The 55415-nt window shown below is 70.3% G+C and carries 54 protein-coding genes, 1 other RNA gene and 2 pseudogenes (1 of these 57 running past the window's edge); 27 read left to right on the plus strand and 30 right to left on the minus strand.

Annotated elements, in window-relative coordinates; all coding sequences use genetic code 11:
* The 8 genes and pseudogenes from ACYVK3_RS00070 to ACYVK3_RS00105 form a co-directional block, all read right to left on the minus strand.
* The coding region (locus ACYVK3_RS00070; RefSeq protein WP_460495197.1) for a superoxide dismutase at positions 1 to 608 on the minus strand (608 nt) is incomplete at its 3' end.
* A gap of 145 nt (positions 609 to 753) precedes the next feature.
* Entirely contained in the window at positions 754 to 915 is a 162-nt protein-coding gene (locus tag ACYVK3_RS00075) for a hypothetical protein (RefSeq protein WP_460495198.1), read from the minus strand.
* A gap of 171 nt (positions 916 to 1086) precedes the next feature.
* A pseudogene (locus ACYVK3_RS00080) lies at positions 1087 to 1302 on the minus strand (class I SAM-dependent methyltransferase); the annotation flags it as partial.
* A gap of 64 nt (positions 1303 to 1366) precedes the next feature.
* Positions 1367 to 2623: an MFS transporter gene (locus ACYVK3_RS00085; protein WP_460495199.1), complete on the minus strand. Its 1257-nt coding sequence runs from the start codon at positions 2621 to 2623 to the stop codon at positions 1367 to 1369.
* A complete protein-coding gene (locus ACYVK3_RS00090; protein WP_460495200.1) occupies positions 2620 to 3624 on the minus strand; it encodes a TroA family protein in 1005 nt (334 codons plus the stop codon). The genes ACYVK3_RS00085 and ACYVK3_RS00090 overlap by 4 nt, the downstream gene beginning before the upstream one ends.
* On the minus strand, positions 3621 to 4412 hold the full coding sequence (locus tag ACYVK3_RS00095) for an ABC transporter ATP-binding protein (RefSeq protein ID WP_460495201.1): 792 nt from the start codon (positions 4410 to 4412) through the stop codon (positions 3621 to 3623). The genes ACYVK3_RS00090 and ACYVK3_RS00095 overlap by 4 nt, the downstream gene beginning before the upstream one ends.
* Positions 4409 to 5479, minus strand: coding sequence for a FecCD family ABC transporter permease (locus ACYVK3_RS00100; protein ID WP_460495202.1), 1071 nt, complete (start codon positions 5477 to 5479; stop codon positions 4409 to 4411). The genes ACYVK3_RS00095 and ACYVK3_RS00100 overlap by 4 nt, the downstream gene beginning before the upstream one ends.
* Before the next feature lie 259 nt (positions 5480 to 5738).
* On the minus strand, positions 5739 to 6326 hold the full coding sequence (locus ACYVK3_RS00105; RefSeq protein WP_460495203.1) for a TetR/AcrR family transcriptional regulator: 588 nt from the start codon (positions 6324 to 6326) through the stop codon (positions 5739 to 5741).
* Between the two features lie 91 nt (positions 6327 to 6417).
* Between ACYVK3_RS00105 and ACYVK3_RS00110 the strand changes: the two genes are divergently transcribed.
* The gene (locus ACYVK3_RS00110) at positions 6418 to 7350 is read left to right on the plus strand and encodes a DrrA family ABC transporter ATP-binding protein (protein ID WP_460495204.1); all 933 of its coding nucleotides are present in this window, start codon (positions 6418 to 6420) and stop codon (positions 7348 to 7350) included.
* A gap of 11 nt (positions 7351 to 7361) precedes the next feature.
* A complete protein-coding gene (locus ACYVK3_RS00115) occupies positions 7362 to 8183 on the plus strand; it encodes an ABC transporter permease (RefSeq protein ID WP_460495205.1) in 822 nt (273 codons plus the stop codon).
* Between the two features lie 12 nt (positions 8184 to 8195).
* Here the strand turns inward: ACYVK3_RS00115 and ACYVK3_RS00120 are convergent, their stop codons facing one another.
* Positions 8196 to 11234, minus strand: a complete 3039-nt coding sequence (locus ACYVK3_RS00120; protein WP_460495206.1) for an alpha-mannosidase — start codon at positions 11232 to 11234, stop codon at positions 8196 to 8198.
* A 303-nt stretch (positions 11235 to 11537) separates the two neighbouring features.
* Between ACYVK3_RS00120 and ACYVK3_RS00125 the strand changes: the two genes are divergently transcribed.
* From ACYVK3_RS00125 to ACYVK3_RS00155, 7 genes are all read left to right on the plus strand, one after another.
* Positions 11538 to 12389: a metalloregulator ArsR/SmtB family transcription factor gene (locus ACYVK3_RS00125; RefSeq protein WP_460495207.1), complete on the plus strand. Its 852-nt coding sequence runs from the start codon at positions 11538 to 11540 to the stop codon at positions 12387 to 12389.
* Positions 12386 to 12985 carry a dihydrofolate reductase family protein gene (locus ACYVK3_RS00130; RefSeq protein ID WP_460495208.1) on the plus strand — a complete coding sequence of 200 codons (600 nt, stop codon included), beginning with the start codon at positions 12386 to 12388 and terminating at the stop codon, positions 12983 to 12985. The genes ACYVK3_RS00125 and ACYVK3_RS00130 overlap by 4 nt, the downstream gene beginning before the upstream one ends.
* Positions 12986 to 13339: 354 nt before the next feature.
* A complete protein-coding gene (locus ACYVK3_RS00135) occupies positions 13340 to 14107 on the plus strand; it encodes a helix-turn-helix transcriptional regulator (protein WP_460495209.1) in 768 nt (255 codons plus the stop codon).
* A 48-nt stretch (positions 14108 to 14155) separates the two neighbouring features.
* Positions 14156 to 14566 (plus strand): VOC family protein, encoded by a 411-nt coding sequence (locus ACYVK3_RS00140; protein ID WP_460495210.1) that lies wholly within the window; start codon positions 14156 to 14158, stop codon positions 14564 to 14566.
* Positions 14567 to 14687: 121 nt separating this feature from the next.
* Positions 14688 to 15860: a pyridoxal phosphate-dependent aminotransferase gene (locus ACYVK3_RS00145; protein WP_460495211.1), complete on the plus strand. Its 1173-nt coding sequence runs from the start codon at positions 14688 to 14690 to the stop codon at positions 15858 to 15860.
* A gap of 139 nt (positions 15861 to 15999) precedes the next feature.
* The gene (locus ACYVK3_RS00150; RefSeq protein ID WP_460495212.1) at positions 16000 to 17412 is read left to right on the plus strand and encodes a helix-turn-helix domain-containing protein; all 1413 of its coding nucleotides are present in this window, start codon (positions 16000 to 16002) and stop codon (positions 17410 to 17412) included.
* Positions 17413 to 17547: 135 nt separating this feature from the next.
* On the plus strand, positions 17548 to 18000 hold the full coding sequence (locus ACYVK3_RS00155) for an NUDIX hydrolase (protein ID WP_460495213.1): 453 nt from the start codon (positions 17548 to 17550) through the stop codon (positions 17998 to 18000).
* A 7-nt stretch (positions 18001 to 18007) separates the two neighbouring features.
* Here ACYVK3_RS00155 and ACYVK3_RS00160 read toward each other — a convergent pair whose 3' ends face one another.
* Complete coding sequence (locus ACYVK3_RS00160; protein ID WP_460495214.1) at positions 18008 to 18913, minus strand: LysR family transcriptional regulator; 906 nt, start codon at positions 18911 to 18913, stop codon at positions 18008 to 18010.
* A 71-nt stretch (positions 18914 to 18984) separates the two neighbouring features.
* Here ACYVK3_RS00160 and ACYVK3_RS00165 point away from each other — a divergent pair, with 71 nt between their 5' ends.
* Entirely contained in the window at positions 18985 to 19188 is a 204-nt protein-coding gene (locus ACYVK3_RS00165) for a hypothetical protein (protein WP_460495215.1), read from the plus strand.
* A gap of 22 nt (positions 19189 to 19210) precedes the next feature.
* Here the strand turns inward: ACYVK3_RS00165 and ACYVK3_RS00170 are convergent, their stop codons facing one another.
* Positions 19211 to 19948 carry an SDR family NAD(P)-dependent oxidoreductase gene (locus tag ACYVK3_RS00170; RefSeq protein WP_460495216.1) on the minus strand — a complete coding sequence of 246 codons (738 nt, stop codon included), beginning with the start codon at positions 19946 to 19948 and terminating at the stop codon, positions 19211 to 19213.
* A gap of 243 nt (positions 19949 to 20191) precedes the next feature.
* Between ACYVK3_RS00170 and ACYVK3_RS00175 the strand changes: the two genes are divergently transcribed.
* Entirely contained in the window at positions 20192 to 20530 is a 339-nt protein-coding gene (locus tag ACYVK3_RS00175) for a peptidase inhibitor family I36 protein (RefSeq protein WP_460495217.1), read from the plus strand.
* 65 nt (positions 20531 to 20595) lie between these two features.
* On the opposite strand, the gene ACYVK3_RS00180 is transcribed toward ACYVK3_RS00175, so the two are convergent.
* Entirely contained in the window at positions 20596 to 21156 is a 561-nt protein-coding gene (locus tag ACYVK3_RS00180; protein WP_460495218.1) for a putative glycolipid-binding domain-containing protein, read from the minus strand.
* Positions 21157 to 21207: 51 nt separating this feature from the next.
* Here ACYVK3_RS00180 and ACYVK3_RS00185 point away from each other — a divergent pair, with 51 nt between their 5' ends.
* Positions 21208 to 21726: a CGNR zinc finger domain-containing protein gene (locus ACYVK3_RS00185; RefSeq protein WP_460495219.1), complete on the plus strand. Its 519-nt coding sequence runs from the start codon at positions 21208 to 21210 to the stop codon at positions 21724 to 21726.
* Between the two features lie 61 nt (positions 21727 to 21787).
* On the opposite strand, the gene ACYVK3_RS00190 is transcribed toward ACYVK3_RS00185, so the two are convergent.
* Entirely contained in the window at positions 21788 to 22351 is a 564-nt protein-coding gene (locus ACYVK3_RS00190) for a dihydrofolate reductase family protein (RefSeq protein WP_460495220.1), read from the minus strand.
* A 136-nt stretch (positions 22352 to 22487) separates the two neighbouring features.
* On the opposite strand from ACYVK3_RS00190, the gene ACYVK3_RS00195 reads away from it, so the two are divergent.
* The 3 genes from ACYVK3_RS00195 to ACYVK3_RS00205 all read left to right on the plus strand — a co-directional run bounded on the left by ACYVK3_RS00195 (position 22488) and on the right by ACYVK3_RS00205 (position 27716).
* Positions 22488 to 23720 (plus strand): metal-dependent hydrolase family protein, encoded by a 1233-nt coding sequence (locus tag ACYVK3_RS00195; RefSeq protein WP_460495221.1) that lies wholly within the window; start codon positions 22488 to 22490, stop codon positions 23718 to 23720.
* 82 nt (positions 23721 to 23802) lie between these two features.
* The gene (locus ACYVK3_RS00200) at positions 23803 to 24225 is read left to right on the plus strand and encodes a PRC-barrel domain-containing protein (protein WP_460495222.1); all 423 of its coding nucleotides are present in this window, start codon (positions 23803 to 23805) and stop codon (positions 24223 to 24225) included.
* 215 nt (positions 24226 to 24440) lie between these two features.
* Positions 24441 to 27716 (plus strand): hypothetical protein, encoded by a 3276-nt coding sequence (locus ACYVK3_RS00205; RefSeq protein WP_460495223.1) that lies wholly within the window; start codon positions 24441 to 24443, stop codon positions 27714 to 27716.
* A 56-nt stretch (positions 27717 to 27772) separates the two neighbouring features.
* Here the strand turns inward: ACYVK3_RS00205 and ACYVK3_RS00210 are convergent, their stop codons facing one another.
* The 4 genes from ACYVK3_RS00210 to ACYVK3_RS00225 form a co-directional block, all read right to left on the minus strand.
* Positions 27773 to 29230, minus strand: coding sequence for a glycosyl hydrolase family 18 protein (locus ACYVK3_RS00210; RefSeq protein WP_460495224.1), 1458 nt, complete (start codon positions 29228 to 29230; stop codon positions 27773 to 27775).
* A gap of 350 nt (positions 29231 to 29580) precedes the next feature.
* Positions 29581 to 32181 (minus strand): bifunctional [glutamine synthetase] adenylyltransferase/[glutamine synthetase]-adenylyl-L-tyrosine phosphorylase, encoded by a 2601-nt coding sequence (locus tag ACYVK3_RS00215; protein WP_460495225.1) that lies wholly within the window; start codon positions 32179 to 32181, stop codon positions 29581 to 29583.
* A complete protein-coding gene (locus ACYVK3_RS00220; RefSeq protein ID WP_460495226.1) occupies positions 32174 to 32857 on the minus strand; it encodes a type 1 glutamine amidotransferase in 684 nt (227 codons plus the stop codon). The genes ACYVK3_RS00215 and ACYVK3_RS00220 overlap by 8 nt, the downstream gene beginning before the upstream one ends.
* A gap of 17 nt (positions 32858 to 32874) precedes the next feature.
* Positions 32875 to 34215 (minus strand): glutamine synthetase family protein, encoded by a 1341-nt coding sequence (locus ACYVK3_RS00225; RefSeq protein ID WP_460495227.1) that lies wholly within the window; start codon positions 34213 to 34215, stop codon positions 32875 to 32877.
* A 108-nt stretch (positions 34216 to 34323) separates the two neighbouring features.
* On the opposite strand from ACYVK3_RS00225, the gene ACYVK3_RS00230 reads away from it, so the two are divergent.
* Complete coding sequence (locus tag ACYVK3_RS00230; protein ID WP_460495228.1) at positions 34324 to 35028, plus strand: MOSC domain-containing protein; 705 nt, start codon at positions 34324 to 34326, stop codon at positions 35026 to 35028.
* Positions 35029 to 35134: 106 nt separating this feature from the next.
* Here ACYVK3_RS00230 and ACYVK3_RS00235 read toward each other — a convergent pair whose 3' ends face one another.
* From ACYVK3_RS00235 to ACYVK3_RS00250, 4 genes are all read right to left on the minus strand, one after another.
* Positions 35135 to 35824: an HAD family hydrolase gene (locus ACYVK3_RS00235; protein WP_460495229.1), complete on the minus strand. Its 690-nt coding sequence runs from the start codon at positions 35822 to 35824 to the stop codon at positions 35135 to 35137.
* A gap of 61 nt (positions 35825 to 35885) precedes the next feature.
* Positions 35886 to 36737, minus strand: a complete 852-nt coding sequence (panB, locus tag ACYVK3_RS00240) for a 3-methyl-2-oxobutanoate hydroxymethyltransferase (RefSeq protein ID WP_460495588.1) — start codon at positions 36735 to 36737, stop codon at positions 35886 to 35888.
* Positions 36738 to 36881: 144 nt separating this feature from the next.
* On the minus strand, positions 36882 to 38663 hold the full coding sequence (locus tag ACYVK3_RS00245; protein WP_460495230.1) for an NAD(+) synthetase: 1782 nt from the start codon (positions 38661 to 38663) through the stop codon (positions 36882 to 36884).
* 32 nt (positions 38664 to 38695) lie between these two features.
* The gene (locus tag ACYVK3_RS00250; protein WP_460495231.1) at positions 38696 to 39448 is read right to left on the minus strand and encodes a sulfite exporter TauE/SafE family protein; all 753 of its coding nucleotides are present in this window, start codon (positions 39446 to 39448) and stop codon (positions 38696 to 38698) included.
* 31 nt (positions 39449 to 39479) lie between these two features.
* On the opposite strand from ACYVK3_RS00250, the gene rnpB reads away from it, so the two are divergent.
* The 3 genes and pseudogenes from rnpB to ACYVK3_RS00265 all read left to right on the plus strand — a co-directional run.
* Positions 39480 to 39863, plus strand: an RNA gene (rnpB, locus tag ACYVK3_RS00255) — RNase P RNA component class A.
* Positions 39864 to 40090: 227 nt separating this feature from the next.
* Positions 40091 to 40384, plus strand: coding sequence for a putative quinol monooxygenase (locus tag ACYVK3_RS00260; protein ID WP_460495232.1), 294 nt, complete (start codon positions 40091 to 40093; stop codon positions 40382 to 40384).
* Positions 40353 to 40529, plus strand: a pseudogene (locus ACYVK3_RS00265) (ABC transporter substrate-binding protein); the annotation flags it as partial. The gene ACYVK3_RS00260 and the pseudogene ACYVK3_RS00265, both read left to right, overlap by 32 nt.
* 32 nt (positions 40530 to 40561) lie before the next feature.
* On the opposite strand, the gene ACYVK3_RS00270 reads toward ACYVK3_RS00265, so the two are convergent.
* Positions 40562 to 40729: a hypothetical protein gene (locus tag ACYVK3_RS00270; RefSeq protein WP_460495609.1), complete on the minus strand. Its 168-nt coding sequence runs from the start codon at positions 40727 to 40729 to the stop codon at positions 40562 to 40564.
* A 116-nt stretch (positions 40730 to 40845) separates the two neighbouring features.
* Here ACYVK3_RS00270 and ACYVK3_RS00275 point away from each other — a divergent pair, with 116 nt between their 5' ends.
* A complete protein-coding gene (locus ACYVK3_RS00275) occupies positions 40846 to 41361 on the plus strand; it encodes an NUDIX hydrolase (RefSeq protein ID WP_460495233.1) in 516 nt (171 codons plus the stop codon).
* Positions 41362 to 41406: 45 nt separating this feature from the next.
* On the opposite strand, the gene ACYVK3_RS00280 is transcribed toward ACYVK3_RS00275, so the two are convergent.
* A complete protein-coding gene (locus ACYVK3_RS00280) occupies positions 41407 to 41853 on the minus strand; it encodes a cytochrome c oxidase subunit 4 (RefSeq protein ID WP_460495234.1) in 447 nt (148 codons plus the stop codon).
* A gap of 12 nt (positions 41854 to 41865) precedes the next feature.
* On the minus strand, positions 41866 to 42804 hold the full coding sequence (ctaC, locus tag ACYVK3_RS00285) for an aa3-type cytochrome oxidase subunit II (RefSeq protein WP_460495235.1): 939 nt from the start codon (positions 42802 to 42804) through the stop codon (positions 41866 to 41868).
* Positions 42805 to 42954: 150 nt separating this feature from the next.
* Between ctaC and ACYVK3_RS00290 the strand changes: the two genes are divergently transcribed.
* Positions 42955 to 44073 (plus strand): cysteine desulfurase family protein, encoded by a 1119-nt coding sequence (locus ACYVK3_RS00290; protein ID WP_460495236.1) that lies wholly within the window; start codon positions 42955 to 42957, stop codon positions 44071 to 44073.
* Between the two features lie 16 nt (positions 44074 to 44089).
* Here the strand turns inward: ACYVK3_RS00290 and ACYVK3_RS00295 are convergent, their stop codons facing one another.
* The 4 genes from ACYVK3_RS00295 to ACYVK3_RS00310 all read right to left on the minus strand — a co-directional run bounded on the left by ACYVK3_RS00295 (position 44090) and on the right by ACYVK3_RS00310 (position 47187).
* Positions 44090 to 44818 carry a WXG100 family type VII secretion target gene (locus tag ACYVK3_RS00295; RefSeq protein WP_460495237.1) on the minus strand — a complete coding sequence of 243 codons (729 nt, stop codon included), beginning with the start codon at positions 44816 to 44818 and terminating at the stop codon, positions 44090 to 44092.
* A gap of 11 nt (positions 44819 to 44829) precedes the next feature.
* Positions 44830 to 45141, minus strand: a complete 312-nt coding sequence (locus tag ACYVK3_RS00300) for a hypothetical protein (RefSeq protein WP_460495238.1) — start codon at positions 45139 to 45141, stop codon at positions 44830 to 44832.
* The gene (locus ACYVK3_RS00305; protein ID WP_460495239.1) at positions 45138 to 46142 is read right to left on the minus strand and encodes a hypothetical protein; all 1005 of its coding nucleotides are present in this window, start codon (positions 46140 to 46142) and stop codon (positions 45138 to 45140) included. Before ACYVK3_RS00305 ends, ACYVK3_RS00300 begins: the two co-directional genes overlap by 4 nt.
* 172 nt (positions 46143 to 46314) lie before the next feature.
* Complete coding sequence (locus ACYVK3_RS00310; RefSeq protein WP_460495240.1) at positions 46315 to 47187, minus strand: helix-turn-helix transcriptional regulator; 873 nt, start codon at positions 47185 to 47187, stop codon at positions 46315 to 46317.
* Between the two features lie 128 nt (positions 47188 to 47315).
* Between ACYVK3_RS00310 and ACYVK3_RS00315 the strand changes: the two genes are divergently transcribed.
* From ACYVK3_RS00315 to ACYVK3_RS00335, 5 genes are all read left to right on the plus strand, one after another.
* Positions 47316 to 48218: an MBL fold metallo-hydrolase gene (locus ACYVK3_RS00315; protein ID WP_460495241.1), complete on the plus strand. Its 903-nt coding sequence runs from the start codon at positions 47316 to 47318 to the stop codon at positions 48216 to 48218.
* A 20-nt stretch (positions 48219 to 48238) separates the two neighbouring features.
* Positions 48239 to 49660, plus strand: a complete 1422-nt coding sequence (locus ACYVK3_RS00320; protein ID WP_460495242.1) for a carboxylesterase/lipase family protein — start codon at positions 48239 to 48241, stop codon at positions 49658 to 49660.
* Between the two features lie 351 nt (positions 49661 to 50011).
* Complete coding sequence (locus ACYVK3_RS00325; RefSeq protein ID WP_460495243.1) at positions 50012 to 52141, plus strand: HNH endonuclease; 2130 nt, start codon at positions 50012 to 50014, stop codon at positions 52139 to 52141.
* Complete coding sequence (locus ACYVK3_RS00330; RefSeq protein WP_460495244.1) at positions 52093 to 52632, plus strand: MarR family winged helix-turn-helix transcriptional regulator; 540 nt, start codon at positions 52093 to 52095, stop codon at positions 52630 to 52632. The genes ACYVK3_RS00325 and ACYVK3_RS00330 overlap by 49 nt, the downstream gene beginning before the upstream one ends.
* A 150-nt stretch (positions 52633 to 52782) precedes the next feature.
* Complete coding sequence (locus ACYVK3_RS00335) at positions 52783 to 53334, plus strand: hemerythrin domain-containing protein (RefSeq protein ID WP_460495245.1); 552 nt, start codon at positions 52783 to 52785, stop codon at positions 53332 to 53334.
* 252 nt (positions 53335 to 53586) lie between these two features.
* Here ACYVK3_RS00335 and ACYVK3_RS00340 read toward each other — a convergent pair whose 3' ends face one another.
* Both ACYVK3_RS00340 and ACYVK3_RS00345 read right to left on the minus strand, forming a co-directional pair.
* On the minus strand, positions 53587 to 54135 hold the full coding sequence (locus ACYVK3_RS00340) for a DinB family protein (protein WP_460495246.1): 549 nt from the start codon (positions 54133 to 54135) through the stop codon (positions 53587 to 53589).
* Positions 54136 to 54373: 238 nt separating this feature from the next.
* A complete protein-coding gene (locus tag ACYVK3_RS00345) occupies positions 54374 to 54664 on the minus strand; it encodes a hypothetical protein (protein ID WP_460495247.1) in 291 nt (96 codons plus the stop codon).
* A 367-nt stretch (positions 54665 to 55031) separates the two neighbouring features.
* Between ACYVK3_RS00345 and ACYVK3_RS00350 the strand changes: the two genes are divergently transcribed.
* Positions 55032 to 55415, plus strand: the 5' portion of a protein-coding gene (locus ACYVK3_RS00350; RefSeq protein ID WP_460495248.1) for a Scr1 family TA system antitoxin-like transcriptional regulator. 432 nt of this gene lie beyond the right edge of the window; only the first 384 of its 816 coding nucleotides appear in the window; its start codon is at positions 55032 to 55034; its stop codon lies off the right edge, out of view.

Genomic DNA, 55415 nt, shown 5'->3' on the forward strand with positions numbered 1-55415 from the left:
CCTACGGCTCCGGCCCGCGCGGACGCATAACGCGCCGCGACGTCTTCCCAGTTGACGACGTCCCACATCGCCTTGACGAAGTCGGGACGAACGTTCTTGTACTGGAGGTAGTACGCGTGCTCCCAGGCGTCGAACGCGAGCAGCGGCACCGAGCCCTGTGCCACATTGCCGTGGTGGTCGTAGACCTGTTCGACGATCAGGCGCCGTGAGGCCGGCTCCCACGAAAGCACGCCCCACCCCGAGCCCTGAACGAGCGTGGTCGCGGCCGAGAGCTGGCCGTGGAAGGCCTCGAACGAGCCGAAGTGCTCGGTGAGTGCGTCGGCGAGCTCGCCTTCGGGCCGGCCGCCGCCGTCGGGACTCATGTTCTGCCAGTAGAGCGAGTGCAGAACGTGGCCGGAGACGTTGAACGCCAAGGTCTTCTCCAGGCCCACGATCTGGGCGAAGTCGCCTTGCTCCCGCGCCTCGGCAATGCGCTCGGTGGTGTCGTTGGCCCCCTTGACGTATGCCGCGTGGTGCTTGTCGTGGTGGAGTTCGAGGATGTGGCCGTTGATGTGGGGTTCGAGCGCGCCGTAGTCGTAGGGCAGGTCCGGCAGCGTGTAGAGGCTCATCGGCTGGTGGTCTCCTTCGAACATCGGCGGGTGTTATCGCCACTATCTCACAATTGCAACTTCATTGCAATAAGGCGCACGAGTAGGCCGCCGAGCTGCGAACCGATGATGCAGGCGACGGGGTCGTCCGCCCCCGCCGGCGGGTTCAGGCCTTGCATACGACCGTCTCCAGGTACTCGACCGGGAGCGGGAAACCGGCGGCGTCGTTGCGGCCGTGGCCGGCCAGGAGATCGCGCAGATCCGACTCGAGCTCCGGCCAGCGGCCGGTCGGCTCAACGGCCGCGCGGATCGAGATCCAAGCGTCCATCCCCGAGAATGTCGAAACGCTCTTCGGGGGCTTCCGGTCTCGCTCGCTTCGAGGGCGGGACCAGCGTTCGACCGGCGAGCCCCCGGCTCCGTTCAGCAGCTAGGCACCCGCCAGCGGCCCCATCGCACCGAACGCCGAATCCGGCGTCCAGTCAAGGACCGCGATCCGTCCTCACTGGCGGCATACGCGGACGAGTTCGGCGGCCATCGCTTCGGGCTCGGGGGCGAACATGCAGCCGAATGCCGAGGCGACCAGATCGAACGCTTCGCTCGGTGCCGGGATCGCGGTCATGTCGGCCTCGATCCAGTGGACCTGCACCCCTGCGGCATCGGCACGGGCCTCGGCCAGGCCGAGCGGCGCCGGGGCGGCGTGGAGGGCGGTCGCCCGTGCTCCGGCCTCGCGTCGGCGAGCCGTGCGGCCATCTCGGCGCTCTCCATCATGGTCGTCGCGGTCAGCCGCTGCCTGCCGCTGACGGCTCTTCGAGCCTGTCGAGGCTCCGCACCGGCGATGCGAGCAGCAGTCCGAGGCCGACCGCGACGGGGACCGTCAGCAGAGCGTAGGCATCGCCCGCCCCGAACCGGTCGGCGAACAAGCCGCCCGCCAGCGCGCCGAGCGGCGCTCCGCCCCAGGCGATCATGCGGCCGGTCGTGTTCACCCGCCCCTGCAGTTCATCATCGGTGAGCAGCTGGCGGACCGTGATGCCGTTGACGACGGCGGTCGTATGCCCGAAGTCCCACGCGATCCAGCACAGCACGGCCAGCGCCAGGCTGGTCCACTCTCGAGCGAGACCGCCGAGACCCGCCAGTGCGGCGATCATGAGCCCTGCGAGCAGGTAGGCCGCGATCGAGGCGCGGCCATGCCCGAGTCTCGCGGTGACCTTCGGCAGCAGCACCGATCCGAGCAGTGATCCGAAAGCGGTGGCGCTGTAGAGCAGTCCGAGACGCCAGCCGTCGATGCCGAGCGCCTGGTCGGCGTGCACCACGATGAGCCCGAGCGCGCCGCCGCCGGCGAAGGCGATGCCGAAGCCGCCGAACGTCAGGGCGCGGATGCGCCGCTCGCGCCATATGAAGTGCAGTCCTTCGGCGATGTCGGCGCGGACCGTCGCCGAACGGACGGCCGTCCGCGGGGGTATCCGAAGCCGCCGCAGCAGCATCGCCGAGACGGTGAAGGTGAGGGCGTTGCATCCGATCACGACTTCGGGGCTCGTCGCGGCGGCGAGGGCGGCCGCGGCCGACGGAGCCGCGATCCCGACGACGGTGGAGGTGGAGAAGATCAGCGAGTTCGCTTGGGGAAGGTTCGCTTTGCCGACGATCTGGGGCAGCGATCCGAAAGCGGCGGCGTCGAACCAGACGAAGGCCGTGCCCGCGGCGGCCACGACCGCGAGCACGTGGAGTATCGAGGTGCTGCCGAGCAGGGCCACCGCCGGGACGGTCGCGAGCAGGCACGCCGCGGCGGCGTCGGCGCCGACCATGAGTCTGCGGCGGTCGAGTCGGTCGGCGTGGGCGCCGGCGAGGAGACCGAAGAGCAGGTAGGGCGCGAGGGAGAGGCCGGATGCGGCGGCGGTCGCGGTGGCCGAGCCGGTCTCGCTCCACACCAGCATCGGCACGGCCACCCCGGAGGCGGCCGTGCCGGTGAGGCTGGTCATGCGGGCGGCGTACCAGCGCCTGAATCCCGGCTCGGCCAGCATCTTGCGAGGACGCTCGCTCACGCGTCGAACGCCTCGGGGTAGAGGCCTTGGGCGATGGTGTGCACGGCGTCGATATTGCCGAGCGAACCGGGGTAGGTGTCCGAGGCGGAGATGACGATGAGCCGGTCGTTCGCGACCGCGGAGAGCTGCGGGAGCGTGCGCTCGAGGTAGTCGCGGGTGGCCTGTTCGTGCTCGGGGCTGCTGACGGCGAAGACCAGGGCGTCGGGGTCGGCCTCGGCGAGCGCCTCGGGGTTGATCTGGGCGGCGAAGAAGGAGGCGAACTCGGGGTCGTCGGGTCCGAAGACGTTGTCGCCGCCGGCGCGGGCGATGATGTCGTATTCGATGCCGGCGCCGATGGCGGTGAGGCTGTCGCCTTCGATGTAGATCTGGGCGACCGTGGGCGCATCGAGGCCGTCGATGCGGGCGTGCACGTCGTCCAGTCGGGCCTGTGCCTCGGAGGCGAGGGCGTCGGCGGTGTCCTCGACGTCGAAGACCGTCCCGAGATTGTCCAGGTCGGTGAACAGGTCGTCGACGGTGCCGGTCATGCGCCGGTCGGGGCAGCCGCCGGTGGCCGTGTAGGCGGCGGCCCCGGCGTCGGCGAGTTGTTCGCGGCTGGCGAAGCCCTGTTCGGCGGTGAACTCGTAGTCCGTCGGGGCGTACACGAAGTCGGGCTCGGCGTCGAGCAGCGCTTCCCGTGAGGGCGGGGTGTCTTCGCTGAGGACGGGAACATCGGCGGCTTCGGCGGCGATGTCCTCGCTGAGCGGTGCGGTGGCGGTCTGCGCCTGGCCGACCAGGCGGTCGGTGAGGCCGAGCCGGATGAGGAGCTCGGTCTGGGTGGGGCTGAGGCCGACGATGGCCTGGGGCGGGGCGTCGACGGTGATCTCGGTGCCGCAGTTGGTGATGGTGACCTCGTCCGCGGCGGCGGCTGCTGTGTCCGTGTCGTCGTCGGTGACGCCGCCGCCGCAGGCGGTCAGCGCGAGCACGGCGCCGAGGGCGGCGAGGCGCCGCGATGGAGCGTTCATGTCGTGGGTGTCCTTTCGGGTGTTTCGAGTGGGCTGAAGGCGAAGTGGGGTCGTCCGGTCGCGGGGTGGGTGAGGCGGCTGGCCCGCACCGCGAAGACCTCGGCGATGAGGTCGGCGGTGAGGATCTCGGCCGCCTCGCCGCAGGCGGTCAAGCGGCCGTCGCGCAGGACCGCGACGCGGTCGCAGTACTCGACGGCGAGGTTGAGGTCGTGCAGTGCGGCCACGGTGGTGAGGCCGAGCTCGGCGACGATCTGCATGAGTTCGAGCTGGAAGGTGACGTCGAGGTGGTTGGTGGGCTCGTCGAGGATCAGCACGGGGCAGTCCTGGGCGATGGCGCGGGCGAGGAGGACGCGCTGCTTCTCGCCGCCGGACAGGGCCGCGAAGGGCCGGCCGGCGAGAGCTGCCGCTCCGACGCGCGTGAGCGCGTGTTCCGCGGATTCGAGGTCGGCGGGGCTGTCGGCGCCGAAGCCGCGCTGGTGGGGTACGCGGCCGAGCATGACGACTTCGAAGGCGGTCAGTTCGTGCTCGGCGCCGCTCTCTTGGGCGACGACGGCGATGCGGCGCGCGGCTTCGCGCGGGCCGAGTCGCCACAGTTCTTCGCCGCCGATTCGGATCGTGCCTTCGTCGGGCCGGTGGACGCGGTAGAGCCCGCGGAGCAGTGTCGACTTGCCCGATCCGTTCGGACCCACGAGCGCCAATCGGGTTCCTTCGGGGACTTCGATGGTGACGTCGTTGACGATGCGGCGCCCGGCCAGGTCGATCGAGAGGTGGTCGATGTCGAGGTTCACCGGTTCACCCCCGCGTGGGCGGCACGGCCGCGGCGCATGAGCCACAGGAAGAACGGGGCGCCGACGGCGGCGGTGACGATGCCGATGGGAACCTCCGTGGGTGAGGCGACGGTGCGGGCGGTGAGGTCGGCGGCCATGAGGAAGACGGCCCCGCCGAGTACGGCCACCGGCAGCAGGCGGCGGTGGTCGGCGCCGACGGCGATGCGGCTGATGTGCGGGATGACGAGGCCGACGAAGCCGATGCCGCCGCTGACGGCGACGATCGACCCGGTCAGCAGCGCCGCGGCGATGAGCAGTCGGCTTCGGAAGCGGTCGACGTGGACGCCGAGAGCGGTGGCGGTCTCGTCGCCGACTTGGAGGGCGTTGAGGGCTCGGCTGCGCGTCATCGCGTAGACGAACACGGCCGCCAGCGCGGCGGCGGGGACGGCGAGCTGCTGCCAGGTGGCGGCCGCGACGCTGCCGAGCAGGAAGAACAGGATGCTGAAGACGTTCTGCGCCTCGGTGGTGATGGTGAGGTAGCTGGTGACGGCGCTCAGGAGCGATCCGAGGGCGACGCCGGCGAGGATGAGGCGGGTGGGGGCGAGCACGCCGCTTTGGCGGGCGAGGAGGTAGACGGCGACGGCGGCGGTGAGGGCGCCGAGGAATGCCGCGCCGCTGAGGGTGAGTCCGGCGGCGGCGCCGATGCCGAGGGTGATGACGCTCACCGCGCCGAGGCCGGCGCCGGCCGAGACGCCGAGGAGGTAGGGCTCGGCTAGCGGGTTGCGGACGATGGCCTGCATGAGGGCCCCGGTCAGCGCGAGGCCGGCGCCGGCGATACCGGCCAGGATGGTGCGCGGCAGGCGGAACTGCCACACGGCCTGGTCTTGGAGCGGCGTGAGGCTGCCGTCGCTCATCCACGGCATGCCGGGCAGGAGGTGCCCGGTGATGAGCTTGACCGAGTCGCCGAATGTGACGTCGACGGTGCCGGTGGCGCCTGAGACGGCCACGACGCCGAGGGCGGCGGTGGCGAGGGCGCCGGCCGCGACGGGGAGCGTGCGGCCGGCGGTCTGAGTCCGGGTAGGGGGCATGCGTCGAGATTATCGATAATGAAAACGAGTCTCATTCTTGACTATTCGAGAAGAGTGCTGAGCCACAGGCGAAGGAAGCGGGCATCCTCCAGCTCGGACGCTGGCATGCTGATCGCTCGCAAGACGCCGCTCCCGATCATCGGCGCGGGACCGGGCTCACTCGAATGCGGCGCTGTCCCCGGCGACGCCGCGTCTGGTCACCGTGAGCGACCGTCAGGGCGGCGCCGACGTGCCCGCCGAGGCGGCCGTGGCGCGCCGATCAGCGCTGGGCGCGGGCGGCGTCGATGACGCCGCCGATGGCGTGCCTGATGCGATCGCCCACGAGCTCCGGGTCGGGCCGTCCGGCGTCGAGCCAGGCCATGACCGCCCCGATCGCGGTCGTCGCGCTCAACTGCGCCGCCCACTTCGCCCACGCGGGATCAGTGACCATCTCGGACAGGTACCGGTAGGCCACATCGGTCATGTCGGTGCGGAATCGCCGCATCTCCTCGGCGAACTCAGGTTCGCGCATGGCGTGGTCGAACAGCAGCCGGAATCCGTCCGGGTCCTTGGACGCGGCGCTGACGAGGCCGTCGACGGCCTCCTCGGTGTAGCGGCCGTGGCCGGTCTCGGCGTCGAGGCGGTCGCGTACGCGGTCGAGCACCTGGCGGTACAGCTGAGCCTTGGACTCGAAGTGGCGGTAGAGGATGGCGCGGCTGATCCCGGCGGCCGCGGCGACGTCGTCGAGGCTGGTCGCGGCGTAACCAGTGCGCGAGAACGCGCTGATGGCCGCGTCCAAGATCTGCTCGCGCCGCTCGGCGCGCTTGAGCCGCCTGACCGGTAGTGCGGCCTCGGGTTCGAATGTCATCGCGCCTCCGTTCCTCGCGAGCCCGAGTCTAATACTCCCGTATGTATACTCTGAGATGTACTCAAGGATGTTCATATGGGGAGACACCGCCATGACGCTCATCGTCGAGGTCAATGACCTGCGCAAACGATTCGGTTCCGAGGTGACCGCACTCGATGGCGTCGACCTCGAGATCCCGAAGGGCGGCGTGTTCGCACTGCTCGGGCCGAACGGCGCGGGTAAGACCACCCTCATCCGCGTCCTCGCCACCCTGCTGCGGCCGGACTCGGGTACCGCCCGCGTCGCCGGGATCGACGTCGCCGCCGACCCCGGCGCCGTCCGGGCCGCGATCGGCCTGGCCGGGCAGTACGCCGCCGTCGACGACTACCTCACCGGCCGCGAGAACCTCGAGATGGTCGGGCGCCTCTACGGCCTGCCCTCTCGCGAGGCCAAGCGGCGCAGCCGCGAAATCCTCGACCTGTTCGGCCTCGCCGAGGCCGCGGGCCGCTACGCCAAGACGTATTCGGGCGGCATGCGGCGGCGCCTCGACCTGGCCGCCTCCCTGGTCGGCCGCCCGGCGCTGCTCATCCTCGACGAGCCCACCACCGGGGTCGACCCGGGCAACCGCCGGGAACTGTGGGACCTGGTCGGCCGTCTCGTCGCCGACGGCACCAGCGTCCTGCTCACCACCCAGTACCTCGAAGAGGCCGACCGGCTCGCCGACCGCATTGCCGTCATCGACCACGGTCGCGTCATCTCCGAGGGCACCGGCGACGAACTCAAGCACCGCATCGGCGGCACCGTCCTCGCGATCGAGATCGCCGAAGCCGACCGCGACAGCGCCGCCGATGTCCTCAGCACCGCCACAGTAGACGGAGAGGGGCTGTTCGTACCGGCTCCACGCGGCTACGCCGACCTGCGAGCCGCGCTCGACGCGCTCGACGCCAACGACATCCGGCCCACCGGCGTCGCCCTGCGCAAGCCCACCCTCGACGACGTCTTCCTCGAACTCACTCACCACCGCCCAGCCGCGACCGATCGCTGAAGGAGCCGACCATGACCGCCTCCGCCGCCACCGGCTCGCCCACCGGACGACTGCTCACCGACACCGCCGTCATCACCCGGCGAAACCTCCGCCGCACCATCAGAACCCCAGGAGTGCTGCCCCTCTCGGCGGTCATGCCGGTGATATTCATCCTCATGTTCACCTACGTCTTCGGGGGCGCCGTCAGCGCGACGCTGCCGCCCGGCGCCGAGGACGCCTACGTCAACTGGCTCATCCCCGGGCTCATCGCCCAGTTCGCGCTGTTCTCCGGCGCGAACACCGCCGCCGGCATGGCCGAGGATCTCCAGCGAGGCGCCGTCGACCGATTCCGCTCGCTCCCCATGGCGCGCCTCGCCGTCCCCGCCGGGCGCACCATCGCCGATCTCGCTCGGGCACTGCTCACGGTACTGGTCATGCTCGGCGTCGGAGCCGTCATCGGCTTCCGCTGGCAGAGCGACCTCCTCAGCGTCTTGGCCGCCGTCGCAGTCGCGCTGGTCTTCTCGTTCGGCGTCGCGTGGATGATGGTGACCGTCGGGCTGCTCATCCGCTCCGCCGAGGCCGTCCAGGCCGCCGTCTACCTGCTCGTCTTTCCGCTCGGCTTCACCAGCGCCGTGTTCGTCCCGGTCGGGACCATGCCCGGCTGGCTCCAAGCCTTCGCCGCGCACCAGCCGGTCACCGTCGTCGCCAATGCCATGCGCGGCCTCATGCTCGGCCCCGACGCCATCCCGGCCGGCCATACCGTCGTCGGTGACGTCCTTTGGACCCTGGGCTGGTCACTGGCACTGGTTTTGCTGTTCGCCCCGCTCGCCGCCCACGCCTACAACAGGGCCTGATCGAGGCGGACTTCAGCCGATTCCGGTTGCCTCCTCCGCGAATCGCAGGGTCACGAGCTGGAACGGCCGCAGCGCGAGCGCCACCGTCTCGGCATCGCCCGATCGCACGGCGGCGGGTTCGACGGCGCGTTCGAGCAGATCCGTCTCGACCACGCCGCTCACTCGGAAGCCCGTGCGCAGCACGGCCTGCGTTCGCCTCCCGTACGCCTCGTAGAGTCGCACGACGACATCGCCGGAGCCGTCGTCGGCGAGCTTGACCGTCTCCACGACCACGGCCGGGTTCTCGACGCTCACGAGCGGTTCGACCGGGCCCGCGTAGGTGCTCCGCAGCGGCAGGTTGAGCCGGTAGCCGGCACGCACGGCCTCGGCGATCCCGCCCGGGACGAGCGAGGTGCGGAAGACATGGGCTCCCTGGTCGGCGGTCGGGTCCGGGAACAGCGGCGATTTGAGGAGCGTCTGGCGCACGACCGAGAAGGTGCCGCCGCCGCGTCGCGGATGTCGCGTGATGTCGTGGCCGTACGTCGCGTCGTTCGCCACGCCCAGACCCCAACCGGCCTCGTCGACGTGCACCCAGCGGTGCGCGCATGTCTCGAAGCGCGCCTCGTCCCAGCTGGTGTTGGTGTGCGTGGGGCGCTCGATGTGCCCGAACTGGATCTCCGATCGCGCCGAAGCGGTGTGCACGTCGACCGGGAACGCGAGCTTGAGCATCTGCTGCTGCTCGTGCCAGTCGACGGCGGTCTCGATGCCGACCGCGCGGCGCCCGGCCTCGACGGTGAAGGTCTGCTCGACGGTCGAGCGGCCGAAGGCGCGCACCGTGCGCACGACCGCGCGCTCAACGGCGTCTTCGATCACCTCGACCTCGTCGGCGGTGGCGAGATCCCGCTGGGAACGCCGGTATTCGATGTCGACGTCCCAGGCATCGTAGCGCCGCGGGGTGTCGTTGAACAGCTGGAGCAGGCCGCCGCGCTCTCCTGGAGGGACGGTCTCGCGCCCGGTCGCCCGGTCGACCAGTGAGGTGATGAGACCGTCGCCGTCGAGCACCAGAACGATCGCGTCGCTGCGCACGGTGATCGTTCCCTCGGACCGCTCGACGTCGACCGAGCCGGAGACCCGGCGGGGCGCCACCGAGAACGCGGGCACCCCGTCGAGCTCGTAGGGACCGGAGTTCACGAAGCGCTCCCCGGACACGTCCCCCGAGGGCTCGCCGAGGGCGGCCACAGCGTCGGCTATGACCGACTCGAGCTCGGCCTCGATCCGGCGGTACTCCGCCTCGGCCTGGTCGTAGACCCAGCCGATCGACGAGCCGGGCAGGATGTCGTGGAACTGGTTGAGCAGCACCGAGCGCCAGACGCGGCGCAGCAGGCGGGCGGGGTAGGTGGCGCCGGTGCGGACGGTCGCGGTGGCCGCCCACAGCTCGGCCTCGTGGAGTAGCGCCTCGCTGCGCCGGTTGGCGCGCTTGGTACGGGCCTGGGAGGCGTAGGTGCCGCGGTGGTTCTCGAGGTAGAGCTCGCCGTGCCATACCGGTCGCGGCTCGTGCTCGGCGACCGCCGCCTCGAAGAAGTCGATCGGTTTCGCGAGCCGCACCGCCGGCGACCCTTCGAGGTCCGCGGCGCGGCGGGCGGCGGCCATCATCTCGCGGGTGGGCCCGCCACCGCCGTCGCCGAAACCGAAGGGCGCCAGGGACGTGTTGGCCCTGCCCTTGTCCGCGAAATTGCGCTCGGTGTGCGCCAGCTCGGCGGGCGACAGCGTCGAGTTGTAGGTGTCGACCGGCGGGAAGTGCGCGAAGATCCGCGTGCCGTCGATGCCCTCCCAGTCGAAGGTGTGGTGCGGGAACCGGTTGACCTCGTTCCACGAGAGCTTCTGCGTCATGAAGTAGTCCGCTCCGGCCGCCCGCGCGATCTGAGGGAGGGCGGCCGTGTACCCGAAGGAGTCGGGAAGCCACACCTCAGCGGTGTCGACGCCGAACTCCTCCAGGAAGAAGCGCTTGCCCTCGACGAACTGGCGCGCCATCGCTTCGGCACCGGGCATGTTCGTGTCCGACTCGACCCACATTCCCCCGACGGGGACGAAGCGGCCCTCGGCCACGCGGGCTCGGATGCGTTCGAACAGTTGAGGGTAGTGCTCCTTGATCCACGCGAACTGCTGTGCCGAGGAGCACGCGAAGACCAGGTCGGGGTCGGCGTCCATGAGGTCGAGCACGTTGGAGAACGTGCGCGCGCACTTGCGCACCGTCTCGCGGACCGGCCACAGCCATGCGGAGTCGATGTGCGCGTGGCCCACGGCGTACACGCGGTGGGCGCTGCGGGAGGCCGGCGCGGCCAGGGCCTCGCGCAGTGCGGCCCTGCCGGCTTCGGCGGTGGCGTGCACATCGCGGGGGTCGACGGCGTCCACCATCGCGTCCAAGGCGGTGAACAGCTCGGCGCGGCGGGGAGAAGCGTCGGGCAGCTCGAGTGCCAGCCCGTGGACGGCGGCGACGTCCTGGATCAGTTCCCACACCGGCACGTCGCGGTGGACGACCGCGACGTGCCGGAGCCGGTAGATCGGGTCCTCGGGCGCCGTCTCGAGACGGCCCATGGGTGTCGGCGCGAACCTGTTGCCCTCGTCGACGTTGGGATTCGCGGCGGCCTCGACGTAGAGCTCGAAGGACTCGCCCGGTGCCAGGCCGAGGCGAACGTAGTCGTTCTTCGGCTCGATCGCTTTGAGCGTGCGCCCAGTGCCGTCGAAGACCAGGGCCTCCACCTGGAAGCCCGCGGCGTCCCCGATGAACCCCGGGTCGACGACGAGTTCGATGTCGGCGGGATCGGCCACCCACTCGGCCGGCACGGTCCCGGTCAGGCGGAACCAGACGGTGCCCCACGGCCGCCCCCACGCGTGGCCGGGCTCCACCGGCGCGAAGGACTGGGCGGCGGCCTCGGCGAACGGCACCGGTTCTCCGGGAGCCGTCCAGGCTTCGAGCCGGACCGGAGCACTCGCCCGCACTTGCGCGGGTTCGAGCCGCTCCCGGAGGAAGCGATCGATGCGGAGCCGGACGGCGCGGTGGTGCTGGTGCAATGGAACTCCTGGTGAGCGTCGGCTCTGATCAGTCGAAGTGCCGGAAGCGGTTCCGGCTCACCTTGTCTGCCTCGCGTTCCACGGTATCGAACGACCCTTCCGACGCCTCCCCGCACCAGGGCGCCCGGGGCAGTTCACGAGGGGCGTTGGATCCGCGTTCCGCGGCGACGATCGACCGCGCGTGCCGAAGTCGTCCTGAGTGTCAGACGGTGGTGATGCCAGCGCCGAGGCGCGTACGCCGGTTTACAGATCCCCCACATATATTCCTTGACAAGAATATTCGTTCCATGGAATACTTCTTGCATGGAAGATCTCCTCGCGGCGCTGGCCGACCCGGTCCGCTGGCGGCTGGTGAACCTGTTGGCCGAGCGGCCCCGCCCAGTGGGCGTCCTCGCCCAGCTCGCCGACGCACGCCAGCCGCAAACGACCAAGCACCTGCAGCACCTCGAACGCGTCGGCCTCGCCGCCTCCCAGCGCACCGGCCAGCGCCGCATCTACGCGCTCCGGCCCGCGGCCCTGCGGGATCTGGCGGCGGCGCTGAGCCGACTCGCCGACGCCGCCGACCTCGTCGGCGGCCCGCACTCGACGTTCGACCGCTACGGCCTGTCTCTTGAGGCCGAGCGGCTCGCCGCGGAGGAGCCGGGTTGGGCCGACGGCCGCTCGTTCCGATTCCTCCGGTCGCTCAAGGGCGGGCCCGAACTGGTCTGGCGCTACCTGACCGAGCCCCGGCTCCTCGCCCGATGGTGGACGCCCGACGACCTCCGCGTCTCCCAGCTCGTCTTCGAGGCGCGACCGGGCGCTCGGATCGTCCAGGAGTACCGCGATGCCGAGGACGCCGAGGAGTCCGACGTGGTCGCCGGGCGCGCCGAGGGCGTCGTCGACGAGGCGCGAGCCGGTGAGCGCCTGGCCTATCGGCTCTCACCGCTGCTCCCCGACGGCGCCGTCGCCTTCACCGCTCATGTCGGCTACGACCTCCGGTCCACCGGCAGCGGCACGGATCTCGACGTCCATTACCGCATCACCGACAGCACGGTCGACTCGGCGGACTTCATCGCGGGGATCGAGATCGGCTTCGGCCAGACGCTCGACAAGCTCGCCGCGGCCATCGCCGGGGAAGCGCACGAGCCCACTACCGACACAAGGAGCAAGAAATGAACGACTCGACCGGCCGCAGCGTGGCCGCGAACCTGAACCTCAGCCTCGACGGACGCTACAACGGTCCCGGAGGTCCCGGCGACCTCAGCGCGATCATCCCGTATGCGACCGGTGAGGTCGCACGAGACCACATGGAGCGCATGTGCGAAGGCGCGACGACGGCACTGCTCGGGCGCTTGAACGCCGAGGGCTTCATGGGCTACTGGCCGCCCGTCGCCGACGACGAGAACGCCGATCCGCGCGATCGCGGATACGCGAAATGGCTGGTAGAGACGGAGAAGGTGGTCCTTACGAGCACGCTGACCGAGGCGCCCTGGGAACGCACCCGCGTCGTGAACGCCCCCACCGCGGAGGTCGTGACCGAGCTCAAGGCCTCCGGTGAGGGCGACATCCTCGTCAACTGCAGCGCGAGCGTCATCAAGGACCTGCTCTCGGCGGACCTGCTCGACCGGCTGTATCTCATGATGGTCCCCGAGATCGCCGGAGGCGGTCGGCGACTGTTCGAGGACGGCCTGCCGGCCACGAAGTGGACGCTGGCACATCACGCGGCCGGCGACCTGGGCGAGATCGCCCTGGTCTACGACCGGGTGCGCTGAACCGGCCGAGCCGCACACGCCGCGACCGCTCACGGTTCCCCGGCGACCGGTCCGGAGCGCCGTCCGGGCCCGCCTCCGTCGCCGCGCCCGGTCTGCCGGCCGACATCGCGACCGTCCGCGTCGACGATCCAGCCTGGCTCGGCCGGACGGCGGTAGCCGCGACGAGAGAGGAACGGTCGGCAAGCCTCCAAGCCGTCATCGCCGCGCTGCGCGCGGTCGCCGGCCGACTCGGCGACGAGACGGCGGTGAGGACCTGACTGCATCGTCCGCTCGCGCGGTCGGACAGTTCCCGGCCCGGACCGGCGTAGTCGGCATCATTCGATGGCCCCCGCACACGGCGCTACTATGCGTGAGGTGGCACACGATCGCTTCGACGGCGTACCGGGGCTGGACCACCGGTCGTCGGACTCGCCCTATATCGAGCGGGTCTACCAGGTGGCGGACGACGGGTCGTCCGGCACGTCCTTCTCCCCCGAACGAATGGTGTCGGTGGCGAACTCCAACTGGGAGCTCATCGCATGGACTGTCGACGGCGTCACCAACGTGTCGGTGCGCGGTCCCGAGACCCGTCCCACGGTGATCCCCATGGGCGCCCGGATCGACGGCACGTTCGGGGTGATCTTCCGGCACGGCGCGTTCATGCGGAACCTACCGGTCCCGAGCCTCGTCGACACGAGCGTGATGAGCCCGCACACGACGGCGCGCACCTTCGTGTTGGCGGGCGACGAATGGGAGATCCCCGGCTACGAGAACGCGGAGACCTTCGTCGACCGCCTGGTCCGCGCCGGACTGCTGGTCCGGGACCCGCTGATCGCCGACGTCCTCGCCGGAGACGCGCCCATGCTGGTCACGCCCCGATCCGTGCAGCGCCGGGTCGCCGCCGCCACGGGACTCACACAGGGCACCATCCGGCAGATCGAGCGGGCGCGCCGGGCCGCGATGCTGCTGCGGCAGGGCGAGGCCGCCGCCGAGGTCGTGCACCAGGTCGGCTATCACGACCAGCCGCACCTGGCCCGGTCGCTGAAGCGGTTCGTCGGCCGCAAGGCGACCGAGCTGCAGCGGCTCGCGGGCGAGGAGATGCTGTCGCTTCTGTACAAGACCGATGCCGAGGTGCGGCCGTAAGTTCGAACCAGGCCGGAAGGACCGGCCGCTCGAAACGAGGAGCCCTCGATGGCATTCACCCAGATCTACGTCAACCTTCCCGTCGCCGACCTGGAGGCGAGCAAGGCGTTCTATCTCGCGATGGGCGGCACGCTCAATCCCCAGTTCACCGACGAGACCTCAGCGCAAGTGGTCCTCAGCGAGGCCATCGCCGTACAGCTCATGACCCACGAGCAGTTCTCCCGGTTCACCTCGCGGCAGATCGCCTCCGGCGCCATCGAGTCGATTCTGGCCTTGGCGGCCGACTCCAAGGAGGAGGTCGACCGCCTGGCCGCCGCAGCCGTGACCGCCGGCGGCACCGAGCCCCGGCCCGCGCAGGACATGGGCTGGCTTTACAACCGGGCCGTGGACGACCCGGACGGCCACAGCTGGGAACTGCTGGCCTACGACCCGTCCGCGATGCCCGCCACCCCGGAATGACGACGACCGCGGGGGCACCGCCGCATCGGACGGTGCCCTCGCGGACGGAGGTCGGCGATCCGATCGCGCCCTGCTGCGTATGGTCATACGAGACTTCGACGTAGGAAGCGCGGGTGAACACATGCAGGACAGGCCATTGCTGAACCGCGGGCTCGAAGGGTTCGGCACCACGATCTTCGCCGAGATGTCGGCGCTGGCTCAGCGCACCGGCGCCATCAACCTGGGCCAGGGCTTTCCGGACACCGACGGCCCGGCGCAGATCGCCGAGGCCGCCGTCCGCGCGATCCGGGACGGCCGCGGGAACCAGTACCCGCCGGGCCCCGGCGTCCCCGAGCTGCGGCAGGCCATCGCCGAACACCAGCGCCGGCGCTACGGCCTCTCCTTCGATCCCGACAGCGAAGTGCTGGTCACCGCCGGCGCCACCGAAGCGATCGCCGCCTCCATGCTCGCCCTCCTCGAACCCGGCGACGAGGTCATCGCCCTCGAGCCGTTCTACGACTCCTACGCCGCCTGCATCGCCATGGCCGGCGCCAGACGAGTCCCCCTCACGCTCCGCGCCCCCGACTTCCGCCCCGACATCGACGCGCTCCGCGACGCCATCACGCCGCGCACCCGCCTGCTGCTGCTCAACTCTCCGCACAACCCGACCGGCATGGTCCTCACCCGCGAGGAACTGGCCGCCATCGCCGAGCTCGCCATCGCCCGCGATCTCCTGGTCGTCACCGACGAGGTCTACGAACACCTCGTCTTCGACGGTGAGCACGTCCCGATGATCTCGCTGCCCGGCATGCGGGAGCGCACGGTCGGCATCTCCTCGGGGGGCAAGACCTTCTCCTTCACCGGCTGGAAGGTCGGCTGGATGACCGCCTCCGCGGACCTCGTCGCCGCCGTGCGCACGGCCAAGCAGTTCCTGACCTACGTCGGCGCCGGCCCCTTCCAGTACGCCATCGCCGAGGCCCTGCACCTGCCCGACGCCTACTTCGACGACTTCCGCAGGGACCTGCACACCAAGCGAGACCTCCTGTCGGCCGGGCTCGCGTCCGCCGGATTCGAGGTCTACCGGCCCCAGGGCACCTACTTCCTCACCACCGACATCACACCGCTGGGTGAGACCGACGGCTTCGCCTTCTGCCGCGCCCTCCCCGAGCGCTGCGGTGTCGTCGCCGTGCCCAACGCCGTGTTCTACGACTCCCCCGGCGAAGGCCGCACGCAGGTCCGCTTCGCTTTCTGCAAGCGAGCGGAGGTCCTTCGGGAGGCCGTCGACCGCCTCGGCGGGAGCTGCGGCCGGCACTGAGACGGCCGGCACCGACGCGCACTCGGCCGACGCGTCATCTCCACATGTGACAAATGCATGCCGTTCACGTGCGGATTCACGAATAGAGTGGTGCTTTCGGCACTGGTGAGACCGCCGCGGCTCGGATGAGATTGACGGCATGAGCATCAACGAATGCACCACCGAACCGCGGCCGGTCGACGAGGCCCCGAGCCGCGAGCGCGGGCGCTGGTGGGCCGCCGGGCGCATCGCGCTGAAGACCCTAGCGGTGTCCGCCGCCGTCGCCGCGGTCGCGGCGGCGGGGATCACGGGGGCCGTGGACTCGGTCTATCCGGAGCGCGAAGGCGAAGCGTCCGCCGCTGCGGCGGTCGCGGCGCAGGAGCACGATCCGGCCAAGCCGACCGCGGTGATCGTGTTGAGCCCGGAGGGCACGAACATCGCGGACAGCTTGGTGCCGTATGAGGTGCTGGCCGCTACCGGGGCCTTCAACGTCTACACCGTCGCCGAGGAGCCCGATCCGGTGCCACTGACCGGAGGCCTGGACCTCGTGCCCGACTTGACGTTCGACCAGTTCGACGAGCGCTCCGACTCCACCGCGGACGTCATCGTGGTACCGCAGCTGAGGGACTCGGCCGAGCCGAGCTCCGAGCCGATCGTCGAATGGCTGCGGCGCCAGCGGGCCGACGGCGACCCGCTGCTGGTGGCCGTGTGCGTCGGCGCAGCGGTGCTGGCGGCGGGCGGCATGCTGGACGACCGGCCCGCGACGTCGCACTGGCTGGGACTGATCGGCCTGCGTCGCGACTATCCCTCGGTCGACTGGCAGGAAGGGACTCGCTACGTCGACGACGGCGACATCGTCACCACCGCCGGCGTCCTGTCCGGCGTGGACGGCACGCTGCGGGCCGTGGAGCGGCTCGTCGGAGCGGAGGCCGCCGAGCGCGCGGCGAGGGCGGTGCATTGGCCGGACTACGTGCCCGGCGTGGCGTCCGAGACCGAGCGCTCCCGGCCGGCGCCCGCCGACCTGGTCGGGCTGCTCAGCGCCGGCTACCGATTCGACCGGCCCACCATGGGCGTCCTGCTCACCGAGGGGGTCGGCGAGATCGCGCTGGCGTCGGCGTTCCGGCCCTATACGGAGCTCTCGTATCTGGCCCGCCCGCTCGCGGTGACCGCCGACGGCGGGCCGATCGAGTCGCGGCACGGTCTGGTCTTCGTGCCACGGGGAGACCTGGATTCGGCCGCGCCCAAACTGGACCGCTTGGTGGTTCCCGGAGCCGACGCGGCTCGCGCGGCCGAGGATCTCGATCTGCCGGAAGGACTGGCCCCCGACTTTCTGCACCAGGAGCCGGGCTTCGCGTTCGACGGGGCGCTGCGCGACATCGCCGACTTCTACGACGTCGCCACCGCCCGATGGGTCGCCAAGTCGCTCGAGTACCGCACCCCGGAGGACTTGGCCGGCCCCGCCTGGCCGTGGGGTCTGATCCTGCGGCCGGTCTCGATCGCCCTGACGGCCGCGGCCCTCATCGCCCTCGCCTCGCGGCTCACGCGCCGCCGCTCGACCGCAGGGACGCCGTGAGCGTCACCGGCCGAGCAGGACGGCGAAGCATTCGCGTCGGAGACCGGCGTCGGCCCGCATGGCATGCTGTGGGGCGGCACGGGAGCGGCGGACCGAGCCGCGGGCGCTGAGCATAGAGGTCAGAGGTGAGACAACATGAGCCCGAAATCGAGCAACGTCTACCCGCTCGCCGTCCATGTACTCCTCTTCGACGGACATGACGTCCTGTTCGCCCAGCGCGCGGGCACCGGCTACGCCGACGGACAGTGGAGTGTGCCGGCCGGACACGTGGAACGGGGCGAGAGTGCTTCCGCGGCGGCCGTGCGCGAATGCTCCGAAGAGCTCGGGGTCGAGGTCGATCCCGCGGACCTGGCGCTGGTGCTGACACAGCACAAGATGGACCCGATCGACGGCGAGGAACGGGTCGACCTGTTCTTCCGCGCGTCCCGGTTCGTCGGCCGGCCGCGAAACCGCGAGCCGCACAAGTGCGCCCGGCTCACGTGGGCGGAGCCGGGCGACATGACGGCGCTCGTCGGCTACGTCGAGCACGCGCTCGACCGCATCGCGGACGGTGCGGCGTACGCCGAGTTCGGTTGGCAACGCGAGTGAGCGGGGCTCAGCCGCGCCGGCGGACGGCCTCGCTGAGGGCGGTCAGTCCGCGGGCGATGGCCGGTTGCGCCCTGCTGCCGCGACGCACCGCGGTGAACATCCGGCGGATGGGGCGCGAATGCCCACGCAGCGGCACTCGCACCACTTCGTGCTCTGCCGGGATCGACGCCAGCCGCGAGAACAGGGTCACCCCGAAGCCGGTGCAGACCAGACCGGAGGCGCTGTCCCAGGTGTCGGCCTGATGCGCGATATCGGGTGTGAATCCCGCCGCCGCCGCGGCGCTCAACAGCAGTTGGTGCTGGTCGACGCAGCTCCCCATGTCAATCCACTCCTCGTCCGCGGCCTCGGCGAGTTCGATGCTCTCGCGGGCCGCGAAGGGATGGCCGGCCGGTACCAGCAGGTCCTCGATGTCGTCGAACAGGAACTCCTGTTCGAAGCGCCTGTCGGAGGGCGGCGGCGTGGATTCGGTCGGGTGGAAGATCGCGATGTCGGTCTCGCCGGCCTCCAGCAGACGGAACGCCGCCTCGGACTCGACGGCGGCCAGATGGAGCCGCACGCCCGGATACTCGGCGCGCAGGCGGGCCGCGGTGGGCGCGATGAAAGCGGACACGGTGCTGGAGAGGCCGCAGATGCGCAGCGTGCCGATCTCGCCGTCCGCATATGCCGCCAGGTCCACTTTGGCGCGTTCCCATTGCGCGAACAGGCCGTCCGCGTGTTCCAGCAGCAGTTCGGCGGCCGGCGTCAGGCGGACGCGGCGGCCGATCGGCTCGAGCAGTTTGATACCGGTCTCGTGCGAGAGCTGTTTGAGCTGCTGGGAGACCGTCGACGGCGTGAGGTGCAGCGCGTAGGCGGTGGCGGTGACCGTGCCGTGCGCCCGCAGCGCGCGCAAGGTCCGAAGGCGCGGATCGATCATTCGACAATCCCAAATGGTCCGGTGAAGAAACTTTCGTTGTTACCGGACGATTCTAGGCCGAGACTTGAGTCATGACCAACACCGAAGACCGTTGCCCGATCTGCGAACTGGCGATGAGCGAGGCTTTGACCGTGGTGTCCCGCCATCGGACCTCCACCGGCACCGTGGTGTACGCGCGCTGCGCATGTGGGCGGCTCTCGATGTGGCGCGAGCCGGCCGTGCACGGCCCGCCGGTGCTGACGATCGGCCCCGGCGCGACCGCCCTCGGCGGGTGAACCGCTCGCGGGTGCTGATGCGTCAGCGTTTCATGGCGAGCCACCCACCGTCCACGGGCAGTTCGGCACCTGTCACGTAACTCGCCTCCTCGGAGGCGAGGAAGGCGACGGCGGCGGCGACCTCCTCGGGTCGGCCGATGCGGCCGATGAGGGTGCCGTCGCCCGCGCGGGCGATCTCCTCCTCGGAGGTGTCCGCCCAATGGGTGGTGCGGATAGGGCCGGGTGCGACCGAGTTGAACCGGACCTCAGGGGCGTACTCGACGGCGAGCTGCCGAATGAGCGCACTGAGCCCGCCCTTGGCGGCGGCGTAGGCGGTGTAGCCCGGTTGCGAGCGGCGGGCGTGGACCGAGGAGACGGCCACCACCGCGCCGCGCACGGCCCGCAGCGGCTCGATGAACGCCTTGACACCCAGGTAGGTGGCCTTCAGCGTGACGTCGACCGTCAGACCCCAGTCCGCTTCGGACAGTGCATGGGGCGCGCCGCGGACGTTGGCGAACGCATTGGAGACCACCGCGTCGATGCGCCCGTGAACGTCGAGCACGGCCGCGGACAGCGCCGCCCAGTCAGCGGCGCTGGAGGCGTCGCACCGGTGGAAGTAGACGTCGCCTTCGGTCTCCTCGGCGATGCGCCGCCCCGCTTCCTCGTCGATGTCGGCGACGTACACGGCCGCGCCCTCGCTCGCGAGGCGAGCCGTGCAGGCCTCGCCGATGCCCTTGGCACCGCCCGTGACGACGGCGACCTTGCCTTCGAATCGGTTCATCGGCCTACCGTATCGCCGGACCGGCCGGTCCACACCCGGTCGAGACGCCGACGCGAATCTGTCGGGTAGCCGACACTATCTGCCCCATCTGCCCTGAAGCGCTTCTCGTTCACCGCGACGTTGCCGTGGAACCGACCCCCGAGATGATCACACTACGTATCTTATTCATGACCGCATGTAGCGGTTCAATGCAAGTGCCCCACCGGGTCACCGATCCGGTGGAAGAGAAGGGGGAATCACATCATGCGCAAACGCATCCTGGCGGGCGTCGCCACAGCATGCTTCACCATCGCCGCATTCGCGACACCGGCGGCGGCCGGATCGGACCATGACGACTGGCCCGAGGATTGCCCGCACAACGCGGTCTGCTTCTGGAAGGGCAAGTCCTTCGAAGGACCTATGTCGGTCCGTTACAACCCCGGCCCCAACTGCGACGTCGCACCCGACTGGAAGATCGGGTCGGCCATCAACAACCTCGACCACGAGGTGCGTCTCTACTGGGACGATGACTGCGACGACCTCGTAGAGGTCCTCCATCCCGGCGAGTGGGACAAGCGAGTGCACGCGCACAGCTGGATCTGACGCGTACCGCACCGTTGCAGCCGAGAGGCCCCGCTTCACGCGAGTGAGGCGGGGCCTCCGCGCGGTCACTCCATGGTCCAGAGGCCGGGATAGTCGGTGACGAGGCCGTCCTCGTCTACCGGCAGGTCGGCGCGGAAGCCCTCCGACTCGAAGCGGTAGCCGCTCTCGAGGCGGGTGTAGCGCTGCTCGGTCGGAGCGATGTTCGGCTCGGGCACGGGCTCGATATAGACCATCCGCAGATCCGCGGCATCCCCCGGCGCAAGGCCCAGGCGCCGGATCGGAAGCGTATTGCTGAACGGCGTCAAGGCGATGTCGACGTCGACGCATCCGTCCAGGTCGGCCCGTTCACCGCCGTTCTCGAACCAACGGCCGCGTTCGTCGCGGGTGAGGATGCGGCGAGCATGGCCGTGGAGATCGATCACCACCGAGCGTGTGGCCCAGGCACGGTCGCATTCGATCCGGTAGGCCAGCCGAGTCAGCCCCTCGTCGAGGGCGGCGAGGACGATCCCGTCCGCGGTGATCCCGTCGCCGCTCATGCGCAGCGCCAGGTGCTCGGATCCGGGCCATTGCCTCGGAGTCCACATGACGCTCCGGTCGCCATCGGCTTCGTGATAACCATCTATCATTTTCACAAGTTAACATACCGATGCGGCCGTGTATACCGGTATGATGATTCGGTGGTTAGCACTGGGAGCGGTCAGGAAGCGCCGGGCGCGCTGGAGGCGGTGCGCGCCCTGCTCAACACCTGGCGCATCCCCAACGACACGCGGCGAGCCGAAGACCACTTCGACGAGTACGCCGAACAGGCGGGACTGCCGCAGGCGCGCCGGCACGAGCTCCTGGCGCTGCGCGCGGACCTCCGCAGGACGGTCGAACGCTCCGCCGACACCGCAGACGTCGTCAACGAGTGGATCGGCCGCCTGGAGCTGCGCCCCCGGGTGGCCGATGGCGCGGTCGGCTTCAGCCACCGAGGCGATCGCGCCGGCGACCTGGTCGCGGCCGTGCTCGAGGCGATCGCGGCAGGCCACTGGCGGAGGCTGAAAGCCTGCCCCGACTGCCGCTGGGTCTTCTACGACCACAGCCGCAACGGCAGCAAGCGCTGGTGCCTGATGACCGCCGGCGGCCCCGAGGGGCGCTCCTGCGGCAGCATCGCCAAGGTCCGCGCCCACCGCCGGCGCGCCCGCGCCGGCGAATAGCGGCCGCGTCACGGGGCTGCGCCGGCGTCGGGCGAGCACTCGCCCGACGCCCGCTCGCGGTTCAGCGGACGACCTCGAAGACCTGCTTCTGGATGCCGTTGGCGTAGGCCTCGTGGTCGACCAGGTTCAGCTTGGTCCAGTCCTTGTCGGCCTCGCTCCACAGCCGCTTGCCGGCGCCGAGCAGCACCGGGAAGACCAGCAGGTGATAGCGGTCGACCAGGCCCGCGTCGGCCAGACTCTTGCCGAGCGTGGCGCTGCCGTGCACGGCGATCGGTCCGCCCTCGGTCTCCTTGAGCGCCGCGACGTCGTCGACCGATCGCAGCACCGTGGCCGGCCAGCGCGGGTCGTCCTGCTCAAGCGTGCTCGAGACGACGTAGCGCGGCATGGCGTTGTACCCGGCGAACTCCTCCATCTGCGGCCAGACCGGCGCGAACGCCTCGTAGGAGTGCCGCCCTACCAGCAGGGCGGTGGTCTCCTCCTGCTCGCGGCCCTTGAGCTCGTAGGCGGCCTCGTCGAACTCCACGGTCTTGATGGTCCAGCCGGTGTTGCGGTATCCGGGTTCGCCGCCGGGGGCCTCCATGACCCCGTCGACGGAGACGAACGCGGTGACGATCAATGTGCGCATGGTCTTCTTCCTTCGGCTCTATGCGGTGCGAGGATGGTCCCTCACCCCCATGTCGAACGGGCCCGGCTCGAATCGACACCCGCCGCCGGGTTTCTTCGGGCGGCGTGATCGGCTCTGATCGACGAGGAGGACGAGGATGGAAGAAACGGTCGTGTTCGAGCGCGCTTGGCTGCTCGATCCGGTGGCCGGGGCGCTGATCGAGGACCGCCGGGTGCTGGTGCGCGACGGGCAGATCGTCGAGGTCGGCGGCGCGGAGGTCGCGGCGCCGGAAGGCGCGCGCGTGATCGACCTGGGCGGGCGGACGCTCATGCCGGGCCTGATCGACGCCCACGTCCACGTCAAGGCCTTCACCGCCGACCTGGCCTCGCTGGCCGACCAGTCGCCGAGTTACGTGGCGCTCAAGGCGGCCGTGGAGCTGCGCGAGATGCTGCAGCGGGGGTTCACGACGGTGCGCGACCCGGGCGGGGCCGATTTCGGGATCGCCGACGCGGTCGAGGAGGGCATCGCGCCGGGCCCGCGCGTCTATTTCGGCGGTCAGGCGCTCTCGCAGACCGGCGGGCATGCGGACCTGCGTCCGCGCGGCCGCGCCGTCCGCGACGACCACCACTGCTGCCCCGACATCGGGCGCGTCTGCGACGGCGTCGACGAGGTCCGCCGGGCCGCCCGCGAGCAGCTGCGCACCGGCGCCCACCACGTCAAGATCATGCTCTCGGGCGGCGTCGCCTCCCCCACCGACCGGATCGACTCGACGCAGTTCTCCCTCGATGAGATCCGCGCGGCCGTCGAGGAGGCCGAGGCCGCGGGCCGGTACGTCGCCGGGCACGCCTACACCGCGAAGGCCGTCAATCGCGGTCTGGAGGCCGGGGTCCGGTCCATCGAGCACGGGAACCTGATCGACGATTCGAGCGTCGAGCTGTTCCGCGAACGCGGGGCGTTCCTGGTCCCGACGCTGGTGACCTACCAGCGGATGGCGGCCGAGGGCGCGCGGTACGGACTCCCCGCCGCGAGCCTCGAGAAGAACCAGCTCGTCCTGGAGGCCGGTCTCGCGGCACTCGAGCGCGCCCACCGCGGCGGGGTCGACATCGTCTTCGGCACCGACCTGCTCGGCGGGATGCGCCGCCATCAGCTCGACGAGTTCCGCATCCGCTCCGAGGTCGTTCCCGCTGCCGACGTCATTCGCTCCGCGACGGTGACCGCCGCGCGCCTGCTCGGCGCCGAAGGCCGTATCGGGCGCATCGTTCCGGGCGCGCTCGCCGACCTCCTCGTCCTCGACGGCGACCCGCTCGCCGACATCCGGGTCCTGACCACTCCGGCCGAGCACCTGAAGCTCGTCATGAAGGCCGGCCGGATCGTCCGCGACGAGCGCTAAGCGTTCGCCCTTGGCGACCTGCGTGTTTTGTCGTCTCCGCGCCGGGTATCCACTCGGCGTCAAACAGGATGGAGGGCACATCATGGCTGGTGACACATCGACGCTCGTACGGCTCGGCGACACCGATCTGACGGTCGCCAACGAGGTCGACGACGTCCGCGGCCAGACGGTGATCGATCGGAACGGCGACGAGACCGGGAAGGTCGACGGCCTGCTCATCGACCAGCCGGAGCGCAAGGTCCGGTTCCTGGAGGTGAGCTCCGGCGGTTTCCTCGGCCTGGGGAAGAAGCAGGTCCTCATTCCGGTCGACGCCATCACGCGCGTCGACGACACGAACGTGTACATCGACAAGGACCGCGAGCACGTCGCGTCGGGCCCGGTCTACGACCCGGAGCTGACGCCCGAGCCCGAGCGTCCGTACTACGAGGACGTCTACGGACACTACGGGTACATGCCCCACTGGGGCACGGGCTACGTCTACCCGGGTTTCCCGTTCCGGTATTAGCGGATCGACCAGCGAGTCCCCGGTGCGCCTTCGGGCGCGCCGGGGACTCGCTTCGTGTGGCCCCGCCCGGCCCACGGCGGACCCCCGCCGGTGGGGCGAGGCCATATACTGGTCGCCGTGACATCTGACGGGACGAACCCCGCTCGCCGATGCATCCGGCCGCCGCGCACCGGCGGCGGAGACGCCCCATCACTTCGCTAGAACCGGGAATGCCGTTGACCCCTCAACCGCTCTCCGCCGTGGCACTGCTGGCGTGCGTCGAGACCATGCCGATCGGTCGGCGCACCCGCTTCCTCAGCGCCTACGCCCGCGAGCACGGCGGCGGCGACGCGTTCGCCGACCTGCTCGCCGAACTGGCCGGCCGCGATCACTTCGCCGCGGACCTGTCCCTGTTCCTCGCGAGCGTCGCCGGCGATCGCGAGCACGTCGGCGCGCTGGCCGGGCGCGACGACTGCGAGATCGCGGCCGCGGCGGTCGCCGTCGCGGCCCGCCTCGGCGGATTCGACGACGCCATCGTCTCGACCGTCCTCGACGGCGCCCTCCAGGTCCGGCGGTCCGCTTACCGGGCGCTGCGTCGCAACCGCCGCGAAGCGGTGGCCGACCGGCTCCTCGGCGCGGTGCGCGAGCGGTTCGGCGACCGAGAGGCCGCCCGGCTGCTGAGCGCGTGCTCCGGCCCGGTGGTGGCCGAGGCGCTTCCGTCCCTCGCCCACGCTGTGGCCTCCTGGGCGACGCTCGCGCGCCGCCACCCAGACGTCTTCGCCGACTACGCCTCGCAGAGCCTCGCCGAACTGCCGCGAGCACAGTGGACGCAATGGTGGGCGCATCACCGGCGGGGCCTGCGCGCCGCGGCCTCGGCCAGGCCCGAGGTCTGGCTCGCGCTGTTCGACCGATGCTGGGAGGACCAGACCCTGCCGGAGGTCCTCGGCCCCGTCCTGCCGCGCCTGATCACCGCGAACCCGGACGAGGCGTGGCGGTTCGTCCTCTCGCCCGAGCGGGAGACGCTGGTCAAGCGGGTCTGCTTCCAGCAAGGCGTCCTCCGGCGCCTGACGAAGCGCGACACCGCCGCCATCGCCGCGTTCGCGCGCCGCAGCCGGAGCCTGCGGCAGATCCAGGCGATGCTGCTGCCGCTGTTGCCGCACCCGCGCCGACGGGAGGTCCTCCTCGCATGCCAGGGCGACTACGACGGCGACCGCTGGCACGGCTTCTCCAGGGACCTGCCGCGGTCGCTGCGGCACGAGGTGGTCCGGGAACGCCTGGCACACCGGAAGGTCGCCGACTCGCGCGCCCAGCGCGAGGCCCTGCGCGGCCAACTGCCTTACGGCGAGGTCCGCGACGAGCTCGTCGCGGCCACCGAACGCACCTCGGCGGCGGAGCGGGCGACCGCCTATGAGCGGCTGGTGCAAAGCGCCGGCCTCGACGGATCCGAAGCGGTGGCCGACATGCTCGCCGCGCTCGACCGGCTCGGCCGCGACCAGGACCAGGTCCATGCCGCCGCGCTGGAGGCGCTGACCGCAGTGCCCGCGACCGCGTGGCGCCGAGAACACCGAGCGCCGCTGAGCGCGTTGATCGGCGCCGTCCTCGGTTCGCCGTGGCGCTCCAGGGAGACCAACCAGGCGCTGCTGCGGCTGGCCTCGCGGTTCATCCGAATAGGGCTCGACCACCGGGCTCGGGCTTCGGTGGAGTTCGGCCTCGAACACCTCGCGCGCGTCGCCGTCGAATGCGGCAGCCGCGACCTCGCCGGGGCGCTCCGGAAACTGCCGCGACCGGTCGTGGCCGAGCTGTGCCGCCGCTTGATCCCCGTCATGTCCGGCCAGTGCGAGGTCGGTCGGTTCAAGCTGGTGCTGGTCTTCGCGAAGGTGCTCGACCGCACCTGCCGCGACCTCCCCGAACTGGGCTCCCTGCTGCGCGCGGTCGCCCGCTCGGGCGAGACCGTCGCCGCCCGCGATGCCGCGGCGGCCTTGGCCAGGGCCGATCCGGCCGCGGCCGCGGAACTGGTGGAGGCCGACGCCGCGCTCGCGACCGTCCCCGCCGTGTTCGAGGTCCTCATCCGCGACCGCGTCGACACGCTCGCCGACTGGCTCTCCTCCCCGGGCGACGACGTCTCGGCGCTGCTGCGGCCCCGGGGCAGGCACCTCACACGGCGATGGCCCGCCGGGCTGCGCGAACGGTATCTCACGACGCTCGACTCGCTCGCGAACGACGAACGCCGCAGCACCCGTGAGCGGGCCATGATCGTCACGGCGATGTCCCGCGTCCCCGGCGCTCCGATCGGCCGCTTCGAAGCGCACTTGGAGACCGGACACCAAGCCCTGTCGGCCTCGGCCCTCGCGGCCCTGGACACGGCCGTCCCGGTCGAGCGGGCCTGGGAAGTGCTCATGGAGCACGCCAACGGGCCGAACGCCGTCGTCGCGGGCCTGGGCCTGGGCAGGCTCGCCCGCCGAGCGCGCCCCGCCTTCCTGGCCGAGCGGATCGCCCCCGTGCTCGAATCGGAGAAGCTCGCCGCACGCAAGCAGGGCGTTCGCCTCATGCTCGATCATCGCGTGCCGGGCGCCGAAGGGGCCGTCCGGTCTCTGTGGAGCGACGAGACGCTGTCCGCCGGGGTCCGAGCGGCGATCGTGTCCGGTCTCCTCCACTGGCTCGACGAGCCGTGGGCCAGGCGGATCGTGCGGGAGTCGGTCGGGTTCGGGGCCGACGTCGCCGCCGCGGCGCTCACGGTGGCGCCGTTCGCGATCGCCCCCGAGCACCGCTCCGAGTACGGGAACCTGCTCGCCGACGCCGCCGTGTCCGGCGATGAGCGGTTGATCGAGGCCGCGCTGCCCGCTGCCGCGCAATGGTCGCGGTACTCGACGTACCTGAACGACGCCCTGGTGGACTTGTTCTCGGATCTCGACGCCACCGCCCACTGGACGGCGGCCGCCGCGGCGCTGCGGGCGATCGCGGTCGAGGCCGGCGACTGGGAGCCGCTGCTGACGGCGGTGCGCCGGCTCCGTTCGGACGACCGCGTCGAGCCCAACGCGACGGCCGAGCGCGACTCACCGGTGCGTCAGCGTCTGGGGCGGGTCGTCGACTCGTTGAAGATGCCCTGGTCGCGTCACAGCATTGTGGATCGTCTTCCGGACGGCCTGATCGAGCTGCTGCCGGTCGACCTCGGTACGCAGCTGCTCTTGGCGGCGCTGCCGTGGGACGCCCCCGCGTGGCGGATACGTGCGCTGACCGCGAGGATCGGCGATGCGGTGGAGGCCTACCAGCTCGGGCTGGAGCTGGCGCGCCGCTTGCAGCAGGGGCAACGGGCGGACTTCCTGCCGTTCTACGAGCGTCTGGCCTCCACCGGCGACATCGCCGCGTGCGTGATCGCGGCGTCGACGATCCAGATACCGGGCGCCGGAGCCGGGTGGACGCCCGAGTGGCGGGAGCTGCTGCGCCGTCTGCGCGCCTTCCCCGCCCCGGAGGTCGCGCGGCTGGCCCGCGGCGTCTACACCTCCGGCGAATAGGAGTGGCGGCGGGCGACCGGCAGCGCCGTGTCGGTCGCCCGCCGCGTGGAGGGGAACTAGTCGAGACTGTTGTGGATGGCGCTCATGAGCTCGCCGTTGGGCGTGTCGCCCGACAGCTCCCATGAGAACGCGCCGCGCAGGCCCTGGCTGTTGAGCCAGTCGACCTTGCCCGAGATGGTCTCCGGGGTGTCGTAGCTCCACCATTCGTTGCCGCACTTGGCGTAGGCGGTGCCGGCGACGGTGCCGGTGGCGGGGCATTCGGACTTGAGGATCTCGTAGTCCTCGATGCCGGCCTCATAGGCGCCCGGGGCGGCGCCGGTGGCCGATCCTCCCGGCTCCGCCTGGGTGACGCCGGTCCAGCCGCGGCCGTAGAAGCCGAAGCCGAGCAGCATCTTGTCCGCCGGGACGCCGAGCGATTTGAGCTTGGTGATCGCCGTCGAGGCGTTGAAGCCGGAGATCGGGATGCCGCTGTAGTCGTTCAGCGGCGAGTGCGGGGCGGTCGGTCCGTCGGTGTCCCAGGCGCCGAAGTAGTCGTAGGTCATGACCATGTAGAAGTCGACGTACTGCGCCGCCTCGCCGTAGCCGCCGAGGTCGATCTTGCCGCCGCTGGTGCCGTCGGCCGTGATCGCCGCGGTGACCAGCTCGTTCCCGAACTCCTCGCGCAGCGCCCGCATCAGCGCCGGGTAGGCGTCGGTGCCGCTGGAGTCGCAGGTGAGGCCGCAGGCGTTCGGGTACTCCCAGTCGATGTCGATGCCGTCGAAGACGCCGTCCCAGCGCGGGTCGTGGACGAGGTCGTAGCAGGACTGGGCGAAGGCGGCCGGGTTCTGCGCGGCCTGGCCGAAGCCACCGGAGTAGGTCCAGCCGCCGAAGGACCAGACGACCTCGATGTGCGGGTACATCTCCTTGAGCTTCTTGAGCTGGTTGAAGTTGCCTCGGAGCGGGTCGTCCCAGGCGTCGGCCACGCCGTCGACCGATTCGGCGGCGGTGTAGGCCTTCTCGATTGCCGCGAAGGAGTCGTCGAGCTTGCACTGTCCGTTCTGGACGTTGCCGAAGGCGTAGACGATGTGGGTGAGCTTCTCGGCCGAGCCGGAGGTGGCGATGTCCTTGACGTGGTAGTCGCGGCCGTAGACGCCCCACTCGGTGAAGTAGGCGACGTTGTACTGCTCGGTGGGCGGGTCGACCGGCCCGGGGTCGGTCGGGTCGTCGGTGGGTTCATCGGTGGGCTCGTCGGTGGGTTCGCCACCGCCTCCGCAGGCGCCGAGGGACTCCCACACGCCCCACTCGCCGGTGGTGCCGGGCTCCTCGTTGGTGGTCCACCACTTGGCGCGGTACTCGGTGCCGTTGTGGCTGACCTGGTCACCGCCGACGTAGACTGCGCTGGAGTCCCATGCCGTGGAACAGACCGTCTGGGCTCCGGCCGTGAAGGGGTTGGCGACGGCGACGATCGCGGCCGACGCGGCCACGGCCAGTGCCGCGGTGAGCGCGGCGATGAGCCGTCTGCTTCTGAGTCTCAATGCATCCTCCCAAAAGTAAAGAGACTTAATTGATAAGTATCTTTATCTTTACGACTCGACATTGGGAAGTCAAGAGGGCGGGAAGAAAAAGTTCAGCAGCCGCCAAAGCACCGATATGGGAGCGCGCCAATGGATTCCCGACCCTCGTCGCGGCTGGTGACGGGGTGGTCGCGTCAAGCCGCTTGTACGGCAGCGTTATTGTATTCGTGATGGCAGGCAGGGCCAGAGGGGCGGACCGGTTCACCGGTCCGCCCCTCATCGCACTGCGATTGCGCGCCAATAGTTCTGGGTCTCCGCTTGCACGTTGAACAGCAAGCAGGCGCACCGGCCGCGCGTGGCCCCGCATCCGCTCACCCGTGGCCGTAGACGATCCGGTGCGCCGCCTCGTGCGCGCGCCTGGTGAGGCGGCGGTAGTGGTTGAGGAACTCCTGGGTGTCGGAGCCGAATCCGAGAGTCTGGGCGAGCCCGGTCAGCTCGGGTCCGGAACGCGGCAGCTCGTCGCGCGGCACGCCGCGAGCCAACGTCATGTCGTTGCGCACGCGCGAGACGAACTCCCACGCCGAGCGCAGGTCTTCAAGGGACCCGACGTCGAGGTGGCCGGCCGCGGCGGCGGCCTCGAGGGCCGGGACGGTGCGGGTGGTGTGGAGCGCGACGTCCTCGCCGTGTTCGAGCTGGAGGAGCTGGGCGGACCACTCGATGTCGACCAGTCCCCCGCGCCCGAGCTTGGTGTGGCCGTTCGGGTCGGCACCGCGCGGGAGGCGTTCGGAGTCGACGCGGGCCTTGACGCGGCGGAACTCGATCCGCTCGGCGTCGGTCAGCCCGCCCGGCCGGTAGCGGACGGCGTCGGCCTCCTCGCGCCACTGGTCGAGCAGGTCCTCCTCGCCGGCGACGGCGCGGGCGCGCAGGAGCGCCTGGCGCTCCCACAGCCGGGCGCGCTCGGCGTAGTACCGCCCGTATGCGGCCAGGCTGGTCACGATCGGCCCGCCCTTGCCTTCGGGGCGCAGGCCGAGGTCGATCTCGACGGGCGGGTCGGCGGTGGGCGCGGCCAGGAGCGAGCGCACCGATTCGACGATGCGAGCGGCGGCCTTGCGGGAGGCATCGGAGTCACCATTGTGGATGAACACGACGTCGGCGTCGGAGCCGAAGCCGGTCTCCTTGCCGCCCAGACGCCCCATGCCGATGATCGCGATCGGCGGCGCGTCGGGCACGTCGCGGGAGGCGACGACGAGCGTGGCGTCGAGGACGGCGTCGGTGAGGTCGGACAGGGCCAGGCCCACCTGCTGGTCGTCCAGGAGGCCCAGGAGGTCGGCGGCGGCGATGCGGATGAGCTCGCGGCGCCGGATCGCCCGAATCGCGCCGACGGCGGCTGACGGTTCGGTGTGGCGGGCCGCGGCCTGGCGCATGCCGGAGGCGAGGTCGTCGCGGCCCTTCGGGGCCAGGTCGGCGTTGTCGGACAGGAACCGGAGCGACTGCGGCACGTGCAGCAGCAGGCTCGTGAAGTAGCGGGAGGTGCCCAGCAGCCGCGCCAGCCGTGTCGCGGCGGGGCCGCCGTCGCGCAGCAGCCGCAGGTACCAGGGGGTGGAGCCGAGCTTGTCGGAGACCTGCCGGTAGGCGAGCAGGCCGCGGTCGGGCTCGGGCGAGTCGGCGAGTTCGTGGAGGACGACGGGCAGGAGCGCGCGCTGGACGGTGGCGGTGCGGCCGATGCCGGCGGTGAGCTTGCGGATGTGGGTCAGCGCGCTGTCGGGGTCGGCGAAGCCGAGGACGGCCAGGCGTGAGGCGGCTTCGGACTCGGTCATGCGCAGCTCGTGGGTGGGCACGCGGGTGACGGCGTCGAGCAGGGGCTTGTAGAGCAGTTTCTCGTGCAGGCGGCGCGCGGTGGCGGCGTGGGCGCGCCAGGCGGTGAGGAAGCCCTCGTCGGTGGTGTAGCCGAGGCCGCGGGCGAGCTGGTGGAGGGGTTCGCCGCCGTCGGGGACGCGGTGGGTGCGCAGGAGCCGCTGGAGCTGGACGCGGTGCTCAACGGTGCGCAGGAAGACGTAGGTGTCGGTGAGGTCCTCGCCGTCGCGTCGGGCCAGGTAGCCGCCGGCGACGAGCACTTCGAGGGCCTCCAGCGTGGAGCGGACGCGCAGGGCGGGGTCGCCGCGGCCGTGGACGAGCTGGAGGAGCTGCACGGCGAACTCGATGTCCCGCAGGCCGCCGGGCCCGAGCTTGATCTCGTATTTCCGGTCGCCGCGCGGCACCGAGTCGGCGACCTTGCGGCGCATGTCGCGGATGTCCTCGACCACGCCGGGCCGGTTCGCGGCGCCCCAGATGAGCGGCTGCACGGCGGCGAGCCAGTCGAGGCCGAGCTGGAGGTCCCCGGCGGCGGGCCGGGCCTTGAGCAGGGCCTGGAACTCCCAGGTGCGGGCCCAGTCGCGCAGGTAGCTGAGATAGGAGTCGACGGTGCGCACGAGCGCGCCGTGGCGGCCCTCGGGCCGCAGCGCGGCGTCGACCGGCCAGGTGGCGGGGCCGACGATCTGGATCATGCGGGCGGCCTGGCGGGTGGCGAGGCCGAGGTCGCCGTCGGCGACGAACACGACGTCGACGTCGGAGACGTAGTTGAGCTCTTCGGCACCGGTCTTGCCCATGGCGATCACGGCCAGGCGCGCCTCCCCGGGCAGTTCGGCGCGGGCGAGCTCCAGACCGCGGTCGATGACGGCGTCGGCCAGACGGCTGAGCGCGCCGGAGGTGGCGGGCAGATCGGCCTCGCCGGTGAGGTCGGCGGCGCCGATGCGCAGCAGGTTCGCCTTCCATGCGAAGGCGAGTTCGGTCGCGTCCGCGATCCTGACGCGCGTCAGACCCGTCTCCTCGTCCTCGATCAGGGCCGCCTCGACGTGGGGGTGCGCGCGGATGAAGTCGCCCAGGGCGTTGCTGGCCTCGATCACCGCCAGGCGCGCGGCGTCGAGCTCAGGCATCGACCACCGGCAGCGCTCGGCGTTGGCCCGACACGGTCCGCGCGAAGCGCTGCATGATCGGCTTCCAGGTCTCGACGATGTGCTCGTCGACCTCGCGGGCCTTGTCCAACGCCGGATCCTCGAAGGCCCCGAGCTCGGCGAGCCGGTCGGCGGCGAGTTCGAAGTGCGGCTGCACGCCCCAGGCCCATTCGCCGATGCGGAAGACGTCCTGCGAGCCGTACGGGGAGGCGGCCAGCAGCATCGCCGCTTCGGGAAGCCGCGCGATCTCCTTGTCCCTCCAGCAGATCACATCGATCGTCATGGGCGCGGGCCCGAACAGCGGATCGCGGCCGGCCGCGTCCCGCTTGGCCAGCATCCTCGGGCCCTGGGGCGCCTCGGATCGCTCGAGCTCGCCGCCGAACGCGGCGGCGAGCATCTGCGCCGACGAGCCCAGCGCGAACGTGGGGGTCGAGTCGGCCACGGCGCACTCGAGCAGGCCGGTGAGCTCCTCGGCCCAGTCCCAGCTGCGGGTGCCGCCGAGCGCGATGAGCGCGTCGTGTCCGCCCGCGCTCCTCGGAACGGCCTCGCCGGCGTGCGGGCGCACGACGTCGAAGTCCATGCCCGCCTCGGCGAGCCAGTCGGCGGCGCGAGCGAGCCCCAGGGCCGGGTCGTTCTCAATGACGAGTGCGATGGTCACCGTCCCATGTTAAACGGTCACAAATTGATGTACCTGCGCCGCTCGAACGGGGTGACCTGCGTGCGGTAGTCCTCCCACTCGCTGCGCTTGTTCTTGAGGAAGTAGTCGAAGACGTGCTCGCCGAGCACCTCCGGCACGAGGTCGGAGGCCTCCATCGCGTCCAAGGCCTCGGCCAGCGAGGACGGCAGCGGCTGGTAGCCGGCGGCGACCCGCTCGGCGTTGGTGAGCGCCGAGACGTCGTCCTCGGTGCCCGAAGGCAGCTCGTAGCCCTCCTCGATGCCCTTGAGGCCGGCGCCGAGCATGACCGCGTAGGCCAGGTACGGGTTCGCCGCCGAGTCGAGCGAGCGGATCTCGACGCGCGCCGAGTTCGGCTTGCCGTAGACGGGCACGCGCACCAGCGCGGAGCGGTTGGCCTTGCCCCAGGAGACGTACGAGGGCGCCTCGGAGATCTGGCCGGGCTGCGGGCTGGAGTACAGGCGCTTGTAGGAGTTGACCCACTGGCAGGTGATCGCCGTGAACTCCGGCGCGTGGCGCAGGAGCCCGGCGATGAACGCCTTGGCGGTCTTGGAGAGCCGCTGCTCGTCGCCCGGGTCGTGGAACGCGTTGTCCTCGCCCTCGAACAGCGACATGTGGCTGTGCATGCCCGAGCCGGGCTGGTCCGAGAACGGCTTGGGCATGAACGAGGCGGTCACGCCGGAGGTCAGCGCGACCTCCTTGACGATGTGCCGGAACGTCATGATGTTGTCGGCGGTGGTCAGCGCGTCGGCGTAGCGCAGGTCGATCTCCTGCTGGCCGGGCGCGACCTCGTGGTGGCTGAACTCGACGGAGATGCCGACGCGTTCGAGCGCGAGGATCGCCTGGCGGCGGAAGTCCCGGGCGACCGAGTGCGTGGTGTGGTCGAAGTAGCCGCCCTGGTCGACCGGCTTCGGGTTCTCGCTGCCGTCTTCGAGCAGGAAGAACTCGATCTCGGGGTGGACGTAGTAGGTGAATCCCCGGTCGGCCGCCTTCGACAGGGCCCGGCGCAGCACGTGGCGCGGGTCGGCCCACGACGGGGCGCCCTCGGGGGTCAGGATGTCGCAGAACATGCGCGCCGACTCGCCGATGCCGCGGCCCTCGAACGGAAAGACCTGGAACGTGGTCGGGTCGGGCATGGCCACCATGTCGGACTCGTAGACGCGCGCGAAGCCCTCGATCGCGGAACCGTCGAAGCCGATGCCCTCCTCGAAGGCCGACTCGAGTTCCGCCGGGGCCACGCTGACGGATTTCAGCGTGCCGAGCACGTCGGTGAACCACAGCCGGACGAACCGGATGTCGCGCTCTTCGAGCGTGCGGAGCACGAACTCCTTCTGCCGTTCCATGGTGCGTTTCCTCTCGGTCCTGGGGCGGCAAGTATCTCACTCGATTATGTCGCCGACGTTAACCCGGCCAGATGGGAATCCGAACGTGAGATCGGTACATTGGTGAGCGTGTTCTCAGGGACTGTTGCGCAGATGTGGCGCTGGCCGGTCAAGAGCCTTCGCGGCGAAGCGGTGCGCTCGGCCGTGATCGACAAGGACGGCATGGCCGGCGACCGCGTGCTCGAGGTGTTCCGGGCGGGCACGGGCGAGCAGTTGTGGGGCGGCTCTCACCCTCGGCTGATGGAGTGGGAGGCGGCCTGGCCGGCCCAATGCGGCTCCGCGGACGGGACCGGCGACGCGCCGGTCGTGTACGAGCCGAGCGGCGGCGCCTGGTCGGCCGACGACCCGGGGCTGCCGGCCGCGATGGCCGCCGACCTCGGCGTGGACGGCATCGAGCTGCGCGAGCACGAGCGGAGCTCCGGGCGCATCCTGGTGATCTTCGAGGCCGGTCTGCGGCGCCTGTCCGAGCAGATGGGCCGCGAGATCGAAGCCGAGCGGTTCCGGCCGAACGTGATGATCGCCGCCGACGCGGAGCCCTACGCCGAGGCCGAGTACGAGCGCGGCATGACGATCCGGCTGGGCGGCCACGACTTCGCCCTGCAGAAGCAGTGCGAGCGGTGCGTGCTCCCCAGCTGGGACCCGCACGGCCGCGTCCGCGACAAGGAACTGCACAAGCACATCGTCAAGGGGCTCGGCAACCACTTCGGCCTCTACCTCACCACCGACGCGATGGCGACGATCGGCGTCGGCGACGAGGTCACCGGGACGCCCTGAGCCGGGGATCGGTCGGCTCAGGGCGCATATTCAGCTTATGTCGCCCCGGCGACAGCTTCGGTACGCCGCCCCGGTGATTTCACGTCCCGTTGCGGCGCAATGCTTCTCAGGCGACGCGCTCGGCGGTCCAGCGGTGGATGAACGGGTAGAGCTCCTCGATGGATGAGCCCGACGCGTCGGCCTGGGGCCACGGCCGCCCGAAATGGTCGATATAGGCGGTGGTGCAGCCGCGCTCGACGGCCGGGGCGAGGTCGTTCACCGGGATGTCGCCGACGCTCAGCAGCGAGGAGGGCTCGCGTCCCTCCAGCAGGCGGTCGAGGACCGCGCCGAGCCCTTCGGGCTTGGCCGCGTCGCCGATGACCTCGTCGAACAGGCCCTCCAGCTTAATCTGCGAGAGGATCGCGTCGAGGCCGTCGAGCGGCGCGTTGGTGACCAGCACCGTCTCGACGCCCCTCGGCAGATCCCACAGGAGCTCGCGGAGCCCCTCGGGCGAACGCAGCGGGAACTTCCCGGCGGCCATCCCGGCGCGGGCGGCCAGGTAGGCCTCGGCGCGGATCTCCTCCTCGACGCCGAACTCCGCGGCCAGGCGCCGCACGGCGTTGTACGGGTCGAGGGCGTCGAACGTCGAGGCGGTGGTCGGCCGGCCCTTGCAGAACGAGGCGTGGGCGGCGAGGAATTCGCGCTCGTCGTCCAAGTGGAGGACGGCGGCCACGCGGCGGGCGTAGTCGTAGGCGGGCTCGTCCCCGAGGCAGACGGTGCCGTCGAAGTCGAAGAGAATGATCGCGTCAGAGGTCACGTGCGCACCCTACGCGAGTCGTCGCCCCTCCCCTAGAGGAAGGCGACGACACTCACGCGACTTATTCGAAACTGTGCTCTTCAGCGGGAAAAGCCCCGCTGCGGACCTCGTCGGCGAAGGCCTTGGCCGCGCCTTGGAGGACGTCGGCGACCTCGGCGTAGCGCTTGACGAAGCGCGGCGCGCGGCCCCGCCGCATCCCCGCCATGTCCTGCCAGACGAGCACCTGCGCATCGGTCTCCGGGCCGGCCCCGATCCCGATCGTGGGGATCGCGAGCCGCTTGGTGATCTCGGCGGCCACGGGGGCCGTGACCATCTCCAGGACCACGGCGAACGCCCCGGCCTCGGCGACGGCGTGCGCATCGGCCTCGACCTCGGCGGCCTGGGCGTCGCGGCCCTGGACGCGGTAGCCGCCCACGGCGTGCTCGCTCTGCGGGGTGAAGCCGACGTGGCCCACCACGGGGATGCCGGCGTCGACCAGAGCCCGGATCTGGCTCGACATGCGGCGCCCGCCTTCGAGCTTGACGGCGTGCGCGCCGGCCTTCATGAACCGGACGGCGGTCTCCAAAGCCTGGGCCGGACCGGCCTCATAGGACCCGAAGGGCAGGTCGGCGACGACCAGGGCCCGCTCGGTGGAGCGGGCGACGGCCGCCACGAGCGGGACGAGCTCGTCGACGGTGACGGGGATGGTGGTGTCGTAGCCGTAGACGTTGTTCGCGGCGGAGTCGCCGACGAGGAGGGCCGGGATGCCGGCCTCGTCGAACAGCGACGCGGTGTACGTGTCGTAGGAGGTGAGCATCGCCCACTTCTCGCCGCGCTCCTTGGCTTCGACGAGGTGGCGCGCCCGCACTCGCTTGACGGTCTTGCCCGGCCCGTACAGGCTCGGGACCTCGTCGGGGGCATCGGTTCGAGACATCATCGTGCTCCTGCATCTCCTCGTGGCCGGCCATCACCGGTCCCCGGGCATCGCGCTGGACTGACTGTCGGCTCGCAAGCCGCTGGAGCAACCAGCGGCTCGCGAGCTTCACCGATTCGAGACTAACGCTCATCGATGTCCATGTCACTCGGCGAGCGTGTCGTGTGACAAACTCCCCGTCCCCATCCCCCTGAAGTGATTGGTGATCGGCAGTCGCCGGTCGCGGCCGAACGACTTCTTCGAGATCTTGGTGCCCGGCGCGGACTGGCGGCGCTTGTACTCGGCCCCGTCGACCAGATTGGCGACGCGGCCCACCAGCTCGGCCGGGTAGCCCTGCTTGATGAGGTCCTCGCGTCCGGCGTCGCCGTCGACGTAGGCCAGGAGCATCGGGTCGAGCAGCGCGTACTCCGGCAGCGAGTCGGAGTCCTTCTGGCCGGGGCGCAGCTCGGCGCTCGGGGGCTTGAGGATGATGTTCTCGGGGATCGGCTCGGTCTCGCCGAGCTGCTTGGCGTGCTCGTTGCGCCAGGAGGCGAGCTCGTAGACGAGGGTCTTGGGGACGTCCTTGATGGGCGCGAAGCCGCCGCAGGAGTCGCCGTAGAGGGTGGAGTAGCCCACGGCGTACTCGCTCTTGTTGCCCGCGGCGAGGACGAGGTGGCCGTGCTGGTTGGACAGGGACATCCAGATGACGCCCCTGACGCGCGCCTGGAGGTTCTCCAGCGCGAGGCCCGAGAGCGAGATCTCCGTGAGGTAGGCGTCGACGATGGACTGGATCGGCTCCACGATGTGGTGGACGCCGCAGCGTTCGGCCAGGTCGGCGGCGTCGTCGACGGAGTGCTGCGAGGAGTACTGGCTGGGGTTGGCGACGGTCCAGACGTTCTCGGCCCCGACCGCGTCGCGGGCGAGGACGGCGGTGACGGCCGAGTCGATGCCGCCGGACAGGCCCAGCAGGACCGACTTGAAGCCGTTCTTGCGGACGTAGTCGCCCAGGCCGAGGCGCAGGGCCTCCCAGACTTCCTCGTGGCGGCCGAGGTCGGGGGCGAAGTCCGGCTCGACGCGGTCCTTCGGGACCGGACCGGTGTCGGAGAGGACGTGCCGGCGGACGCTCATGCTGCCGGTCGAAGCGCGGTCCGCCTCGTCGGCGCGCTCGGCGCCCTGGGGCAGGTCGAGGTCGGCGATGAGCAGCTCGGTCCGGAAGCGGGGGGCGCTGGCGATGACCTCGAAGTTCGAGTCGACGACCATCGAGCCGCCGTCGAAGACCAGTTCGTCCTGGCCGCCGACGATGTTGACGTAGGCGATCGGGGTGTCGATCTGGGCGGCGCGGTTGAACAGGAGCTTGCGGCGCTCGTCCTGCTTGCCCTGCTCGTAGGGGGAGGCGTTGATGTTGACGACGAGGCCGGCCCCGGCTTCGGCGGCGGTCGTGAACGGGACGCCCTCCTGCCAGAGGTCTTCGCAGATGGTGAAGGCCACGTCGACGCCGTTGATGCGGGCGAGGTGCAGTTCGTGGCCGGAGACGAAGTAGCGATCTTCGTCGAACACACCGTAGTTCGGAAGATGGTGCTTGTAGTAGCGGAAGAGGACCTTGCCGTCCTGGAGGAGCGCAAGTGCATTGCGAATGCCGTGTCCGTGGGGGTTGCCGAGGGGGCCGTCGGCGTCGAGGTAGCCGACGGCGACGGGGAGGGCGCCGTTGCCGTCCTCGGCGAGCTCGGCGGCGAGTCGCTCGAGACGGGCGCGGCTGGCGTCGACGAAGGAGTGGCGGAGCGCGAGGTCTTCGACGGGGTAGCCGGTGAGGGCCTGCTCCCCGGCGGCGAGGAGATGCGCGCCGGCCTCGGAGGCGGCGGTGGCGGCGCGGCGGATGAGGGCGGCGTTGGCGTCGAGGTCGCCTACGGTCGGGTTGTCCTGGGCGAGTGCGATACGGAGCGTCGGCATGCAGCCATTGTTCCCCGTTCGACCGCCGGGCGTCATCTGACCATGAGAATGACGCTCAGGATCAAGCCGTAGACGATGATGGCGATGCGCAGCGGCCGGTCGGGGATCTTCACGAAGAGGCGGGAGCCGATGTAGCCGCCGACGAACGTGGCCGGGACGAGGATGCCGATGGCCCACCAGGCGACGTCGGCGAAGAAGCCGTAGACGATCGAGGTGACGACGCCGACGATGAAGGTGCAGAAGTTCTTGAGGGCGCCGATGCGGGCGAGCTTCTCGGTCAGGCTCATGGCGATGACGGCGATGAGGACCAGGCCGAGCGCCGCGTTGAAGTAGGCGCCGTAGAGGCACCCGATGCCGACGCCGATGTGCAGGGCGACCGGGTGCAGCTCCCGGCCGCCGTTGAGGGCGGTGACCTTGCGGTTGACCCAGGGGCCGACGGCCATGAGCAGCGTGGCGGCCAGGACCAGGAACGGCACCAGGTTCTCGAAGACGGCGTGCGAGGTGTTGAGCAGCAGGATCGTGCCGGCGAGGGCGGTGATGACGGCCGTGGGGATCAGCCCGAGCGCACGGCGGCCTTGGTCGCGGAGGTTCTCGCGGGAGCCGAAGGCGGCGGCGGCGTAGGCGGGGGCGACGGCGATGCCGTTGGTGGCGTTGGCGTGCAGCGGGGGGACGCCGACGGCGATGAGCGTCGGGTAGGTGACGAGGGATCCGCCGCCCGCGACGGCGTTGAGCGCGCCCGCGACGAGTCCGGCGAGCAGCAATCCGGAGACCTGGAGCAGAATCATGGCGCCGACAGCGTACGCTTGAACGCTGGGACGAGTCGGCCAGGCGGTCGCGGCAGTGACGGGTTCCGTCACTGCCGAGGAACGTCCGGACTCCACAGGGCAGGGTGGTTGCTAACGGCAACCCGGGGTGACCCGCGGGAAAGTGCCACAGAAAGCAGACCGCCGGCTTCGGCCGGTAAGGGTGAAACGGTGGTGTAAGAGACCACCAGCGCCACCGGTGACGGTGGCGGCTCGGTAAACCCCACCCGGAGCAAGGTCAAGAGGAGCCGCGAGGCTCTGCGCGAAGGTTCGAGGGCGGCCCGCCCGAACCCCCAGGGGTGCCTTCGCGGGTAGACCGCTCGAGCGCGTCGGCGACGGCGCGCCTAGATGGATGGCCGCTCAACGACAGAATCCGGCGTACCGGCCGACTCGTCCCCCACCGTCGACCGCGGTCGAGCCGGTCTGCCAGCGGACTCATGAGCGGTCGCCCGCGGTTCCGGGCCTGCGATCGCACCTCCGTCCGTCGCCGCCGCTCAAGGGAACAGGCGCTTCGAAGCCTGGTGAGGGGCGGTCTGGTTCGCGTGCCGATGAATGCTCCACGCCCGAATCGTCAACATAGGTACCGCACATTGGGCTTGCAATCTCCGTGGAAGGAACCGCATCATGCGCGTCATCGTCGCCGGACCGGTCTATGTCGACCCCGCCCAGCGGGATCGATTCATCGAGGGCCACCGTGCCTTGGTCGAACGGGCACGCAGTTCCCCGGGCTGTCTCGACGTGTCGATCTCGCCCGATTCGCTCGAGGCCGGGCGGGTGAACCTCTTCGAGTACTGGGAATCGAGGGAGACGCTGGAGGCGTGGCGCGCGAGGGCACCGAGGCCTTCGACCGACGTGGCCATCGACAGTGTCGACGTGTCGAAGCACGATGTCGCGCGCTCCGGGCCGCCCTTCGACTGAGCTGCCGCCCGATCCTGGGCGTGTACGGCTCCGTCGATGGCTCCTGCGCCATGGCGCGGCATCGGACTGGAGCCGGGACGGTGACGCTTGGACGTTCACCGTCAGGGAGGGCGTCACCTTCCACGATGGGACCGAGCTGACGGCCGAGGCGGTCGCGACTTCGCTGCTCGTCGCCGCTCAGGCGGCCAGCGCGTCAACATCGCCGGGGCGCTCCCCTGCCAGCCGCGCCTGCTCGTCCTCGACGAGCCCGCGAACGCGCTCGACCCGAGCCTGCGCGAGGGCGTCCTCGGCCTTCTGCGCGCGCTCCAGGACCGGCTCGGCCTGGGATACCTGTTCATCTGCCACGACCGGTCGCTGGTGCGCGGCTTCGCGCACCGTGTCGCGGTCATGAGCGGGGCCGGATCGTCGGGTCCGGACCGGCGTCCGAGGTGCGGTCCCTCGCCGCCCGATAGGGTGTGCCGGTGACTCCCTCTGTGCAGCGGCGCAAGGCGCCCTTGGTCCGCAGGGCGATCGGCCTGGTCTTCTACAGCCTGCCGCATCAGCTGCGGCGCAGGATCGTGCGGATCGCGACGCCCACCTACACGCTCGGTTCGGTCGTGCTGGTCATGGACGAGGCCCGGGAGCGGTTGCTGATGCTGCGGCAGCCTCCGGGCCGGCGCTGGTCCCTTCCGGCGGGTCTGCTGAACCGCCGGGAGGAGCCGATCGAGGGCGCCCGCCGCGAGCTGCTCGAGGAGACCGGCATCGAGGCCGAGCTCGACGAGCTCGCCCCGGCGAATCCGTGTGCGGTGGTCCATACCGACGGCCGCTGGGTGGACAACGTCTTCCGCCTGGTGCGCGACCCGGCCTCGACGCAGATCATCGTCGACGGCCATGAGGTGTGGGACGCGGCCTGGCACCCGGTCGACGACCTGCCGGAAGTCACTCGGGCCACCGCGAAGCTCCTGGCTCACTATGGGATCGGGCCCGGCGCCGAATAACGGAAAGGGCCAGGCGATGCGCCCGGCCCTTTCCTCATGTCCTGCCTACTGGGGGCCGATCTTCCGGGTGCCCGTGTAGTACTCGAACGTCAGGCCGCCTGTGGAGAACAGCAGCGCCACGCCGCCGGCGACCATGAGCCACGGCAGCCAGAACACGACGCCGAGGCCCGCGAGGACGGCAGCCGCGCCCAGGCCCAGCGGCCAGTACGAGCCGGGGCTGAAGAAGCCGACCTCGCCGGAGATGTCGGAGATCTCGCCGTCGGGGCGGTCCTCCGGGCGCGGGTCGATGCGCCGGGAGATCACCCAGAACACGAGCCAGATCATGCCGGTCAGGAAGCCGGAGAAGGCGAAGGCTATGGTGCCGACCCACTCGATCTCACCGGTCCGGCCGTAGGCCGGGTTGTCGTTGACCCACGTCGACCAGGCGTAGATGCCGGAGAAGACGAACATCGCGACCGTGACGATGGCGAACAGCTTGTACTCGGTCTTCATGCTTCGTGCTCCCTAGCTCGCTTCGCCCGAGTTCGGGTCGGTGTTGAAGGTGTTCGTGGTCGTCGAGTACGGCTCCTGACCGATCGACTCGAGCGCCTCGGGGGTCGAGGCGCCGTCGACGCGGGCGTCGACGAATGCCTCGTAGTCCTCGGGCGAGACGACGCGCATCTCGAAGTTCATGAACGCGTGGTAGGTGCCGCACAACTCGGCGCAGCGGCCGACGTAGGCGCCCTCGGTGTTGAAGTCGACCTCGAAGCTGGATTCCTGGTTGTCGCTGCCGGGGAACACGTCCCGCTTGAACAGCAGGTCGGGGACCCAGAAGGAGTGGATGACGTCCTCGGAGTGCACCACGAAGCGGACGTCTTCCTGGTTGGGCACCACGACGATCGGGACGTACTCCGAGTCGCCGATCTCCTGGACCGGTTCGCCCTCGGCGGTCTCGATCGGCTCGCAGTTCTCGTCGGCGTAGGTGAACTGCCAGTTCCACTTGAAGGCGGTGACATCGGTACAGGCTGTCGGCGTCTCGCTCATGTAGGTGACCTCGTCCTGCACGATCACCGTGAAGTAGAAGAGGACGCCGATGAGGATGAACGGCAGGCCCGTGAAGGTGAGCTCGGCGGGCAGGTTGTACTTCGTCTGCGGCGGCAGGGCCTGCTCTTCGAGGCGCTTCTGCTCGGGGAGCTTGCTGTCGCGCTTGCGGTAGGCGACGACGCACCAGAACGTCAGGCCCCAGACGATGACGCCGACGGCGAGAGCGGCGACGACCGAGCCGATCCACAGGTCCATCATCATCTGTGATTGTTCGGTCGGGGTCGTCCTCGGCCAGCCGAAGTGAAGGGTCTCTTCCAGGCTGCACCCGGCGAGCGCGACTGGCAGCAGCGCGACGAGTCCGGTGAGACCTATGGCGCGGCGGGAGCGGCCGCGAGATTCCCGGGACGGTTTTCCGACCACCTGTCTCATGCCTTTCTGAGCGCTTGGCTGCGGGACCGCCGCCGGGCAGGCGACGCCACGCAGATCTAACGGAGCAGAGCCTACTGCCTGGGCTGGAGGCCCGGTCGCAAGGGGTTGGGTTCGCGGCGGCAAGTCTTCTACATTGGGGAGGTGACCCAGACATACTTCGACGGTGCGACGGCGCAGCCGGTCCATCCGGCCGCCAAGGACGCTTATGCTGCGGCTTTGTCGGAGGGTTGGGCGGGCCCGGGACGACTGTACACATTGGGGCGTCGGTCGCGGATGCTGCTGGACGCGGCACGCCAGTCGGCCGCCTCCTCGCTGGGCGTGGCACCTGATGAGGTCACTTTCACATCGAGTGGATCACATGCCGTGCAGGCGGGCGCACTGGGCGTGATCGCGGCGCGCAGTGCCCAGGGCGCCTTCGCGTACGGGGCGGTGGAGCACTCGGCCGTGCTGCACGCCGCGCAGTGGCACCAGAAGCAGGGCGGGACCGCCGCCGAGGTCCCCGTGGACCGCCTCGGACGCGTCGACGCCGACCCGCTCGCGGACATCGACGGCGCCGCGGTGCTCGCGGTCCAGAGCGCGAATCACGAGGTCGGCACGCGTCAGCCGATCGCGGACATCGCCGTGAACCTCGACGGCGTCCCGCTGGTCTGCGACGCGGCGGCGAGCCTGCCGTGGGAGCCGGTCCCCGCGGGCTGGTCGGTGCTGGCGGCCAGCGCCCGCAAGTGGGGCGGCCCGGCCGGCGCGGGCCTGCTCGTGGTCCGCAAGGGCACGCGCTGGCGCAACCCGTTCCCGGGGGAGGACTCCTCCTTGCAGGAGGCCATCGGCGAGGTGGACGTGCCGGCCGCGGTGGCGGCGGCGGCGTCGCTGCGCGCGGTCGTGGCCGAGCGCGAGGAGCTCGCCAAGCGCATGCGCGCGCTCACCGAGCAGATCCGCGAGCACATCGCCGAGACGGTCCCGGAAGTGGAGCTGCCGGGCGACCCGGTCGACCGCCTCCCGCACATCGTCACGTTCTCCTGCCTCGGCGTGGACGGCGAGGTGCTCCTGACCGAGCTGAACCGGGCGGGCTTCGCCGTCTCCTCGGGTTCGGCGTGCGCCTCGACCAGGCTGCGCCCCTCCCACGTCCTGCAGGCGATGGGCGTCCTGAGCCACGGCAACGTCCGCGTCTCCCTCCACCGCCAGACCACCGAGGAGGAGGTGGACCGGTTCCTGTCGGTACTGCCGGGCATCGTCGAGGAGATCCGGCGCCTGGGCGGCCGATAGGGCGGCGGCCCGGTCCTCAGCCGCGAGCGGCGAACCGCGCGGCCACCCGCAGCGCGGCCTCGGTCGCCCACGGGTTCGTGAGCGTGGTGCTCGGTGCCGTGAGGCTCCGGGGCGGCCCTTGATGCACCGGCCCGTCGGGCAGGTCCCACGGCCCGGTGTGGATGAGCCGGCCGCGCATGGCCTCGGCGGCCCTGCCGATGTCGCCCCATTCGTCGAGGAACGACTGGGCCCGCCCGGGCGGCAGCTCCCCGGTCTCGATCGCGTCGGCCAGGGCCTCGTCCATGACGACGACGGCCCGGTGCATCATCGTGAGCAGCACGGTCGCCGTCTCCGCGGTGAGATCGTCGAGGGACTCCAGCGCGGGACCGAACGGCCCGCGTACGACCGGCGCGGGCGGCGCGGTCACTTCGGGGCCCGGTTCGACGGTGTAGCCGGCGTCGCGGAGTTCCTGGTCGGTCTGCTGGAGGGCCTCGACGGCGGCGCCGAGGACCGGCCCGAGCGTCCTGAGGATGGCCGCGCGGACGCCGAGCGAGCGTTCGAGCTCGGTCACCTGGTCTTCGAGGCCGGTGGCCTGGTCGCGGACGCGCTTGTGGTCGTCGCCGGCCCAGGCGGCGCCGGTGGAGTCGATGTGCGTGCGGTAGCGCTCCCGGCCGGACGAGAGCTCGTTCGCGGCGCGTTCGAACTCGTCGGCGCAGGACTCGAACTCGGCCGGGTCGGCGTCGAGGACCTCTTGATAGCTCGGCATGTCTCTCCGGTCTACGCGGGCGGGTCGAGGCGGTCGAATTCGGCGGCGGTCGCTTCATCGCCGCTCTCGCGGGCGTCAGCGGCCCGGATGATGCTGTCGGCCTGGTCGCTGAGGCTCTGGCCGACGGCGACGATCGACTCGCGGTAGCCGTCGGCGACCACGGCGAGCCTGCGGGCGGAGGCGAAGCCGGGGTTGGCGGCGGCCACGCGGTGGACGGCGTCGGCGATCCGGTCGGGAAGGGTGTCGGTCTCCTCGGGGAGCGCCTGGATGCGCCGAGCCGCGGCGCGGATCTCGTCGGGCTGGAAGTCGTTCGGATCGCTCACGTGGGGTCTCCCGAGGTAGCGGCGGTCGACTGGGCGGATCGGATCGCGGCGGCGACGTCGGCGGCGAGCCCGTCGCGTCCGCCGAAGTCGAACAGCTCGGATTTGAGGAAGACGACCTCGCTGAGGCGCCCGTGGCGGTCGACGCCGATACGGCAGGCGCCCGAGTCGGACAGGGCCTCGACGCTGGTGGACTCCAGGACGGACGGATCGTAGGGGCGGGTGATGCCGAAGCGGCGGTTGACCTCCTCGCCGCCGGCGGCGCGTTCGCGTTCGGCGATGTTCCAAGCGGAGATGATCGCCGCGGCGATGCTCCTGCCGCCCTTGCGTTCGACGCCTGAGAAGAACTCGAGGCGGCGCAGCGCGCCGGTGAATCCGATCGTGACCGAGGCCAGGCGTTCGGCGTCGAGTCCGGTGAATTCGCTCTCGGCTACGGCCGTGCGCATCTCGAGGTACCTGCGGTCGAGTTCGGCTAGTTCGGAGCCGAGCTTGGTGATCTCGGAGTCGGCGCCGAGGAGGCCCTCGCCGGCCGGTCGGGGGATCGGTTCGGGCTCGGGAGGCGGGGCGAGGGGGCCCGGCCGGGGCGCTTCGATGAGACCGGTGAGGGTGGCGGCCTCGGTGACGATCTGCTCGGCGTTGGTCTGCACGTGGGGGTACATCTTGGCGAGCTCGCGGATGACCAGGTGCTGCGCGGTGCGCATCTGCTGGAGGTTGAGCTCGGTGCGGCGGTCCTCCCCGGCGATGAGGGACCGCAGGACGCGTTTGACGCCGCCGCCGTACTGGGGGTGGCGTTCGGCGACGCGCTGGATGAGCCGGTCGACGTCGTCCTTGAGGAACTCGCCGCCGAAGTGGTAGGAGACCAGCACCGAGAACACCGTGTTGACCAGGCCGTAGTAGGCGGCGTGCTGCTCGGCGGGCAGGGCCCGGTAAGCGGTGCGGTCGTGCCTGGAGCCGGTGAGGATGTAGGACACGAGCGAACTGGCACCGGGGACGGCGTCGGTCATGGTCGCCCATCTGGTCTCGACTGGTGTGCTGGCGCCGCGGGTGAGCGGCGCTCACTCGCGGCGAATCTCATGCTACCGCTCGGCGGTGACGCGTTCGCGTGTCCGCCGCCCCGTCGAACTCATGGCCGGGCTGCCGTCGGCGGAGTACCAGGCGGCTCGCGGGTCTGGTCGGCTACACACCGGAATCGGCGTACGACCGGTGACGCTCAGGAGCGCGGAGTCGGCTGAGGGCGCGCTCCGAGTCGCTCCCCTCGGCCGCGGTGACGACCGTCAGGGACTGTTCAGGCGAACGGGCCGGGGCGAGGCTGTGCTGGGTGACGGTGAGCGTGCCCACCGACGGATGACGCAGCCGGTACTCCTCGGCTTCGCACGGTCTGACCCGGTGGTCGCTCCACAAGGCGGCGAAGTCCCGGCTCCGCTCGGAGAGCTCGCCGATCAACGAGGCGAGCAGGGCGTCCTCGGGGCGGCGGCCCGCGACGGACCGCAGATGGCCGACCACGGCACGCGCCTTGCTTCGCCAGTCGATGTAGAGCTCGCGGGTGCGCGGGTCCAAGAAGAGCATCCTGGCCAGGTTCGGCCGGTCGGCGGGGCGTTCGGGGGCGGCGGGATCGACGTGCCCGGCCAGCAGAGCGTGCCCCGGCGCGTTCCAGGCCAGTACGTCGGTCCGCCGGCCCAAGACCAGCGCCGGCACGGTCGCGAACGAGCGCATCAGCTCGCGCGTCTCGGAGCTGATGCGTTCCGGCGGCGGCACGCGCCTCGTCCGCGGACGCTGCGAGGCGAGCTCACGCAGGTGTTCGCGCTCATGCCCGTCCAATCGCAGTGCTTCGGCGAGGGCGTCCAAGACGGCGTCGGAGACGTTGACCCGCTGTCCCTGCTCCAGGCGCGTGTAATAGGACACGCTCACCGCCGCCAGGTGCGCCAGCTCCTCCCGGCGCAGCCCGGCCACGCGCCGCCGCCCGCGGAGCATGGGCAGGCCGACGTCCTCGGGACGCAGGCGCGCGCGGCGCGCCCGAAGGAATTCACCCATTTGGCCGGAGGCACTCATCGCTCAAGTATGCGCCGTGCCCGGCCGCTGAGCCTGACCCTGGCAGAGGTAGGCGGCGGCGGGGCAGCATCGGGGCGCGCGAACGCTGCACGCTGGCCGAAACACCAGCAAGCCATGCGGGAGCGGACATGCATGAGATCTCATTGGGCGACGTCACCGTCACCCGTGTCACGGAGTACTTCGGTTCGGTCGAGATGCCCCCGGCCGTGTTCTTTCCCGAAAGTCCCGAAGGAGCGTGGCGCGAGCACGAGCACTGGCTCGCGCCGGACTTCCTCGATCCGGACGCCGACGTCTGCATGTCGGCCGTCCAGACGTGGCTGCTGCGCAGCGAAGGCAAGACGATCCTGATCGACACCGGCGTCGGCAACCACAAGGAGCGGCCGTACGCACCGGTGTGGAGCCGCCTGAACACCGACTTCCTCGCGAACCTCGCCCGGGCCGGGGTCGAACCCGACGACGTCGACCTGGTGATCAACACCCACCTGCACATCGACCACGTCGGCTGGAACACCTACCTCGACGACCGCACGTGGGTCCCGACGTTCCCGAACGCCACCTACCTGATGCCCCGCGCCGACTTCGACTTCTGGAACCCCGCCAACGGGCACGCCCCCAGGCTCGGCCGTGGCAACCAGAACGTCTTCGAGGACAGCGTCGCACCGGTGCACGAGGCCGGCCTCACGCGGCTGTGGGAAGACGGCCACCGCATCGACGCGAACCTGACGCTGGAACCCGCGCCCGGACACACGCCCGGATCGGCAGTGGTCGCGCTCGAATCGGGCGGCGACCGCGCACTGTTCGTCGGGGACCTCGTGCACACCGCCTTCCAGTTCGTCGAGCCCGAGACCAACAGCTGCTTCTGCGAGGCCCCGGCCGAGGCGAGGAGCACGCGGCGACGACTGCTCGAACGAGCCGCCGACACGAACGCGCTCGTCATCCCCGCGCACCTCGGCGGGCACGGCGGCGCCGAGGTCGTCCGCGAAGGCGACCGATTCGCCATCAAGTCCTGGGCACCGCTCGCCCGCATCTGAATCAACGACAGGAGCAACTCGTGTCCGATCCGATCGTCACCACCGCCGAGGGCGCCGTCCGCGGACGCGCCGAGGCGAACGCCCATGTCTTCCTCGACATCCCCTACGCCGCACCGCCCATCGGGCCGACGCGGTTCGCCGCACCCGCGCCGCACGAGCCGTGGCGGGGCGAGCGCGACGCGACGCGGCCCGGCGCGAGTGCGCCCCAGCCGCGCCGAGACGGCTTCGGCGCACTCGACATGGCGCCGTACTTCGGGCCCGGCTGGGTGCGAGGCGAGGACTATCTGACCGTCAGTCTGTGGTCCCCGACGGAGGCCCGGGACGCACCGGTCATGGTCTTCGTCCACGGCGGCGGGTTCATCACCGGCTCCACCCGGTCCCCGATGTACGACGGATCAGCCTTCGCCCGCGACGGCGTGGTGCTGGTGACGCTCAACTACCGCCTGGGTGTTCCTGGCTTCCTCGATCTGCCCGGCGCGCCGCCCAACCGCGGACTGCTCGACGTCGTGGCGGCACTGCGCTGGGTGCGACGCAACATCGCGGCGTTCGGCGGCGACCCCGGCAACGTGACCCTGTTCGGCCAGTCCGCCGGCGCGACGATCGTCGGCGGGGTCCTGGCCACACCGGAGGCGGACGGCCTGTTCCAACGTGCGATCGTGCAGAGCGGCAGTGGCCTGGGGGCGTTCTCCCGGCAGCAGGCGGCACGGGTGAGGAGTGCGGCGGCCACAGCGCTGGGCATCGAGGAGACGGTCGCGGACTTCGCCGAGGTGAGCGACGAGCGGCTCGTCGACGTCGTGCCGAAGCTCGCCGGCCTGGACCTGCGGATCGGCGAGCGGTTCGACCCCTTGCTCGGGCTGAGCCCGTTCAGCCTGGTGATGGACCGCCAGCCCGCCGAGGCCGTGGCCGCCGGAGCGGGCGCGGCAGTGGACCTCATCGTCGGCACCAACACCGAGGAAGGCCGCCTCTACCTGGTGCCGCAGGGAGATCTGGCGTCCTCCACCGAGGAAGACGTGCACGAGACCGCCGCCCGGGTGGACGCCGAGCCGGCCGCGCTGGTGGCGAAGTACCGCGCCCGGTATCCGCAGGCGAGCCCCGGCGAGCTGCGCTCGGTGATCATGGGCGAGGCGCTGTTCGGCGCAGGCACCCGGCGGCTTGCCGAAGCGCACGCGGCGCAAGGATCAGCGCCGACCTATACCTACGAGTTCGCCTGGCGATCCCCCGCAGTGGACGGGCAACTCGGCGCGGCGCACACGGTGGAGCTGCCCTTCGTGTTCGATCGACTGGACCTTCCCGGACTGCGCGGGCCACGGGGACTGCTCGGGAGTGGCGAGGCGCCCGCCGGGCTCGCCGCGCGCATGCACGGCGCGTGGGTGGACTTCGCCCGCAAGGGGAATCCCGGCTGGGAACCGGCGGAGACCGAGCGCTTCACGGGGCGGGACTGAAGCCTGGGGAGACCGGCAATGGAACTTGTCGGGGTGGCGGGAACGGTGTGGGGTTGATGGTTGCGCTGCACCAAAGGCGTCAGCGACGAAGAGGTGAGTGCTTTGTGGAGGCTGGGTTCGCGGGCGTGCCGGTGGGGTGTGGGCGCGGGCCGCTTCGCGGGCGGGCCGTGTGGTGTCCGGTTTCTCTTGCGGGACAGGGCTTCTCGTGGTTCCGGGCGGCGGATACGTGAGTGTTTTCCCACCCTAATGGGTGATGACAGAGCGCCTGTGACCTGGGAGAATAGAGGTATAGCACGAACCGGCGGAAACAGCAGGTTCGTACGAGACCTCAATGACCGAGGGAGGTGTCAGATGGCCAAGGCAACCAGGACTCCGAGCAGGACCGAGCGCGCCAAGGTCATCCACACCACGCTCGATGACGCAGCCGCCACCATCAATGCCCTCCACGCTCGGGTCCTGTCCGAGGTGATCGAGGCGAAGGCGTGGAACATTCACCGCGATTGCGACGGCTTCTCGGCCCTGCGGGAGTGGCTGGTCGCCACCTTCGACTTCCACCTCCGCGTCGCCGCCGACCTCGCCGCGATCGCCCGCACTGCCGGGAAGTTCACCGTCCTGGCCGAGACCGCCACCTCCGCTGCGGCGCGGATCGACCGGGTCGCGGCAGCCGTGCGGCGCCTGGACGCGACCAAGGCCCTCCGCGTGTACGCGCGGACTCCCTACAAGGAGCCGGTGCCTTCCCCCTTCGACGCTGAGGTGTCGTGCCCGACTCCGGAGCATCTGATCGCGCAGTACTGCATCCACGCCACCGTCAAAGACGTGCACGCCCAGCTGGACGAACTTCAGGCCGCGCTCGACTCTGGTGAGGAGCTGTTGGACGGGTTGGGGCAGCAGTCGTTGCAACGCCTGGATTTGGTGGAGACCGAGAACGGCATGTTCGTCCTCTCCGGGCTGCTGTCTGCGGATACCGGGAAGCTGTTCGCCAAGCTCCTGACCACCGCCGTGCCCCCGCCCCGGCAAGACGAGGTCGACGCCGACGGGTCGCTGCCGCCTGCGGCGAACCGGCGGGCCGAGGCGTTCCACCAGATGATCGCGGCCCACGGGGCCGACCCGCACGCGGCCAAGCGGCACGGGCACACCGCCATGCTCCACCTGTCAGTCGACATCGAGACCCTGGCCGGGGAAGACACCGGCCGAGTCCCGACGCTGGAAGGCGACCCGATCAGCCTCGGGAAGGCCCGCCTGCTCGCCTGCGAGGGCCTGGTCATCCCCAACGTGTTCAACTACCGCACCGGCGAAGCGATCGAACTCGGCCGCGCCCTGCGCCTGCCCAACTCGGCACTGCGCAGGAAGCTGGAACTCGAGCAGCCGGGCGGGTGCGCGTGGAGCGGCTGTCTCGCACCGGTGCAGTGGACCGAAGCCCACCACATCCGCCACTGGGCAAATGGTGGCCCGACCGTCGCTGAGAACCTGATCCTGCTGTGCCGGTTCCACCACGGCCGCATCCACACCCCCGGCTGGACCATCCAGAAAACCGGACCGGGTAAGGCGTTGATCGTCCACCACGACGGACACGAGGACACCGACCCCGACCTGAAATGCGGGTGCTCGGACTGGCGCACCGACGCGGACTTGGATGCCGACTTCGCCGAGGACATCGCGAACGCCTTCCCCACCGGCCTGTACCCCGAAGAATGGTCCGAGACCCTGAAACCCGACCTCGAAGCGGCTGCCGAGCAGGCCGAGACCGAGCAGGTCATGGGCGCCGCGAAAGCCGCCCGCGCGAAAGTGCGAGCACGCTTCACCACCCCGACACCCCGGCCTGAACCCGCGACCGAACCCGAACCGGCTTCAGCACCGGCACCCGAACCGGAACCGGGACAGGGACAGGGACAGGGATACGAGACTGCCACACCACTGACTGAACCGAGGCGGACTCACGACCTCGCCAGTGCCGCACCGGCACCGGACTACGGACCGCCACCCTTTTTAGGTCGCCCGTCGCGGGATGCCGTGGCGGGGAAGGCACCTCATAGGGCGCCAGCTCGAAACCGACAACGGCTTCGAGCACATCCCCATGCCCACACCCCGAACCGGACCACCGGCCACCCCGCATCCGCCGCCCAGCCGGAGCCCAGCGCCACCCGGCACGGCACCACCGACCACCCCCGCGACGAACAACCCGACACCAGCCCACCTCCCACCGCTTTTGTCGCCGCCATAGCGCAGAACGACCATCACACTCGCCCGTTCCCGCCAACGCCCCCGCGGCCATTGCAGGTCTCAGCAGGCCGCCCACCACCCCTAACCACAGCGCCGCCCACCACGGTCGATTCGCCGCCGCTCGGCTTCACGCCCGGAATTAAGCCCGGCACCAAACAAGACGATCGTTGCAAACGGCTTTACATCATGAGTCATGCATGTAATCATGAGGTATGCATGACTCAGATCGCACAGCAAACCTCCTCGGGGCGCTCGCGCTGACGCTGACCGACCTGTCACTCGGCAACGCGACCAACACGGCAGGCGTGAGCTCCAGCGGGGCGGCGGCCCTCGTGACCTTGTCGGCGAACCCGGGCCTGAGCGTCTCAGAGCTCGGCCGCCGAGTCGGACTGACGCAGTCGGCCGCCGCCAGGATGGTCGACTCACTCGAAACCGATGGACTGATCGAGCGGCGGCCCAGCCCGTTCAACCAGCGCTGGGTGACCGTCTACCCGACCACGGCCGGGCGAGCGACCGCGCGGGCACTGCTCGACGCGCGCAGCACTCCGCTGACCGACGCACTCGCGGCACTCGACGAGCACGACAGGAAGGCCCTCGACGAGCTCATGTCCAGATTGCTGACGCGACTCTACGACCACGTAGGCAGATCGCAGTACATGTGCCGCCTGTGCGACCGGGACTGTTGCACCAAGGACGCGACATGCCCGGTCGGCGAGGCTGAACGCCAGGCCGGGCACGAGAGCCGGCACTGACCGACGAATCACCTCAACCCGGGGAAATGGCCCGGGTACGCGCCGAACGCGTAGATCGATCGACGCAGCGGCCTGAGCAGGTACGGTGCATGAAATTCCCGGACCGGGGTATACAGGCGCGGTCAGTTCTTCAAGGTGAGGGGGCGCGCCATGGTCGGCGATGTCGTGGACTTGATCATGCAAGACCACCGCGAGGTGGAACGGTTGTTCAGCGAACTCAAACAGCACCCGGAAAAGCGTCCGTTGCTGACGCCGGTGCTCTCAGCACTACTGATCGCACACAGTCGAGCCGAGGAGGCCGAGGTCTACCCGGTCGCCAAGGACGAGGCGGGCGAGACCGAGGAGGTCTCCCACAGCCAGCGCGAGCACGCGCAGGCGGAGCAACTACTGATGAAGCTCGTCAAGGCTGACCCGCAGTCGTCGAAGTACGAGGATCTGCTCGGAGAGCTCGAAGAGTCGATCACCCACCACGTAGAAGAGGAAGAGTCCACCGTGCTTCCGCAGATGCGCGAGCGAATCGGTGACGACCGACGTGCGCAGCTGGGCGAGGCCTTCGCGACCAGCCGCGCCGAGCACCTCGGCGAGCAGCCGGGTGAGGCCACCAAGGAAGAGCTCCAGATGCAGGCGCGCAACGCCGGTCTTTCGGGGACTTCCAACATGGGCAAGGAAGAGATCATGAAGGAGCTGCAGAGCTCCTCCTGACCGGTCTTAGGGGCGAGCAGCGACGCACTTCGGCGGCGGGACACGGGCGGTGTCCCGCCGCCGAAGTGCGTTCAGCCGACGGCAGGCTCCCGGCGGGCCGCTTTCTCGCGGTAGGCGGCGACCGTTCCCCTCCTTGCAGAACACGTAAGCCTGTGCCTACATATCACGTGCCGCTCTCGAGCAGTTCGCGTCGCTGTATGCCTAGGTCGCGTTAAACCACCCGTCCTGCGCGGAACTCTCCGCCGGAGCCGGTCAGGAAGAGGAACCTGCCCGGCGCAGGAGGCGGAGCTGTCCGATTTCGGCGGCGTTCTTCATCAACTCCGCGTTGACCCAGGCGATCATGTGCTCGACGGTGAGCCCGGCGTCGCTCGGCCACGGGAACGAAGCCGTGGCGTGCAGATCGGTCTCGGTGAGGCGGTCCAGTGCCGCCAGCCAGTCCTCGCGGAGGCCTCGCAGCCAATCGACGGTCGGTTGTCCCGGACCGGTCCAGGCGATGTCCTCGCGCTCCCCGGGAGCCCTGCCGTGCGCGTGATCAGCGGCGACGCTCCACCACCAGCCCATGTGCCAGCACAACCAGGCGATCGTCGGCACCGGGACAGGATCGAGTTCGGCGTCCGACCAGTCAGGTGCCCATCGTGCGTCATCGGCCTGGTGCATCGTCCAGCACTCGGCGGCGGGCTTCCAGAGGAAGTCCTCAGTCTCGATCCGCTGAAGGTGGTACTCGAACAGCTCCCAGGTCAGATCGAACTGCCAACGGGGCAAGTCCATGTCGCCGACAGGCCGGTCCGAAGAGAGATCCATCCGGAGATCCTCGCACGGTCGCCACTCTGGAGGAATCGAATTTTCGGGCCGTTCGTGGCTGCGGCCACGTCTTAGCTGAGGAGCGGGCCGGTCGACCCCACCGATCGACCGGCCCCAGGACCCTCGGCCGGGGCTGTGCGAGGAGGCACCTCGGTCCGAGGAAGCACGGGCGGGAGCGGCAGTGCACTAGAGGGCCGTGAGCGACGACAACGGTTTGGCCCACCGCCGCGCCCGAGTCTCAGGAGGGGCGAGGCATGCGGCTCTGCCGCCAGTGGCGGTAGAGGCGGACGATCTCGCGACGCATCGTCTCGCGAAGTTCCGGCGTCGGAAAGCGCCACGACTGCTTGGATATCAGGTGGAGATTCGGCGTATCGGTGTCGACACCGGTGACCACGCCGAGGTATTGGCTCTGTTCATTGGGAGCGACGCGCAGGCAGATCACCGAGACCCACTCAGGATCGAGTACGCATCGGATGCGGACCGATCCGACGACGGTTATCCCGACCTCGGTCTCCTCTGGCTCCGGCATCGGTCGCCTTCCTGTGACGCTTGGATAGTGCATTGACAGCTCCATTTCGGATTGTCGGATATCCGATGGAGTTATGCCCGGAGACCGCGTTCGTCGAGCGGGAGGCCGCGGCCTCCGGGCTTCCCCACCATTTGCGAGCCGTATGGCGAAACTCGCGATGCAGATCAATCTAGGCAAAGTTTCCCCAGCTCACAAGGGGAGGCTTAGCTCGTCAGTGTTCCACCGTGAGCGATGCACCGTGAGAATCTAGGGGTGCATTTCTCACGGTGCGCCTCTCACACCTCGACATTCCGGCGGTTCTGATTCGAAAAGGATTGTGCGATAGTGATGGTTCGATTTAGCCGGGTTCGTTTTTCCGGGAGCAGGTATGGCAACGCAGGACATGGGTTCGTGGTTTCTCAGGACCGCCGCTCGAAAAGGCCGGAAGGCTACAGGGAGATCCCAGCGGCAAGTCGGCGATGAGGTCGACCGTTCGACTGACACTGTCCGCGCATGGGAGCAGGGACGGACTGATATCCCGCTCCAAGCGATTGAGGCACTTGCCCGGGCCTGCGGTATGAGCAATGAGATCGCCATGTATATGCGGAAGGTCGCGAAAGCCAGGAAGAACGGCCACCCTATCGAGGCCGACATGCGATTCAATGCCCTGTTCATAGCGCTGGCCGAGGAGTACTCCGGCGACATATTCAAGTGGGACGCCACTCTCATACCCGGACCGCTCCAGACGGAGGCCTATCACTACACGGTCGTC

It is taken from the genome of Glycomyces tarimensis, assembly GCF_054776215.1.

Bases quoted from the DNA above. Each gene is read 5' to 3' on its own strand.
- ACYVK3_RS00330 (WP_460495244.1), top strand. From the start codon at position 52,093: ATGCATGACTCAGATCGCACAGCAAACCTCCTCGGGGCGCTCGCGCTG.
- ACYVK3_RS00150 (WP_460495212.1), top strand. From the start codon at position 16,000: ATGAGCATCAACGAATGCACCACCGAACCGCGGCCGGTCGACGAGGCC.
- ACYVK3_RS00310 (WP_460495240.1), bottom strand. From the start codon at position 47,187: ATGAGTGCCTCCGGCCAAATGGGTGAATTCCTTCGGGCGCGCCGCGCG.
- ACYVK3_RS00105 (WP_460495203.1), bottom strand. From the start codon at position 6,326: ATGACATTCGAACCCGAGGCCGCACTACCGGTCAGGCGGCTCAAGCGC.
- ACYVK3_RS00190 (WP_460495220.1), bottom strand. From the start codon at position 22,351: ATGCGCACATTGATCGTCACCGCGTTCGTCTCCGTCGACGGGGTCATG.
- ACYVK3_RS00225 (WP_460495227.1), bottom strand. From the start codon at position 34,215: ATGGAACGGCAGAAGGAGTTCGTGCTCCGCACGCTCGAAGAGCGCGAC.
- ACYVK3_RS00125 (WP_460495207.1), top strand. From the start codon at position 11,538: ATGGAAGATCTCCTCGCGGCGCTGGCCGACCCGGTCCGCTGGCGGCTG.
- ACYVK3_RS00155 (WP_460495213.1), top strand. From the start codon at position 17,548: ATGAGCCCGAAATCGAGCAACGTCTACCCGCTCGCCGTCCATGTACTC.
- panB (WP_460495588.1), bottom strand. From the start codon at position 36,737: ATGTCTCGAACCGATGCCCCCGACGAGGTCCCGAGCCTGTACGGGCCG.
- ACYVK3_RS00170 (WP_460495216.1), bottom strand. From the start codon at position 19,948: ATGAACCGATTCGAAGGCAAGGTCGCCGTCGTCACGGGCGGTGCCAAG.
- ACYVK3_RS00315 (WP_460495241.1), top strand. From the start codon at position 47,316: ATGCATGAGATCTCATTGGGCGACGTCACCGTCACCCGTGTCACGGAG.
- ACYVK3_RS00145 (WP_460495211.1), top strand. From the start codon at position 14,688: ATGCAGGACAGGCCATTGCTGAACCGCGGGCTCGAAGGGTTCGGCACC.
- ACYVK3_RS00200 (WP_460495222.1), top strand. From the start codon at position 23,803: ATGGCTGGTGACACATCGACGCTCGTACGGCTCGGCGACACCGATCTG.
- ACYVK3_RS00280 (WP_460495234.1), bottom strand. From the start codon at position 41,853: ATGAAGACCGAGTACAAGCTGTTCGCCATCGTCACGGTCGCGATGTTC.
- ACYVK3_RS00130 (WP_460495208.1), top strand. From the start codon at position 12,386: ATGAACGACTCGACCGGCCGCAGCGTGGCCGCGAACCTGAACCTCAGC.
- ACYVK3_RS00140 (WP_460495210.1), top strand. From the start codon at position 14,156: ATGGCATTCACCCAGATCTACGTCAACCTTCCCGTCGCCGACCTGGAG.
- ACYVK3_RS00100 (WP_460495202.1), bottom strand. From the start codon at position 5,479: ATGCCCCCTACCCGGACTCAGACCGCCGGCCGCACGCTCCCCGTCGCG.
- ACYVK3_RS00305 (WP_460495239.1), bottom strand. From the start codon at position 46,142: ATGACCGACGCCGTCCCCGGTGCCAGTTCGCTCGTGTCCTACATCCTC.
- ACYVK3_RS00175 (WP_460495217.1), top strand. From the start codon at position 20,192: ATGCGCAAACGCATCCTGGCGGGCGTCGCCACAGCATGCTTCACCATC.
- ACYVK3_RS00165 (WP_460495215.1), top strand. From the start codon at position 18,985: ATGACCAACACCGAAGACCGTTGCCCGATCTGCGAACTGGCGATGAGC.
- ACYVK3_RS00195 (WP_460495221.1), top strand. From the start codon at position 22,488: ATGGAAGAAACGGTCGTGTTCGAGCGCGCTTGGCTGCTCGATCCGGTG.
- ACYVK3_RS00215 (WP_460495225.1), bottom strand. From the start codon at position 32,181: ATGCCTGAGCTCGACGCCGCGCGCCTGGCGGTGATCGAGGCCAGCAAC.
- ACYVK3_RS00335 (WP_460495245.1), top strand. From the start codon at position 52,783: ATGGTCGGCGATGTCGTGGACTTGATCATGCAAGACCACCGCGAGGTG.
- ACYVK3_RS00110 (WP_460495204.1), top strand. From the start codon at position 6,418: ATGACGCTCATCGTCGAGGTCAATGACCTGCGCAAACGATTCGGTTCC.
- ACYVK3_RS00250 (WP_460495231.1), bottom strand. From the start codon at position 39,448: ATGATTCTGCTCCAGGTCTCCGGATTGCTGCTCGCCGGACTCGTCGCG.
- ACYVK3_RS00345 (WP_460495247.1), bottom strand. From the start codon at position 54,664: ATGCCGGAGCCAGAGGAGACCGAGGTCGGGATAACCGTCGTCGGATCG.
- ACYVK3_RS00090 (WP_460495200.1), bottom strand. From the start codon at position 3,624: ATGAACGCTCCATCGCGGCGCCTCGCCGCCCTCGGCGCCGTGCTCGCG.
- ACYVK3_RS00115 (WP_460495205.1), top strand. From the start codon at position 7,362: ATGACCGCCTCCGCCGCCACCGGCTCGCCCACCGGACGACTGCTCACC.
- ACYVK3_RS00295 (WP_460495237.1), bottom strand. From the start codon at position 44,818: ATGCCGAGCTATCAAGAGGTCCTCGACGCCGACCCGGCCGAGTTCGAG.
- ACYVK3_RS00075 (WP_460495198.1), bottom strand. From the start codon at position 915: ATGGACGCTTGGATCTCGATCCGCGCGGCCGTTGAGCCGACCGGCCGC.
- ACYVK3_RS00245 (WP_460495230.1), bottom strand. From the start codon at position 38,663: ATGCCGACGCTCCGTATCGCACTCGCCCAGGACAACCCGACCGTAGGC.
- ACYVK3_RS00180 (WP_460495218.1), bottom strand. From the start codon at position 21,156: ATGATAGATGGTTATCACGAAGCCGATGGCGACCGGAGCGTCATGTGG.
- ACYVK3_RS00325 (WP_460495243.1), top strand. From the start codon at position 50,012: ATGGCCAAGGCAACCAGGACTCCGAGCAGGACCGAGCGCGCCAAGGTC.
- ACYVK3_RS00260 (WP_460495232.1), top strand. From the start codon at position 40,091: ATGCGCGTCATCGTCGCCGGACCGGTCTATGTCGACCCCGCCCAGCGG.
- ACYVK3_RS00160 (WP_460495214.1), bottom strand. From the start codon at position 18,913: ATGATCGATCCGCGCCTTCGGACCTTGCGCGCGCTGCGGGCGCACGGC.
- ACYVK3_RS00340 (WP_460495246.1), bottom strand. From the start codon at position 54,135: ATGGATCTCTCTTCGGACCGGCCTGTCGGCGACATGGACTTGCCCCGT.